Genomic DNA, 54,862 nt, shown 5'->3' on the forward strand with positions numbered 1-54,862 from the left:
GTTCGAACGCCACACCTCAGCCGGTGGTGGCAGCAGCGCTGACCGGACTGGCGGCCATGGCGGTCGGTGAAGGGGCGTCCGTGGCCACCGGCGGCGCGCGCTCGGACTGGGCCTCGCCGACGAACCTGGTGCGCGACCTCATTGCGCACCTCGCGTACGGCGGCGTCACCAGCTACGCGTTGCACCGCATGCTCGACCCGCACACGCCCGTCGTTTCGCGACTGCGAAGCCTGCGCGGCTGACGGAGCCAGCAAGGACTTGTGATTGTGTAGCAAGTCTTGACGCAGTACGTTGAGCCGGTGATGGCACCGGACCCACAACCGCTGCCGCGCCTCGACCGGTGGTTGCGGCGTCAGCGTCTGCGAGTCGACGGATTGACCCTTGTGGGCGCCGAACTGGTGGACCACCGGCTCGCGATCCGTCGTCGCGTCGACCGGGGCTCAGCGGTCGCCTTCCTGGGTGCCCTCACCTGCTTCGTCGTGTCCGTGCTCACCTTCCGCGCCGTCCCCGGTCGCCGACCGGACGCGAGTCTGTGGTGGCTGAGCGCCGCGCTGGTGATCCTCCCGTCCGCGATCTTCTTCCGGTCGATCGTCATCCGCCGATACGAACGGCAGCTGGCGGCGCGTTTGCCCTGGCGCGTCGCCGGAGACCGTGCGATCCCAGCATGGCGACGCATCGGACCCATCCGGCTGGGTATCGCCGTCGTGGTCGCAGGGCTCGCGGGGGTCACGCTGCTGGCGATCGCGCAATCGAGCGTGCCGGCCGCCTCCGTCGCGCTCTACGCGGTCCTGCTGTTGGTGCTGGCGGTGAATGCACTGTTGCTGACCCGATCGGAGTTGAGCCGCGCTGCGCTGGCCGTCGACGACATCTCGTTACGACTCGATGAGCGATGGCGTTCGCAGGCTGTCTACGGCGCCGTGTGCCCTCTGCTCGTGTTGTTCGGCTCCGTGCGCTTGTTCCTCCCGCTCGACCTGTCGACTCTGCGTCCGGACTGGCTGGCGCCGGTCCTGCTCTTCAGCGTCGTGCTGATCCCGCTCGTCAATGCGGCGGAACACGCGGCGCAGGCGGTCGACCGACGGCGAGTGGGTCGGCCGCCGCTCCAGTCGTGGCAAGGAAGCTGACAGTGATCGCCATCGACCACGACGGCGCGGTGCCGCCGTACGAGCAGCTGCGGGCACAGCTGGCCGACCAGATCAGGAGCGGCACCCTGCCGGTGGGCACGCGGCTACCGACGGTGCGGCAGCTGGCGAACGACCTCGGGTTGGCGGTGAACACCGTCGCGCGCGGCTACCGCGAGCTCGAGGCCGGCGGTCTGGTGCAGACGCGTGGCCGCGCCGGTACCTACGTCCACACGGCCGACGCGGCGAAGGCCCAGGCCGAGGCCGCCGCGCGGACCTACGCCAGGACGATCCGCAGCACCGGCATCAGCATCGACGACGCCGTCGAGCTGCTGCGCACCGTCGCCGCGTCACCGGGCACGTAACGCGTCGTCGGACGGCGACTGCTCCGCAGCACATTCGGCGGCGCGGGCGAGGAGCAGATCACGCTCGCGCTCGTTGGCCGTCAGCCCGGCGGCCCGCTCGAACTCCTCTCGCGCCTCGGCCGCCCGGCCGAGCTTGGCCAGCAGATCGCCGCGCACGCTGGGCAGCAAGTAGTAGCCGGCCAACCGGTCGTCGAGCTGGTCGACCAGTTCGAGGCCGGCCGCCGGGCCCTCGGCCATCGAGACGGCGACAGCGCGGTTCAGCTCGATGACCGGCGACGGCGTGACGTGGGCGAGCACGCCGTAGAGCTCGGCAATCCGCGCCCAGTCCGTCGCGTCCGCCGTCCTCGCCCGGGCGTGGACCGCGGCGATGGCGGCCTGCACGGCGTACGGCTCGGCCGCGCCGGCCAGCTCCTCGGCCCGCGCCAGGGCGGTCAGGCCGCGGTGGATGAGCAGCTGGTCCCAGCGGCCGCGGTCCTGCTCGAGCAGGGTCACGATGGCGCCGTCCGCCCCGGTGCGGGCTCCCAGCCGCGACGCCTGCAGCTCCATGAGCGCCAACAGACCGTGCACTTCGGACTCGTCCGGCACCAGCGCGACGAGGATCCGGCCCAGCCGCATCGCCTCGTCGCACAACGCGGGCCGCACGACATCCTCGCCGGCGGTTGCCGAGTACCCCTCGTTGAAGACGAGATAGACGACGGCCAACACGGACGCCAGCCGCGGCGCGATCTCGTCGGCTTCCGGTGACTCGAAGCCCACCCGCGCGTCGGCCAGCGTGCGCTTGGCCCGCACGATGCGCTGGGCCATCGTCGACGTGGGGACGAGGAACGCGCGCGCGATCTCGTCGGTGGTGAGACCGGCCAGCATCTTGAGCGTCAGCGCGGCCTGCGCCTCGGGCGTCAGCACCGGGTGGCAGGAGGTGAACATCAACCGCAGCACGTCGTCCTCCACCGGCTCGGGCAGCTCGAGCTCGTCCGCCTCGGGCAGCTCGCGGCCCAAGAGCTCGACCTTGCCGGCGAGCGCGACGTCGCGGCGGATCTCGTCGACCGCCCGGCGTTTCGCCACCGTCATCAACCAGGCGCCCGGACGCTCCGGGATGCCGGACGCCGGCCACTGCTCGAGCGCGGCCACCAGCGCGTCCTGGGCAAGATCCTCGGCGCGGCCGACGTCATGGACGAGCCGGGCCAGGCCGGCGATGAGGCGCGGTGCCTCGATCCGCCAGACCGCCTCGACGGCGCGGTGGGCAGCGGCGCTGGTCACCCGACGCAGGTAACCCCACGGCCACCCCTGCGCGCAACCGGTCAGCGGTGCTGTTCGGCGGCCTTCGCGTCGAGACGCGCGATCTGCTCCTGCTGGTCCGCAGTCAGCTCGTCGCCGAAGTCGGCCGCTTCGAAGAACGGCCGGATCTCGATCTCCGACTCCTCGCCCGGCATCGGCTCCGGGCACCGCTTGAACCACTCGATGGCCTCTTCCTTCGAGGCGACGTCGATGACCCAGTAGCCGGCCACAAGCTCCTTGGTCTCCGCGAACGGGCCGTCGATCACGACGCGCTTGTCGCCGGAGAACCGCACGCGCGCGCCGGCAGAGCTCGGCTTGAGGCCGTCCGCCGCGAGCAGGATGCCGGCATTCACCATCTCCTCGTTGAACGCCATCATCGCCGCGATGTCCTCGTGCTTCGGCACCGCGCCGGACTCGGAGGTCTCGGTCGCCTTCACCAACACCATGAACCGCATGTCATTCCCTCTGCTTCCGTGCGCGGGCCCCGCTCGCAGTGACCGGTCCGAACCCGCGCTCACCAGTGCGTCGAACGGCCGCACCCGCATTCGACACCGTCGCCGAAATACTTTCTGGTGTTGATCAGCGGGCTACGTCGCGGTGGTGCCGTAGGAGAACAGATCCTGCGATCCCGTCAGTGTCAGGACCCGCATGACCATCCGCGGGACGTCGACGAGGCGTACCGACCGCGCCTTGTTGCGCAGCGACAGCAGGAAGATCAGGCCGGTCGAGTCCATGAACGTGACGGCACCCATGTTGACCTGCACGTCGTCGTTCGGCCTCACCGGCTCGAGCATCGCGTCCGCGCGGTCGCGCATCATCATGTCGATGTCCCCACTCACGTCGTACGTGACGACAGCACCGTGCCGATGTGACTCGATCGCCCCGTCCGCCATGCGTACACCCTGACAGAATCGGCGTGTACGTCGTAAACCGGGTGGCCCCGCGGGCGGCACAAGCACTGGGTGGGCCCCGTCGGGCTCGAACCGACGACCCAAGGATTAAAAGTCCTTTGCTCTACCAACTGAGCTAGAGGCCCGTCACGGCGGCACGCGCCGCGACCTGGATGAGGCTACCGGCAGGCTGGCCGCCGGGCGCTGTAGCAAAGGCGCCGACAGATCGACACACGACGGAAACGATGGATCGTCAGGGTCGTGGACATGCCAAGTACAACCAGTTGCGTGCGGTCCACGCCGGCCCACGACCCGGGCGGACCGCCCCGTGTCGACAACCCCGAACTCGCCGAGCTGGCGCGCGTCCCGTGGACGCTGCGGGTCGGCGCCAAGCCGTTCCTCGTCCGGCCGGGCACCGTCCGCGACCTGTCGGCCGTGGCCCGGATGCATGCGGCGTGCTCACCGCGCTCGCTGCTCGACCGCTACCGCTGCGGCGGCCGACCGCCGGCTGTGGCCGCGCTGGAGAACAGCCTGCGCCAGCCTTTCAACTACGTCGTGGCGGCGCCGGACGGCGCCGTCGTCGCGCACGCCGTGCTGCGGCGCGACCCGCGGCACAACCACTTCTGCGCCGAGATCGGCCTGCTCGTCACCGACCGCTGGCAGCGGCTCGGCATCGGCACCGAGCTGACCACGCACCTGGCCGGAGTCGCGCACGTGACGGGGTTCCACGAACTGATCGGCTACCCGGCCACGGCGGTGCCCCGGGCGCAGCGGCTGATGATCGGCGTCGGCCGCACCCGGATGGTGCCGGACGGCGAGGCGCACCTGCACACGTACCTGTCCGAGTCGGCGACGCTCGGCCTCGGCTCGGTGCGCCAACGCCTCGCCGGTTGACCGGCGACATCTCCGTAACGGTTTGCACCCGGCACCGTCGCTAACTCGGCCCTCGGGCGCTCGTTAGCGACGGTTGCGGGTGCAATCCGGGGTCGGGGCGGCGGTGCGCCGGGTCAGACGGGGGCGACGGACGACCACGGGACGGTCAGCTCGCCGTAGCGCGCCCGGCTGACGTCGGCACGCCAGCCCTCCGCGACGAGCCCCTCGCACGCCGCGACCCACCGCTGCCGCGCGCCGAACACCGACACCGGCGCCGCGGTCGCCCAGGCGTCGTCCAGCGACTGCAGCAACGCGTGCACCGGCTGCCCGGGCACGTTGTGGTGGATCAGCGCCTTCGGCAACCGCGCCGCGAGGTCGCCCGGCCGGTCGAGCGACTCGACGCGGCAGGCCAGCGTCAGCGACACCGGTCCCGTGGCTTCGAGCAGCACCCACGCCGCCAGTCGGCCGATCTCGTCGCAGGTGCCCTCGACGATCGCGCCGCCGTCGGACAGTCCGCGCCGCAACGTCGCCCACGCCCGCGCCGCGTCCGCCGGTGCGTACTGACGCAGCACGTTGGCGGCCCGCACGATCACCGGCCGGTGCCCGCCCAGCTCGAAGCCACCCCGCTCGAACGTCAGCGCCGGCGGATCCGCGGCGGGCAGGGCAGCCGCCACGCGCGCCGGGTCGATCTCCAAACCGAGCACCCGCACGTCCGCGCGCACCGTCGCCAAGCGCGCCCGTAACTCGACTGCCGTCACCGGCCCGGCGCCGTACCCGAGATCCACCACGAGCGGATCGCCGGCCTGGCGCAGCTGCGGGCCGAGCCGGGCGACGATCCAATTGTCCATGCGCCGCAGCCGGTTGGGGTTCGTCGTGCCGCGCGTCGGCAGGCCGAGCGCCCGCGCACGCCCGGCGGCAAGCCTGGGAGGTCGCCCACCGGACACGCCGCCGAGTCTAGGAAGGCCGGTAACCTCGCGGGTCGTGCCCGCCACGATCGCCGACCTCACGACGCTGCGCCTCGGCGGCCCCGCGCGTCGCATCGTCACCGCGGACACCACCGACGCATTCGTCGACGCCGTTCGTGCTGCCGACACGGCCGGTGCGCCCGCGCTCGTCATCGGTGGTGGCAGCAACCTCGTCATGTCCGACGCGGGCTGGGACGGCACCGTCGTGCTCGCCCGCACGCAGGAGATCACGGTCGACGAGCGCGGCGACACGGTCCGCGTGCACGTCGACGCGGGCGTGCACTGGGACTCGCTCGTCGGGCGCAGCGTCGCCGAAGGGTGGTCCGGCCTCGCCGCGATGTCCGGCATCCCCGGCATGACCGGCGCGACGCCGATCCAGAACGTCGGCGCGTACGGCAGCGAGGTGTCCGACGTCGTCGCCGGCCTGCAGGTCTACGACCGCGAGACGGGCGCGGTGCAGGAGTGGGACCCGCAGCGCTGCGGTTTCGGTTTCCGCAGCAGCGCGTTCAAGTACAGCGACCGATTCGTCGTGCTGCGCGTCGACTTCGACCTCGCACGCAGCACCGACGCGCCCCCGGTGCGCTACCTCGAACTCGCGCGACGCCTCGGCGTCGAGCAGCACGACGTCGCACCGTCCAAGGACGTGCGCGACGTCGTCCTCGACCTGCGCCGGAGCAAGGGCATGGTGCTCGACGCCGCCGACCACGACACGTGGAGCGTCGGGTCGTTCTTCGTCAATCCCTTCGTGCCGCCCGAGCTGGTGCCGGCCGGCTGCCCCAACTGGCAGGTCGACCACCAGCTCAAGCTGTCCGCGGCGTGGCTGATCGAGAACGCCGGGTTCGGCAAGGGCTTCGGCGCGGACGTCGGCGCCGGACGTGTGACGGTGTCGACCAAGCACACGCTGGCGCTGACGAACCGGGGCGGGGGCACCACTGCGGAGCTGTTGGACCTGGCGCGCGTGATCCGCGACGGCGTCGAGGTCCGGTTCGGCATCCGGCTGCGCCCAGAGGCGCATCTGGTCGGCGTCGAGCTGTGACGTCCGCGGCGCCGACGCATCGGGTGGCCGACCCGGCGACGAGCGGCCTGCCCATCGGGGCCGGGTTGGTGCTGATGCTGGGCTCGATCCTGCCGTGGTTCCACGTGCTGGCCATCGGCGGCGACGGGGACATCTCGGGCCTGCAGACCGACGGTTCGACCACCATCGTGCTCGGCCTGCTGAGCGCGGTGCTGGGTGTGATCGTCAAAGTGGCGAAGGCACGTATCTGGGTGGTGATCGTCGGCACCGTCTCGAGCGTGCTGGCGCTCGCCATCGTGATCTCGAAGCTGGTGGATCTGTTCGGCCTCGAGGACGAGATCGATCTCGGTATCGAGTACGGGATCTGGGTGGCACTCGTGGCCGCTGCGCTGTGCGTCTTCGCGGCCGCGCGCTGCCTACGCCGGCTGGTGCCGGTGGACGAGGCGCACGACTGACAATCAGCGGTGCCGGTCGACCTTGTGCGGTGCTGCCTGAGCCAGCGGCTTCACGATCATCAGGTCGATGTCGACGTGCGCCGGCCGGGTGACCGCGAAGGCGATGCAGTCGGCGACGTCGTCGGCCGTCAGCGGGTGCTCGACGCCCTCGTAGACCTGGTCGGCCGCCTGCTGGTCACCGCGCAGCCGCACCAGGGAGAACTCCTCGGTGTGCACCATCCCCGGGGCGATCTCGGTCACCCGCACGGGTCGGCCGTTCAGTTCCAGGCGCAGCGTCTCGACGAGCGCGGCCGCGCCGTGCTTGGCCGCCGTGTACCCGCCGCCGCCCTCGTAGACGAGGTGCCCGGCGATCGAGCCGGTGACGACCACATGCCCGCCCGTGCCGCGTTCGAGCGCCGGCAGCAGCGCCTGCGTCACGCGCAGGACGCCGAGCACGTTGGTGTCGAACATGCGCTGCCAGTCGGCCGGGTCGGCGTCCTCGACGGTCTCGACGCCCAACGCACCGCCGGCGTTGTTGACCAGCACCGCGACGTCGTCGCCCACCTGCTCCGCCAGCTCGGCCACCGACTCGGCCGATGTGACGTCGAGCGGTACCGCCCGGATGTTCGGCTGCGCGGCGGCCAGCTCCTCGAGCCGGTCCGTGCGTCGCGCTGCGGCGACGACGTCGAATCCCTCTGCGGCGAGGTGACGGGCGGTGGCCGCGCCGATTCCGCTGCTGGCGCCGGTGACCACGGCGATCCCACGTGACATGCGACCATTCTCGACGCGCGCCGCGGTTCCGATATCGCGGGGCAGGGCATGTTTGCGAACGGGACGTTGTTGAACCCTACCGGACCCGCGAAAGGAGTGGATGTGCACTCGGTCAGGCGCGCCGTACGGCGCGTGGCGATGCTGAGCGTGCACACCTCTCCGCTCGACGCGCCGGGCGGCGGCGACGCGGGCGGCATGAACGTCTACATCGTCGAGACCGCCAAGCGGCTGGCCGACCGCGGCGTCGAGGTCGAGATCTTCACCCGCGCGACGTCGAGCGAGCAGCCGCCGGTCGTCACGCTGCATCCCGGTGTGCACGTGCGGCACGTCGTCGCCGGCCCGTACGAAGGGCTGGCGAAGGCCGAACTGCCGGCGCAGCTGTGTGCGTTCACCGCCGGCGTCATGCGTGCCGAGCTGGGCCACGAGCCGGGCTGGTACGACCTCGTGCACTCGCACTACTGGCTGTCCGGGCAGGTCGGCTGGCTCGCCCGCGAACGCTGGGGCGTGCCGCTCGTGCATTCCGCCCACACCCTCGCGAAGGTCAAGAATGCGCTGCTCGCCGACGGCGACGAGCCCGAGCCGCGCGCCCGGGTCATCGGCGAGGAGCAGGTCGTCGCCGAGGCGGACCGGCTGATCGCGTCGACCGCCGACGAGGCCGGGCAGCTGATCGATCTCTACGGCGCCGACCCGGCCCGGGTACGCACCATCGCGCCGGGCGTCGACCTCGACGTCTTCACCCCCGGATCGGCCGACGCCGCGCGCACCCGGCTCGGTCTGCGCCGCGACGCGCTGACCCTGCTGTTCGTCGGGCGGTTGCAGCCGCTCAAAGCGCCGGACGTCCTCGTCCGTGCCGCTGCGCTGCTGCAGCAGGACCCGGACCTCGCCGGGCGGTTGCAGGTCGTCGTCCTCGGCGCACCCAGCGGTACCGGCCTCGCGCACCCACAGCAGCTCGGCACGCTGCGCGACGAACTCGGCCTGCAGGACGTCGTCCGATTCCACCCGCCCGCCTCCCGCGGGACCGTGGCGGACTACTACCGCGCGGCCGACCTCACCGTCGTGCCGAGCTACAACGAGTCGTTCGGCCTCGTCGCGCTCGAGTCGCAGGCCTGCGGCACACCGGTCGCCGCCGCGGCGGTCGGCGGGCTGCCCACTGCCGTGCGGGCGGACGTCTCCGGCGTGCTCGTCGACGGTCACGAGCCGCAGTTGTGGGCTAAGGTGCTCGCCGATCTGCTGCGCACACCGTCGCAACTGCAGGCACTCGCCGACGGTGCGCGCCCGCACGCCGAGCAGTTCTCCTGGGACCGGACGGCCAGCGGGCTGCTCGCCGCATATCGGCAGGCCACCGTCGAGCGCCCGGGCACACCCGCGGTGCTCGCGGGCGACGCGTCGTGGGCGGGGCAGTCGTGAGCGGGGCCGTCCTGAGCGTCGCCGACACCGTCGCGGCCGCGCTCGGCGATCAGGACCTCGAGTGGCAGCGGCTGGACGACGCGACGTTCGCCGTCGCGGTGCCGGGCGAGCGCCGGCTGAAGACCGCGTGCCTGCTCACCGTCGGCGCGCACGCCCTCGAGATCGAAGCCTTCGTGTGCCGCGCGCCGGAGGAGAACTACGAGCAGGTCTACGGCTGGCTGCTGCAGCGCAACGCGCGCATGTACGGCGTCTCCTGGGCGATCGACAGCACGGGCGACATCTACCTGACCGGCCGCGTCTCGCTCGACGCCGTCACCGCCGACGAGATCGACCGGCTGCTCGGCTGCGTGCTCGAATACGCGGACGGCTCGTTCAACCTGCTGCTCGAGATGGGCTTCGCCTCGTCGATCCGCCGCGAATGGGCCTGGCGGGTCAAGAACGACGAACCGCTGGCCAACCTCGCCGCGTTCCGTCGCTTCGCCGAGAAGACCGATTCGGAATAACGCTACGCTTGCGTAGCGCAACGCGGAGTGCTTCAATGAATTAGCGATACGCACTTGTAGCGATATTGGTCGGAGACCCTGATGGACCAAGAGACAATCCAGAAGCGGCGGTGGGGCATCCTCGCGGTGCTCGTGCTCTGCCTGCTCGTCGTGATCATCGACAACACGATCCTGAACGTCGCGCTCAAGACGATCCAGAGCGACCTGAACGCGTCACAGAGCGACATGCAGTGGGCCGTGGACAGCTACGCGCTGGTGTTCGCCGGCCTGCTGATCACCTGGGGCGTGCTGGGCGACCGCGTCGGCCGCAAACGCATCCTGATGATCGGCTTGTTCCTGTTCGGCGCGATGTCGGCAGTGACCGCGTTCGCGCACTCCTCCACCGAGCTGATCGTCTTCCGGGCGCTCATGGGCATCGGCGCCGCGGCGGTGCAGCCGCAGACCCTGTCGATCATCCAGAACGTCTTCGAGCCGCGCGAACGGCCGAAGGCGATCGGTATCTGGGCCGGCGCGTCCGGGATGGCCATCGCGCTCGGGCCGATCACCGGCGGCATCCTGCTCAAGTACTTCTGGTGGGGCTCGGTCTTCCTGGTCAACGTGCCGATCGTCGTCGTCGCGCTCGTCGCCATCTACTTCCTCGTGCCGGAGTCGAAGAACCCGCAGCCGGGACGACTGGACCCGCTCGGCGTGCTGCTGTCGATCGTCGCGTTGGTCGTGCTCGTGTACGGCGTCATCGAGGGCGGCAACAGCGGCAAGTGGCTGAGGTGGGACACACTCGGCGCGGTGCTGCTGGGCGTCGTACTGCTCGCGCTGTTCATCTGGACGCAGCACCGCAGTACGCACCCGACGATCGATGTCGGGCTGTTCCGCAACCGGCACTTCTCCTCGGGCGCGGCGGCCATCGCGGCGGCGTTCTTCGCGCTGCAAGGGTCGACGTTCTACCTCGCGTACTACCTGCAGGCGGTGCGCAATTACTCGCCGCTGCTGGCCGGTGTTGCGCTGATCGGCGTCGCGGCGGCGGTGATGATCGCGGCGCCACTGTCGGCGCGCTTGTCCGGGCGGTTCGGGCCACGGGCGGTCGTCGGCTTCGGCATGACCCTCGTGGCGATCGGGCTCGCGTCGTATGCGCTGGCCACGCAGCACCAGTCCATTTGGCTGATCGAGGTCCGGCTCGTCGCGTTCGGCTTCGGCATGGGCCTGACGATGTCGCCCGCCACCAACGCGATCATGAGCGCCGTTCCGCGGGAGAAGGCCGGCGCCGGATCGGCCGTCAACAACACCGTGCGCCAGGTGGCCGGCGCGCTCGGCGTCGCCATCCTCGGTTCGGTGCTGGTGATCGTCTTCCGCAACGATCTCGGCACGCACGCGCCCCAGGCCGCGGCTACCAAGCTGGACCGCCCGGCGGCCGTCGTCTCGAAGCTGCCGTCGAGCCAGCGGGTGTCGGCGCAGGTCAGCTCGGACTCGGACCAGTCCATCCAGAACGCCCTGACGTTCGCCGGCAACGCTGCCGACGCGCTGCAGGCCCGCGGCAAGGCGCAGGGCGCGAACCTCTCGCCCGCGCAGCTACGCCAGGAGCAGGCGCAGGCGCGCACGGTGCTCACCGGTTTCGTCAGCTCCACCAAGAGCTCGTTCATGTCCGCCATGCAGATCACGTCGCTGTTCGGCGGCCTTGCCGCGCTGATCGGTGCGCTGGTGGCGCTGGTGTTCCTGCCGGGGCGGCGCGAGTACGAGCAGATGTCGGGCGGCCCGGCCACGGCTCCGTCCGGCGACGAGGCAGCGAAGGACCACGGCGTGGCGCCACACGACGCACAGCCGGACGGCGTGGGTGCGGGTCACCACCGAGACCCCGGTGAGCCGATCGCCGCGCACGCCGGGCACCAGGCCCAGCACGCCGGGCACGAGGGGCAGCACGAGCAGGTGCCGGCCGGCGGTCAGCAATGACCGCGGTGGGCACCGCGCGCCGCGGCCGCCCGCGGGACGAGACGATCGACGCGGCGATCCTGGACGCGACCGTGCAGGAGATGATCGAGGTCGGGTTCTTCGCGATCTCGATGGAGCGGGTTGCGGCTCGCGCCGGCGTCGCGAAGACGACGGTCTACCGCCGCTGGCCGGACGCGGTCGAACTGGGTGTCGAGGCGCTGCGTCGCCTCAAGGGCACGGTCGGTGACGTGCCGGAGACGGACGCGCGCGGACAGATCATCTGGCTCGCCGAACGGATGCGTCGGGTGTGGGGCAACCCGACCTTCGCGGCAGCCATGCGTCGGGTGATCGCCGAGGGAACGGCCCATCCGGCCCTGTTCCGCGACGCCCAGGACCGGCTCGTCGGGCCGCACCTGGTCAGCCTGAACGCGGCGATCGATCGCGCGAAGGACGACGGCCTGATCCGCACGGACGCCGACACGACCTGGGTGCGTCGCTTGATCGTCGGCCCGACGCTGTCCGCCGCCCTGACGCTGCGCAAGGTGCCGACCGCGGACGAATTGGTGCGCACCATCGACGTCGTGTTGCGCGGCCTCGCGCCCTGAGTCACCGGCGCGCGGCCACGCTGGCAGGATTGCCGCATGGCCAAGCTCGTCCTGCTCCGCCACGGCGAGAGCGAATGGAACCAGAAGAACCTGTTCACGGGTTGGGTCGATGTCGACCTGACCGCGGCCGGCGAGGCGGAGGGACGCCGCGGCGGCGAGCTGCTGGTCCAGCACGACCTGCGCCCGGACGTCGTGCACACCTCGTTGCTGCGCCGGGCGATCCGTACCGCGCAGATCGCACTGGACGCCGCCGATCGCCACTGGATCCCGGTGCGCAGGTCGTGGCGGCTCAACGAGCGGCACTACGGCGCGTTGCAGGGCAAGGACAAGGCGCAGGTGCGTGACGAGTTCGGCGAGGAGCAGTTCATGCTGTGGCGCCGTTCCTACGACACCCCGCCGCCGGAGCTGGCCGACGACGACCGCTACAGCCAGGCCGGCGACCCGCGCTACGCGGACCTGCTCGAGGCACTGCCGCGCAGCGAGTGCCTGGAAGATGTCGTGGGCCGCATGCTGCCCTACTGGTACGACGCGATCGTGCCCGATCTGCGTCGGGACGGGGTCGTGCTCGTGGCCGCGCACGGCAACTCGTTACGCGCGCTGATCAAGCATCTCGACGGGATGAGCGACGACGACGTCGTGTCCCTGAACGTGCCCACCGGCATCCCGCTGCACTACGAGTTGGACGACGTCACGCTCAGGCCCACCGGGCCGGGCACTTATCTGGATCCCGACGCCGCGCGCGACGCGATTGAGGCCGTAGCCAACCAGGGCAAGAAGTAGCGCGCGCCGCGTCCGCGCGGCGCCGGGCGGTGCCCCGAGTTGGCACCTGCCGCGCGCGGTGAGTTGATCTCCGCAGCCGCGCCGGGCAGGTGCCAACTGGGCTGCGCGGCGGGGCTGGGAACGAGACCGGGCCGACCGCCAGCGAAAAGCGCGCCGCCGCGCGATCGGTGCCGGCGCGTCAGCGCAGCGGCGGGATGCCGTTCGCGGTCGCGGGCTCCGGCCGCTCGCCGGTGACGATGAAGATCGTGCGGCGCGCGACGGCGACGGCGTGGTCGGCATAGCGCTCGTAGTAGCGGCCGAGCAGCGTCATGTCGATGGCGGCTTCGGTGCCGTGTGACCACCGTGGCGAGAGCACCAGGGTGAACAGCTTGCGGCGCAGCGCGTCCATCGAGTCGTCCTCGGCCTCGATCGCCTGCGCGAGCGAGAGGTCACGACCCTCGACGACGTCAGCCACCTTGTGCACCAGCGACTGTGCGACCTCACCCATCTGCGCGATGACGTCGCGTGCCTCCGCGGGCACCGCGGCCTCCGGGAAACGCAGCCGGGCGATCTTGGCGACATGCAGTGCGAGGTCGCCCATCCGCTCCAGGTCGGAGACCAGCGACAACGTGGTGACCAGCACCCGCAGATCGGTGGCGACCGGTTGCTGGCGGGCGATCATCTGGAACGTGCGGTCCTCGAGGTCCACGCGCAACGCATCGACCTTGAAGTCGGCGGCGATGGTTGCTTCCGCGCGGTTGAGGTCTGCATCGAGCAACGCGCCGGTGGCCTGTTCGACAGCCGCAGCGACGAGCCGGATCATCTCGGCGACACCGGCACCGATCTCGTCCAACTCGTCATGAAACACGTCACGCATGTTGACCACCTTCCGTTCGCCGAACAACAAGATCGTGCTCACGGCGTGAACGCTCGTCGGCCGCCAGGTGAACAGCCAATGTCCACAAGCCCCCCGACACCGCTCGTTCGTCGGCGCACAGGCCCGGCAAACGTACGATCAAGGGGTGCCGATCGTGGTGACAGTCTTGGTGCTCGTGGCGCTCGGCGTCGGTGCCGGGCTGGGCGCGCTGTTCACGTCCCGGCGCTATTCTATGCCGCCCGCCGCGGTTCAGCCGTCCGAACGGGCCGCTGAACCCGACGCCGGGACCGGCGAGTCGGCGCCTGCGCCGTCCCTGGCGTCGTCGATCGTCGAGGCGCTGCACGACGGCGTCATCGTCGTCGACCGTGACGAGCGGCCGATCCTGGTCAATCCCGCCGCGCGGGCGATGGGCGTGCTCGAGGCCGACACGCTGAGCTTCACCGGGTTGGTCGTGCTCGTCCGGCACGCGATCGAGACCGGCGAGTCCGCGGCGCAGACCCTCGACCTGCCCATCGGTCGCCTCGGCCGCGAGCCGATCGCGCTGCTGGTCACCGCGGTGCCACTGCCCGACCGCAACGACCGCGTCACCGCGGTGTGCCTGATGCTTTCCGATGTCAGCGAGCTACGGCGGCTCGAGGCGGTGCGCCGCGACTTCGTCGCCAATGTCTCGCACGAGCTCAAGACGCCGGTCGGCGCGCTGACCCTGCTGGCCGAGGCGATCCAGGACGCCGCCGACGAGCCGCACGCGGTCGACCGGTTCGCCAAGCGCATCCAGCACGAGGGCGCCCGGCTGGCGAAGCTCGTCGGCGAGCTGATGGAGCTCTCGCGCGTGCAGGGCGTCGACCCGATGCCCGGCGCGGAGGAGGTCGAGGTCGCCGACATCGCCGACGAGGCCATCGAGCGCAGCAGACTCGTCGCCGAGCAGGCGTCCATCGTCGTCACGGCGCGGTGCGACCCGGACCTGTGCGTGCGGGGTAACGCGGCGCAGCTCGGCACCGCCGTCACGAACCTCGTCGACAACGCGATCGCCTACAGCGGCAGCGGCACCCGGGTGGCGATCACCGCCCGCGCCGCCGAGGACGAGCAAGCGCGGCCGGTGGTGGACATCGCGGTCACCGACCAGGGCATCGGCATCGCCGACGTGGACCTGGACCGCATCTTCGAGCGCTTCTACCGGGTCGATCCCGCCCGGTCGCGCGCCACCGGCGGTACCGGGCTGGGGTTGGCGATCGTCAAGAACATCGTCACGAACCACCTCGGCACGGTGTCGGTGTGGAGCGAGAACAGGTCCGGATCGACGTTCACGATCCGGCTACCTCGCGTTCATTCCGATCGTCCATGGTCGGCCACATCCGGCGTGCTTGATCCCAGGGACGACGGCCAAGTCGCTGACGGTCGTGCGGAGACCCCGCACGCGACGGTGGAAGGATCACACCCGTGACGATCGCTGACGCGGTACGCGCATGACCACACAGGCGGTGTGCACATGACCCGTGTACTCGTCGTCGAGGACGAGGAGTCGTTCTCCGACGCGTTGTCGTTCATGCTGCGCCGCGAGGGGTACGAGGTCGAGGTTGCGAACAACGGCATCGAGGCGCTGCAGAGCTTCGACCGCAGCGGCGCCGACCTCGTGCTGCTCGATCTGATGCTCCCGGGCGTCTCGGGCACCGAGGTGTGCCGCGAGCTGCGCAACCGGTCGAACGTGCCGATCATCATGGTCACCGCGCGCGACACCGAGGTCGACAAGGTGGTCGGTCTGGAGCTCGGCGCCGACGACTACGTCACCAAGCCGTTCTCCTCACGCGAGCTCGTTGCGCGCATCAGGGCGGTGCTGCGCCGCGGCGCGGAGCCGGAAGAGCTGCTGCTCAACGTCGTCGAGGCCGGCCCGGTGCGCATGGACGTCGAGCGGCACGTCGTCACCGTCGACGGGCACCAGACGCAGCTGCCGCTCAAGGAGTTCGACCTGCTCGAGCTGCTGCTGCGCAACGCCGGCCGGGTGCTGACCCGCGGGCAGCTGATCGACCGCGTGTGGGGGGCCGACTACGTCGGTGACACCAAGACGCTGGACGTGCACGTCAAGCGGCTGCGCGCCAAGATCGAGCCCGACCCGGCGAACCCGAAGTACCTCGTCACCGTCCGGGGGCTCGGTTACAAGTACGAGAGCTGACATGCTCACCGCATGGCTGCACACGGCACGCACGACTTCGCCGAGGATCCGCGCAACGCCGAGATCCTGATCAACGTCAACGGCTCGCTGGTGCCGCGCGCGCAGGCGGTCGTCAGCGTCTTCGACGCGGGTTTCGTGCTCGGTGACGGCGTGTGGGAGGGGTTGCGCGTCGCCGACGGGCATCCCGCGTTCCTGGAGCAGCACCTGGACCGGCTCTGGGAGGGCGCGGCCGCGATCCTGCTCGACATCGGCCGGACCCGCGAGCAACTCACTGCGGAGATCTATCGCACGCTCGCCGCCAACCAGATGAGCGGCGACGGCGTGCACATCCGCCTGATGGTGACGCGCGGCCCGAAGACGACGCCGTACCAGGATCCGCGGATGACGGCCGGCCCCGCGACGCTGGTGATCATCGCCGAGCACAAGGATCCGCTGCCGGCCACCGTGGTGGACGGGCTCTCGCTGTTCACCGTGCACGTGCGCCGGTCGAACCCGGACATGCTCGACCCGAAGCTCAACGCGCACAGCAAGCTGACCGACATCACCGCCTGCATCCAGGCGTTCACCGCCGGCGCGGACGAGGCGTTGATGCTCGACCCGGACGGCTTCGTCGCGACCTGCAACTCCACGCACTTCTTCGTCGTGCGCGCCGGCGCGGTGTGGACGTCGAGCGGCAAGTACTGCCTGGGCGGCATCACCCGAGGCAACGTGCTGCGGGTATGCCGCGACAACGACATCCCGAGCGAGGAACGCACGTTCAGCCTCACGGAGGTTTACTCGGCGGACGAGGCGTTCGTGACCGGCACCTTCGCCGGGGTCGTGCCGGTGCACACGATCGACGGCCGGCGCATCGGCAGCGGCGCCCGCGGTCCGGTCGTGCAGCGGTTGCAACAGCTCTACGGCGAGTTCGTGCGGGCCGACGTCGCCGCCCGCGTCGCGCCGTGACCGGCGCGCCGTGACAGGCGTGCCGGGCGTGCGCCTCGCGATGTGGTCCGGGCCGCGCAACATCTCGACGGCCCTGATGCGCTCGTGGGAGAACCGGCCGGACACCCGCGTCGTCGACGAGCCGCTCTACGCGTACTACCTGGACCGCACCGGGCTGAACCACCCGGCGCGCGACGAGGTGATCGCGGCCGGCGAGCCGGACTGGACCCGGGTGGTCGCCGAGCTGACCGCCCCGGTGCACGGCGTCTACTACCAGAAGCACATGACGCACCACTTGATCGCGCAGTTGCCGCGCGACTGGATCGGCGGGCTCACCAACGTGCTGCTGATCCGCGACCCGGCCGAGGTCGTCGCCTCCTACGTGCGCTCCCGCTCCGACGTCGTTGCCGAGGACATCGGGTTGGTACAGCAGGCCGAGCTGTATGACCAGCTGCGCGCCGAGGTCGGCACCGCGCCGCCGGTGATCGACGCCGCGGACTTCCTGCGCGCGCCCGAGGCCTACCTGCGCTGGTTGTGCGACTTCGTCGACGTCGAGTTCACGCCGGCGATGTTGTCGTGGCCGGCCGGAACCCGCGACTCCGACGGTGTCTGGGCGCCGTACTGGTACTCAGCGGTGCTCGCCTCCACCGGCTTCGAGCCGTACCGCCCACGCACGGCTGAACTGCGCGGCGACGCGCGCGAGGCCGCCGAGCGCAGCCGCGCACACTACGAACGCCTGCACGCGGAGCGGGTGCGCCTCACTCAATGAGGTCTGGGCGTGGACCTGGCCGCCGCCTTCGTTGCGGGGTGGACGGCAACGAGCCCCAGCTTGAGGCGCTTGGCGCAGATCTTGGCGAGTTCGGCGTAGGCGCGCTCGCCGACCAGCGCGATCAACTCCGGACGGTAGGACACGTACATCGGCTCGCCACCGACATGCGCCTCCGGCGACGACGTGCAGTACCAATCCAGGTCGTGGCCGCCCTCGCCCCAGCCGCGACGGTCGAACTCGCCGAGCGTCGAACGCAGGATGCGGGTGCCGTCCGGGCGCTCGACCCATTCCTGCTCGCGGCGCACCGGCAGCTGCCAGCACACCTCCGGCTTCGTCTCGAGCGGCTCGAGTCCGACGCGCAGCGCGTAGGCGTGCAGCGCGCAGCCGATGCCGCCCGGATGGCCCTCGCGGTTGGCGAACACGCAGGCACCGTCGACGACGCGCGTCATCCGCCGCCCCTCGTCGTCGTCCTCCACCTCTTCGGCGACGTCGAGGCGCGCACCCTGCTTGCCGCCGCGGTGGCCGGCGTCGTAGAGCTGCCAGTCGTCGCGGGTCAGCTTGCGGGCGAACTTGGCCACCCGCCGCTCGTCGGCGGCCTCGGTGAAGTACGCGCCGTGATTGCAGCAGCCGGTGTCGGCCTGGCCCTGAACCGTGCCGTGGCAGCCACGACCGAAGATGCACGTCCACCGCGAACACAACCAGGTGAGATCGGCGCGGACGAGATGCTCGGCGTCGGCCGGGTCGAAGAACTCGATCCACTCGCGGGTGAAGTCGAGCGGTACCTCGTGATGGCGCACCGGGCGAGCGTACGTCGCGGTTAGGCTCGGGAGTCGTGAGACTCGGAGTGCTCGACGTCGGCTCGAACACGGTGCACCTGCTCGTCGTCGACGCGCACCGCGGTGCCGAGCCGACGCCCCAGCACAGCTCGAAGTCGCAGCTGCGGTTGGCCGAGAACCTCGACGCGCACGGCCACCTCAGCGACGCCGGCGCCGATGCGCTCGTCAAGGCCGCGGTGATCGCGCGTGACGAGGCGGACGAGCTCGGCTGCGGCGAGCTGCTCGGCTTCGCGACATCAGCCGTCCGTGATGCGCAGAACAGCAGCAAGGTGCTCAAGCGCGTGTGGAAGGAGGCGGGGGTCAGGCTCAGTGTGCTGTCCGGCGAGGACGAGGCGCGGCTGACGTTCCTCGCGGTACGCCGTTGGTTCGGCTGGAGCGCCGGCAACCTGATCAGCCTGGACATCGGCGGCGGCTCGCTCGAACTCGCCGCCGGGCAGGACGAGGACCCGCAGACCGCGGTGTCGGTCCCGCTCGGTGCCGGCCGGCTGACCCGCGAGTGGTTCGGCGACGACCCGCCCTCCAAGCCGGAGATCGCCAAGCTGCGCGACCACGTCGACGACGTGCTCGCCAGACCCGCTCGTCAGCTGCTGCGCGGCGGTCTGCCCGACCGCGTCGTCGCGACCAGCAAGACCTTCCGCACGCTCGCCCGGCTGGCCGGCGCCGCGCCGTCGTCGGAGGGGCCACGCGCGGTGCGCATGCTCACCCGGCAGGGCCTGACGCAGGTGCAGGCGTTCATCTCACGCATGGCGTCCCAGGACCTCGCCGAACTCGACGGCGTCAGTGTGGGCCGCGCGCACCAGGTCCTCGCCGGCTCGATCGTCGCAGCGGGCGCGATGGACGCACTTGACGTCGAACAACTCGAGCTGTGCCCGTGGGCTCTGCGTGAGGGTGTGATCCTTCGCCGTCTCGATCGGTTTGACAGCGACTAACCGCTAACGTGCCCGCATGCCGCCCGACGCCCGCGCACTGCAACCGAGCGGCGCCAAGGTCGGGCTGTCCACCGCCTCCGTATACCCGGAGAGCACTGCGGTCGCGTTCGAACTCGCTGCGTCGCTCGGGTACGACGGCGTCGAGGTCATGGTCTGGACCGACCCGGTCAGCCAAGACCCGTACGAGCTGCAACGGCTGAGCCAGCATCACCAGGTTCCGATCCTGGCGATTCACGCGCCGTGCCTGATCATCACGCAGCGGGTGTGGACGACCGACCCGTGGACGAAGCTGCAGCGCGCGCAGTTCGCCGCCGAGCTGCTCGGCGCGGACACCGTGGTGGTGCACCCGCCGTTCCGCTGGCAGCGCGACTACGCGCGGCACTTCCGCGCCGGCGTGCGCCGGCTTGCGCAGGAGACGGAGGTGCGGTTCGCCGTCGAGAACATGTTCCCGTTGCGGGTGCGCGGGCGCGAGGTGTCGGCGTACCAGCCGTCGTGGGACGTGGCGGCGGACGAGCCGTACCGCGACTACACGCTCGACCTCTCACACTCGGCGGTCTCGCACTCCGACACGCTCGGCATGCTCGACGCCATGGGCTCGCGGCTCGCGCACCTGCACATCGCGGACGGCACCGGGTTGCCGCGCGACGAGCACCTCGTGCCCGGCCGCGGTTCGCAACCGTGCGCGCAGGTGCTGGAACGGCTGGCGAGCACCCACTTCGCCGGCCACGTCATCGTCGAGATCAACACCCGCCGGGCGCTCGACCGCGAGGAGCGCCAAGCCGACCTCGCCGAGGCGCTCGCGTACTGCCGGCTGCACCTGATGGCGGCCCACGGCGGCGCAGCCGGGTGACGCCGGCCCACGGCGGTGGCGCGGCCGGGTGACGCCGGCGCGGTTTGTCCGCTGCTGTCCTACGCCGTAGGACAGCAGCGGACACACACCTATGTGCCCAGACCTGTATTACGTGCGTAATACAGGTCTGGGCAGCTGTGTCAGGTCCGCAACGGTCCGTCGCCGCCAGCAGGCGTGCAGCGCCTGACGCCGCGTCGCCGCCGGCCGGCGTGCGGCGCCTCACGCCGCGGCGCCTCGGCACGCTGATTAGCCTGGGCCCATGCTGCGCAGCACGATCATGGCCGCCTCCCGCAACGGCCGCATCGAGGGTCTCGTCACGCGCGCGCCCGTCTCGCGGTCGGTGGTCAAGCGCTTCGTCGGCGGCGCCGACACCGACGCCGCGGTCGACGTCACGCGCGAGCTCGTGGCCGACGGGCGCACCGTCACCCTCGACCATCTCGGCGAGGACACCACCGACCGCGCGCAGGCCGACGCCGCCACGACGGCCTACCTCGAACTGCTCGGCGCGCTGGAGAAGGAGCAGCTGACCGAGCGGCTGGGCCTGCTCACCGCGCGGGCCGAGGTCAGCGTCAAGCTCAGCGCCGTCGGCCAGTCGCTCGGTGCCGACGGCGAGCAGATCGCCTTCGAGAACGCCCGCACCATCTGCGCCGAAGCGCGGCGGGTCGGCGCGACGGTCACTCTGGACGCCGAGGACCACACCACCACCGACTCCACGCTGGACGTGCTGCGCCGGCTGCGGACGGAGTACCCGGAGACCGGAGCGGTGCTGCAGGCCTACCTGCGCCGGACCGAGAGCGACTGCCGCGAACTCGCGTACGCGGGCAGCCGGGTCCGGCTGTGCAAGGGGGCGTATGCCGAACCGGAGTCGGTGGCGTTCACCCGGCGTGCTGACATCGACATGTCCTACGTGCGCTGCGTCAACGTGTTGCTCGCCGGCGCCGGATACCCGATGTTCGCCACGCACGATCCGACGATCATCGACATCGTCGCCGCCCGGGCGAAGACGCACGACCGCGCGGCCGACCAGTTCGAGTACCAGATGCTCTACGGCATCCGCCCGGACGAGCAGCGCCGGTTGGCGCGCGAGGGGCAGATCGTGCGGGTGTACGTGCCGTACGGCGCGCAGTGGTACGGCTACCTGATGCGCCGGCTCGCCGAGCGCCCGGCCAACCTGGCATTCTTCGCTCGCGCGTTGGTCTCACGCGGCTGAAGCGTGCTGCGGTGACGGAGAGGTAGACGTGGGTAACGAGATCGCCATCCTGGGTGGCGGCAAGATCGGCGAGGCGCTGCTGTCCGGTCTGCTGCGCGGTGAGCACGCGGCCGACGACATCGTGATCACCGAGCGCTATGCCGAGCGCGCGACGTACCTGCGCGACACCTACGGCGTGCGGGTCGTGTCGGTCACCGAGGCACTGGAACACGCGTCGACCGTCATCGTCGCGGTCAAGCCGCAGGACATCGACGCGCTGCTCACCGAGGTTGCGACGACCGCGGGCCCGCAGCACCTCGTGGTGTCCGTCGCCGCAGGAGTGACGACGGCGCACCTCGAGCGCGCGCTGCCCGACGGCGTGCCCGTCGTGCGGTGCATGCCCAACACACCCGCGCTCGTCGACGAGGCCATGACGGCTGTCGCCGCCGGCGCGCACGCCACCGACGAGCAGCTTGCGACGGCCGCGGCGCTGCTCGCCTCCGTCGGCCGCGTCGTGCAGGTGCCGGAGTCGCAACTGGACGCCGTCACCGCGCTGTCCGGGTCGGGCCCGGCGTACTTCTTCTTCCTCGTCGAGGCGATGATCGACGCCGGCATCCTGCTCGGCCTGCCGCGGGCGCTGTCTGCGGAGCTCATCGTGCAGACGGCGGTCGGCGCCGCGACGATGCTGCGCGATTCCGGCGAGCATCCCGTGCAGCTGCGCGAGGCCGTCACCAGCCCCGGAGGAACGACGATCGCAGCGATCCGCGAGCTCGAGGCGCACGGTGTCCGGGCCGCGCTGCTGGCCGCGATCGAGGCCGCGGCCGTCCGGAGCAGGGAACTCGGGGCAACCAGCTGACGCAAAATCCGGGCATATGCGGCCGAAACCACGCCCGGCGGCAACATAGGTGGGGTCTAGCTATCGCACAGGCCCCACTGGTACCGCTAGTCTCAGGACAGCACGTGCGTGTCCCGTTCGTCGGTGGGGAAGCCGACGCACCGACACGTGCCGAAGGTGTCGGTGAATCATGCCCACTCGGGGTGAGAGCAACAAGCAGCCGCCCGCGGTTCGCGCGGTCGATCCTGCTCTGGCGGAGGTCAAGTTCCTGACCGTCGCCGAGGTGGCCACTGTCATGCGGGTGTCCAAGATGACGGTGTACCGGATGGTGCACGGTGGTGAGCTGCCCGCCGTGCGCGTCGGCCGCTCGTTCCGGGTGCCCGAGAAGGCCGTGCACGACTACCTGCGCGGCGCCTTCATCGAAGCCGGTTAGCGCCGGCGCGCTTCATCGCGCTGCGGGCCGGTAGGCTGGGATTTTCATCGATGACATTTGGCGAGGAAATCTCTTCATGGGTTCAGTGATCAAGAAGCGGCGCAAGCGGATGGCCAAGAAAAAGCATCGCAAGCTGCTGAAGAAGACGCGCGTGCAGCGTCGCAACAAGAAGTAGCCGACACCGCTACACGCGTGCCGTGTCCGAAGTCGTCCTGATCACCGGGGTCAGCCGGTTCCTCGGTGTCCGACTCGCCGCGCAGCTCGCCGCCGATCCGTCGATCGAGCGGATCATCGGCATCGACACCGTCGCGCCGGCCGCACAGGATCTGCTGCAGCTCGGACGAACCGAGTTCGTCCGGGCGGACACCCGCAACCCGCTGATCACCAACGTCTTCGCACAGGGCCGGGTGACCACGGTGGTGCACGCCGCATTGCTGTCGTCCCCGCTCGCCGGCGGTGGCCGGGTGGCGATGCAGGAGATGAACGTCATCGGCACGATGCAGCTGCTGGCGGCGTGCCAGAAGTCCGAGACGCTGCGCCGCGTGGTGTTGCGCTCGACGGCAGCCGTGTACGGCAGCGGGTCCGGCTACCCGGCGATCATGACCGAGGACGATCCGACCCGCGGCGGCGCCGGCCGCGGTTATCCGAAGGACGCGGCCGAGATCGAGTCCTACGTGCGCGGCTTCGCCCGCCGCCGCCCGGACGTCGAGATCAGCGTCCTGCGGCTGGCCAAGCTGATCGGCCCGACCATCGACAACCAGCTCGCGCGGTACCTGCGCAGCCCGGTCGTGACCACCATCGCGGGGTACGACCCGCGCGTTCAACTGCTGCACGAGTCCGACGCCGTCGAGGTGTTGCGTCTCGCCACCGTCGGCTCGCGGCCCGGCACCGTCAACGTGGCCGGTGACGGCGTGCTGACGCTGGACCAGGCGATCCGCCGCGCCGGCCGCACCCGGATCGCCGTGCCGGGGTCGGCGTTGTCGGCCGTCGGTCGGTTGCTCGGCAACAACGCGGCCGCCGAACTGCGAGCCGAGGACGCGAATTGGCTGCGATTCGGTCGGGCCGTCGACACCACCCGGCTGCACACGACGTTCGGGTACACGCCGCGGTACTCCACGGACGAGGCGCTCGATTCGTTCCTCGTCGGAATCCGGCATACGCCGCGTATCGCGCTGGGCACACTCGGCGTAGGGTCCGCACTTCTGCAGGCCCGACGCGAGCGGCGCGGTCCGCTCACCGGCGCCCACGAGGGGGTGTGACGTGGAGGACGCCGCACGCGACGGAGCGACGATCATCCCCCTGCACGGTGCGAATGACGGCCTGGCCGGTCGCGCTCGGCGATTGGCGCGCTCTGCCAGCAGGCCGCTGCCCGGCCCCGGGGCGGTCACCGCGTCGATCCATACGCTGGCCCGCACCCGTCGCGACGCAGGCGCAGACGTCGACGAACCGGGCGCCGAACTCGCGCCGAGCGGTGCAGCGCAGTTGCCGCAGCCCGACTGGGGCGTGCGCGTCGCAGACGCGCTGACCTTCCTGCGACGTCGGCTGTCCGGGGACTACGCCGTCGACGAGTACGGCTTCGACCCCGAGCTGACCGACTCCGCGATCCTGCCGCTGTTCCGCCCGCTGTACGACCGCTGGTTCCGGGTGGACGTCGAGGGCGTCGCGAACATCCCGGCGACGGGCGGCGCGCTGCTCGTGGCCAACCACGCGGGTGGTCTCTGGCCGCTCGACGCCGCGATGACCGCCGTGGCGGTGCGCACCGAGCATCCGGCCGGGCGGCATCTGCGCATGCTCGGCGCGCAGTTGATGTTCGACACGCCGGGGCTCGGCACCTTCGCCCGGCGCACCGGTTCGACGCTCGCCTGCACCGCCGACGCGGACCGGTTGCTGCGCGCCGGTGAGCTCGTCGGCGTGTGGCCGGAGGGATTCAACGGCATCGGCAAACGCTTCACCGAGCGGTACCGGCTGCAACGCTTCGGCCGCGGTGGCTTCGTGCAGTCGGCGTTGCGCGCCCGCGTGCCGATCGTCCCCGTATCGATCGTCGGGTCCGAAGAGATCCATCCCGTGCTCGGCAATGCGAAGACGCTCGCCCGCATGCTGGGCTTGCCGTACTTCCCGATCACGCCGACGTTCCCGCTGCTCGGTCCGCTCGGCCTGCTGCCCCTGCCGAGCAAGTGGTACATCGAGTTCGGCGCACCCATCCACACCGAGGAACTCGGCGCGGACGCGGCCGAGGACGCTGCGGCCGTCTTCGAGCTGACCGACCGGGTCCGCGAGACCATCCAGACCTCGCTGTACCGACTGCTCGTGCAGCGCCGCTCCGTCTGGCGCTGACCGCTACGCGGCACCCGTTGCCGCCGCGTCGTCCGGCGCCCCTGACCCGACGGTCAGGCGCGCACCAGCACACGTCGGGTCGCGCGCGTCGCGAACGTGAACGCACCGATGGCCGGCGCGAACCGGCCACCGCGGGCGGCGCGGTGCGTGGCAATGCCTGCAGCGACGCCGCCGGCCGCCGCGCCGAGGCCCAGCGCCGCCGGGATGCCGATGCGCGCGGCTTTGCGGCCGGTGCGGAAGTCGCGGATCTCCCAGCCGCGCCGGCGCGCCTCCGCCTGCAGCGCGGAGTCGGGATTGACCGCGACCGGCCGGCCGACCAGTGACAGCATCGGTAGGTCGTTGATCGAATCCGAATAGGCGGAGCAGCGGTCCAGGTCGAGATCGTCGCGGACGGCGAGCGCGCGCACTGCCGCGGCCTTGGCCTCGCCGTGCAACACGTCGCCGACCAGCCGGCCGGTGTAGACGCCGTCCACCGCCTCGGCGACCGTGCCCAGCGCGCCGGTCAGCCCGAGCCGCTGCGCGATGATGGTCGCGAGCTCGACGGGTGTCGCGGTCACCAGCCACACGCGCTGGCCGGCGTCGAGGTGCCGCCGGGCCAGCGCCTCGGTGCCCGACCAGATGCGGTCGGCCATCTCCTCGTCGTAGATCTCCTCGCCGAGGGCGACGATCTCCGCCATACGCTTGCCGGCGACGAAGGCCAGCGCCGACTCGCGGGTCGAGTGCATGTCCGTGGAGTTCTCGCCGGACACCCGCAACCGCGCCTGCCGCGCGGTGAACCGCAGGAGGTCGCGCCAGGAGAACAGGTCACGCGCGGCCATGCCCTTGGCGAAGTGGAAGATCGACGCGCCGATCATGACGGTGTTGTCGACGTCGAAGAACGCGGCGGCGCGCGGGTCGAACTTGTCGGCTGCCGGTTCTTGGCCGGCGGGCCCCGCGGCACGCCTGTCAGCACCGTGCGGGGTCACGGCGACCAGGGTATCGACGCGGCCGATGACCGGCGGTGGGTGCTACTTGTGCGAGCTGGGGCACGACCCCAGATTGGCGCTGACCGGGCCGACGGCCAGGGAAACGCCGCAACTACTGACCTTGACGGGCGGCGAAATTTTCGGCTTCGGCAGGTGCAGGGCGGGCGCGCTCGGCGTCGGCAGCGCCGGGACCGGGGCGCCACCATTCGTACCGGACCGGCTGCTGCCGGTGCCCGACCGACTGTGCGTGGCGGCACCGCTGTGCTTGCTCGTCGTACCCGCGCCGCCCGACTTGTGGGCCGGCCGGTGCGCCGTCGGCGCGACGTGCGGCGTAGCGGGCTTGGCCGGTGTCGAAGTCGCGCACGGTGCGGCCGGCACCGGGCCGAACCTGTCGTTGCGTGCGCCGCTGACGCCGCAACCGGCGACCGCGCGCAGGGTGGTGGACCGGGTCCAGGCGGACTTGACCAACCCCCACGACGTGATCGTGCGGGTACGCAGCGCGCCGGACGGCATCGCCGCCGCCAGGCTCTGCAGCCGGGTCAGTTGGGCCGGAGCCCAGTTCAGCAGGGTGGTGAGCGGTGCGGTGGAGTGCTGGAACACCGCTGCCTTGTTCAGGGCGCGGGACGCGGACAGCACGTCGCGGTCCGCCGCCGTCAGCGACTGCGAGATCAGCGCGGCGGCGGAGGCGTTCGGCGCGGCGTCCGCCTGCGGCTGCGCGCGGCCCAGCAGCCGACTCGCTTCCTCGACCCGGGTCGCGGCGAACTCCAGCCGGTCGTGCGCGGCGGACACCGAGTTCGACGCCAAGGACAGCCGCACGTTCTCGCTCGCCCGCTTGAGGCCGTACAACGTGTCGCCGGGCAGCGATTTCTGGCTCATCCAGGTGGCGCCCGCGAGCACCATCGCCAGCACCACGACGACCGACGCGGCGATGGCCAGCGGCCGACCGATAGAGCGCCGCGCGCGTGGCGCGGCGGCGACTGCACTGTGTCGGGCGCGGGCGGGCGCGGCTTCCGGTGCGGCGTCGGGGGACTCTTCGACGATCCCCGGCGCGACGGCGACGAGCTGGGCCCGCAGTTCGTTGCGGAAGGTCAGGTCCGGCGCCGGTGCGTACTCGAGTTCGGCGAGCGCGTCGAGCACCGCCCGCACGTTCGGGTCGGTCGAGCGCTGCGGGTCGGGGTGGCGACGCAGCGTGTCGAGCACGGGCGTGCGACGTCCGCTCATCGCGACCTCCTCCCGAAACGCTTACGGCCGGTTCTCGCAAGGCCCAACGACGCTACGCACGGGTAGTTACTGGCGCGCGTCGGGCATTCGCCGCCGTTGGCACGCATGAGCCGGTTCGACCGTCCGGGCAGGCCCGTCGTCGTCACAGCTCACCACGCACCAGATCGGCCAGCTTGCGCACGGCCCGGTGCTGCAGCGCCTTGACCGCACCGTCGTTCTTGCCCATGACCGACGCGGTCTCGCTGACCGACATGCCGTGGATGAAGCGCAGCATGACGCACTCGCGCTGCTCGTCGCCGAGCTCCTCGATCGCCGCGATGAGCGTGGCTGATTCGATGCCGGCGAGCACCGCGTTCTCCGTGCTCGGCGCGTGGTCGCGCTCCGGTGCCTCGGCCGTGGTGCTCTCGAGCCGGTTGCGGGCCGACTTCACGTGGTCGAGCACGATGTTGCGCGCGATCGTGACGAACCACGCGCCGATGTCGCGGCCCTGGTAGGTGAAGGTCTTGATGCGGCGCAGCGCACGCAGGAAGGTCTCGCTGGTGAAGTCCTCGGCGAGCGCGCGGTCGTTGACGCGGTAATAGATGAACCGGAACACCATGTCGACGTAGCGGTCGTACAGCTGCCCGAACGCGTCGCCGTCGCCGGCCTGCGCCTGCCGCACGAGCTGCCAGGCGGCGACGTGGTCGTCGTCGACGGCGTCGGTCGAATCCGCGTCGGGATCGCTCGGCGCGTTCGGCGCGCTGCGCACCGCGTGCGGGCCGCGCGCGGGTCGGCGGCGGCGCGCGGGCGCCGTGGTCTCCAGCGCCGACTGCGCCACGAGGTGGCCGCGGGCTGGCGTTCCGGCGACGGAAAGCGCGATCTGGGGCCCCTGCGTATCCAGCGCGGCAAGTGCGTCGTTGACCAGGACGGCGAGCGACTGCAGTGCTTGCGGCATGTGCGGAGCAGGTGCGCAGGGCGGCGGCCGGAGTTCGTTTTCGGCGCGCGCCAACACACGGCGTCGCGCCCGTGCGCCCAGCACTCCGACAAACCCCCAACTCGTGCGTTGGCTGGGGCGGTATGGTCCGGCCGCCCATCGGCGTAAAGCTCGCGCTAACTGTATCCGGATCGCGGGTGGATCGAACAGGCCGCGCAACCTTTTTGGCGGAGTTGATACTGCCCGGTAAGAATTCGCCTGGGAAGCCCATCCGGCCCGGTCTTTAGGGTTGGCGCGTGGCGGTGGCGAGCAGGTGCACGCGGAAGCGGGGGTTTCCCGGTGCCCGCGGCTGATCACCAGGTCACGCTGATCACCCGCGACGGGTGCCACCTGTGCGCGGTCGCGGCCGAGCAGCTGCACGGGCTGGCCGGCGAACTCGGCTTCGAGTATCGGGAGGTCGACGTGGACGCGGCCGCGGTGCTGCAGGACACCTACGGCGACCGCGTTCCGGTGATCCTCGTCGACGGCCGCGAGCACGGATATTGGCGGGTCGAACCCGCTCGATTGCGCCGCGCGCTGGCGCGTTGAAGCTTCTCTAGCACGTCATCGACGATTTGGGAAAACTTTCACGAGCGGCGTAGCGTTCGGCGTCGACAGTCTGCTTCTACCACACCGGTGCGATGCCGCTCGACGGCCCCCAAAACGGGGGCTTAGCGCGTGCGCCCGTGCCGTCCGAGGTGTTCTCGAGCAATGACCCGCACGCGTGATCCGCGCCGCAAGCCCGCCGGTGGCACGGTCGGCGCAGCCGGTACGCCGTCGGTCGACGCGCGGGTTCCGGACGCGACGGTCGCGCGACTGGCCACCTACCTGCGGGTGCTGGGGACATTCAGCGGCCGGACCACCGACACCGTGTCGTCGGAGGAACTCGCCGCTGCTGCGGGCGTGAACTCGGCCAAGCTGCGCAAGGACCTGTCCTATCTCGGCTCGTACGGCATCCGCGGCGTCGGGTACGACGTCGCCACGCTCACCGAGCAGATCGAGCGCACGCTCGGGTTGACCGTGCATCGCTCGGTCGCACTGATCGGCGTCGGAAACCTGGGTCAGGCGCTCGCCGGGTACGCCGGGTTCGCCTCCCGCGGATTCCGCGTGGCGGCGCTGATCGATGCCGCGCCCGGTCTCATCGGCGCGACGGTGCGCGGGCTGACCGTGCGCGACGTCGCCGAGCTGGAGACCGTCGTCGCCGAGCACTCGATCGACATCGCGGTGCTCGCGGTGCCGGCCGCGAACGCGCAGGAGATCTGCGACCGGATCGTCGCCTGCGGCATCACCAGCATCCTGAACTTCGCTCCTGTGACGCTGTCCGTGCCGGGGCACGTCGACGTCCGCAAGGTCGATCTCGCTGCCGAGCTGCAGATCCTGTCGTTCCACGAGACCCGCAAGGCGCTGGCCAAGGTGGCGGTCCGATGACCGTCCTCGTGGTCGGGCTCTCCCACCGCACGGCTCCGGTGTCCGTGCTCGAGCGCACCGCTGTGCCGCTCGACGACGTCCGCAAGACCATCGACGAGCTCGCTGACGCCGAGACCGTCAGCGAGGTGCTGCTGCTTTCGACGTGCAACCGCGTCGAGGTGTACGCCGACGTCGCGCGCTTCCACCGCGGGGTCGAGGAGATCACCAGCGTTCTGGCGCGGCACGCCGGCCTCGCCGTCACCGACAACCTGTACGTGCACTTCGCGGAGGCCGCAGCCGAGCACATGTTCAGCGTCGCCGCCGGCCTGGACTCCATGGTGGTGGGCGAATCGCAGATCCTCGGTCAGCTGCGCGCGGCCTACACGATGGGCAGCGAGCTCGGCTCCGTCGGCACGGTGCTGCACGACCTCACGCAGACGGCGCTGCGCGTCGGCAAGCGCGTGCACTCGGACACCGGCATCGACCGGGCCGGCGCGTCGATCGTCTCCGTGGCGCTCGACAAGGCCGAGACCGTCCTCGGTGGCCTGACCGGTCGCACCGCGGTGGTCATCGGCGCCGGGTCGATGGGCGCGCTGGCCGGTGCCACCATGCGTCGGCGGGGCATTACCGACATCGTCGTCGCCAACCGGTCGGCCGAGCGCGGCGCACGGCTCGCCGAGAGCCTCGGCGCCCGGGCCGTCTCGCTGGACGCCGTACGCACCGAGCTCGACACGGCCGACGTGCTCGTGTCCTCGACCGGCTCGACCGGGCTCGTGCTGGAGAGCGACGCCATCGGCCCGCGCGGCGGACGCCCGCTGATCGTGCTCGATCTCGCCCTGCCCCGCGATGTCGACCCCGCGGTCGGCACGCAGGCCGACGTCACCTACGTCGACCTCGAAGCACTGCGCGACAGCGGCGCGTCCGTGAGCGAGACCGAGGTCCGCGACGCCGCGGCGATCATCGCCGAGGAACTCGCCGACCACCTGGCCGCGCAGCAGCGGCTCGCGGTCGCGCCCACCGTCACCGCACTGCGCGCCCGCGCGAACCAGGTCATCGACGGCGAGCTGACCCGGCTGGACCACCGACTTCCCGACCTCGCTCCCGCGCAGCGGCGCGAGGTCGCGGACGCCGTGCGCCGCGCGGTCGAGAAGGTGCTGCACGCGCCGACGGTGCGGGTCAAGGAGCTGGCTTCGATGCCCGGCGGCGACCAGTACGCCGCCGCCCTGCGCGAACTGTTCGACCTCGACCCGGCCGCGGCCGAGGCCGTCGCCGCGGTAAAGGCGCCGACGAGCCCGGGGGGTGCGGCGTCATGACCGCCACCCGCACGCTGCGCATCGGCACCCGCGCCAGCCGGCTCGCCCGCACGCAGACCGACTCGGTCGCGAACGCGCTGCCGACGCCCGCCGAGATCGTGCACATCCAGACCGAGGGCGACCGCTCGGCGGCCGCGCTGACGCAGATCGGCGGCACCGGTGTGTTCGTCTCCGCGCTGCGCACCGCGCTGCTCGAGCGCCGCATCGACGTTGCCGTCCACTCCTACAAGGACCTGCCCACCGGCCCGCAGCCGGGCATCTCCATCGGTGCCGTGCCACAACGCGCCGACGCCCGCGACGCGCTGGTGGCGCGCGACGGCCTGACGCTCGGCGAGCTGCCGACGGGCGCGCGCGTCGGGACGGGCTCGCCGCGCCGCGCCGCGCAGCTGAACGCGCTCGGCCTCGGGCTGGACGTCGTCGCGGTGCGCGGCAACATCGACACCCGGATGGGTCGCGTCTTCGACGGCGAGCTCGACGCCGTGGTGCTCGCCTACGCCGGACTGCAGCGCATCGAGCGCACCGACGCCGTCACCGAGATCCTCGACCCGATCCAGGTGCTGCCGGCGGCCGCGCAGGGAGCGCTCGCCGTCGAGTGCCGCGCCGACGACGACGCAGCGCTGGAAGTCGTCGCCGCCCTGGATCACCCGGACTCGCGCACGGCCGTCGCCGCCGAACGCGCGCTGCTCGAGGCGCTCGAGGCAGGCTGCTCGGCGCCGGTCGGCGCCCTGGCCGAGATCGTCGACGGTGACTCCAGTGATTCCGACCCTCTGATCTTTCTCCGCGGATCGGTGACCGCGCTGGACGGCAGTGACGCCGTCCGACTCTCGGCCACCGGATCGACCACCGATGCCGCAGGCGTTGGCCGGCGGCTTGCCGCCGAGCTGCTCGCCGACGGCGCAGACAACATGATGGGAAGCACCACATGACCCGCGCGCGCAAGAGTCTCGGCCGCATCACCTTCGTGGGCTCCGGCCCGGGCGACCCCGGTCTGCTGACCACGTTGGGGTCGCAGGCGATAACCGGGGCGGCGATCGTCGTCGCGGACACCGCCGTGCCCGCAGCGATCACCGGCCTCGCCGTCGGTGCGGATGTGCGCGGCGTCGAGGCCACGCCGGCCGACACCGCCAAGGCGCTGCTCGCCGAGGCCCGTGCCGGCGCGGACGTCGTGCGCATCGTCGCCGGCGACCCGTTCGGTGACGACGACGCGGTGCGCGAGGTGCTGGCCGTGGCGAAGACCGTCGTGCCCTACGCCGTCGTGCCGGGTGTGGCGTCCGGCGTCGGCACCGCCGCGTACGCCGGCGTGCCGGTCGGCAATGTCCACACCGAGGCCGTGCTGCGCGATGCCAACAACACCGACTACGACGCGCTGGCGCACTACGCCGGCACGCTCGTCGTCGACGTCGACGCCGCGGACGTGCAGCTCGTCGGCGAGCAGCTCGTCGCGAACGGCTGCAAGCCGGACACGGCCGTGACGGTCAGCTGCAACGGCACGACCAGTGAGCAGCAGACGGTCGCAGGTTCGCTCGGCGAACTCGAGCTCGCGGCCGTCGGGATGACCGGCCGGCTCGTCGTCACCGTGGGCAAGGCTGCCGCGCAGCGCGACAAGCTGACCTGGTGGGAGTCGCGTCCGCTCTACGGTTGGCGGGTGCTCGTGCCGCGCACGAAGGAGCAGGCCGGCGCGATGAGCACCCGGTTGGCGGCGCACGGCGCGGTGCCGGTCGAGGTGCCGACGATCGCCGTCGAGCCGCCGCGCACGCCCACGCAGATGGAGCGCGCGATCAAGGGCCTGGTGACCGGCCGCTACGAGTGGATCGTGTTCACCTCCACGAACGCGGTGCGTGCCGTGCGCGAGAAGTTCGAGGAGTTCGGTCTGGACGCGCGCGCCTTCGCCGGCGTCAAGATCGGCTGCGTCGGCGCTGCCACGGCCGACGCCGTGCGAGCCTTCGGCATCAAGCCCGACCTCGTGCCCGCGGAGGAGAACTCGTCGTCCGAGGGTCTGCTCGCCGATTTCCCGCCGTTCGACGAGGTCCTCGACCCGATCGACCGGGTGCTGCTGCCGCGGGCCGACATCGCGACCGAGGCGCTCGCGGCCGGGCTGCGCGAGCTCGGCTGGGAGATTGACGACGTGACGGCCTACCGCACCGTGCGCGCCGCGCCGCCGGCCGCCGAGATCCGCGACGCGATCAAGTCGGGCGGCTTCCAGGCCGTGTGCTTCACCTCGTCGTCGACGGTGCGCAACCTCGTCGGGATCGCTGGCAAGCCGCACGCGCGCACGGTCGTCGCGTGCATCGGTCCGCAGACCGCTGCCACCGCCAAGGAGTTCGGCCTGCGCGTCGACGTGCAGCCGGAGAACGCCACGGTGCCGGCGCTGATCGACGCGCTCGCGGAGTTCGCGATCGCACGGGCGGTCGAGGAGAAGGAGAAGGTCGCCGCGGCGGCCGCGAAGAAGAACTCGCGCGCCACCTCGGCACGCACCCGCCGCGCCGCCCGCTGACCCCTCGGTTAGCTTCTTGCATGCCGGAATGACCACTTTTGCCGCCGAAAAGTGGTCATCTGGAGCCGGGTGCTGCGCGATGGGCAGGTGCCGCGGCGTTGACGTAACGCCCGGCCACTGATCGACTCGAAGCTGTGCAGCAGCGAACAACGGCCTGCGTAGCGGCAAGGGAGTACGGATGAGCCACAGCTGGGAACCGGGCGACGCGAGCGCTGCCGGCGCCGACGGTCCCGACGCGGACGACGCCGACCACAGAGGCGCCGCCGCTGCCGACGGTGCCGACGGTGCCGACGACGGGCAGTCGACGTCGGCCGGGCAGTACGGGCCGCCGCCCGGCCCGTACCAGCGGCCCGTCTTCGGGACGGCCGACCCCGGCCAGCAGTACCCGATCCCGCCGCAGTCGCGCGACGAGGATTCGCAGGGTGCGCCGGCCGAGTCGGCCCGCGGTGTGACCAGTGGGGCGCCGGTGCCGCCGGGGCCGTTCTTCGCGCCGTCGACCGGCCAACAGCAGCAGCCGACGCCCGCACAAGGCGACCAGGCGCCGGCGCCTGCCGCGAACTGGGAGCCGCCGCCCCGGGTCGACTGGCGACCGGAGCCGGCACCGTCGCGTGGTGGACGCCGCCGCCGACCGCGCGGCGAGGCGGCCCGTACGTATGACGCGCCGAGCCAGCACCCGTACGCCGGTCAGCCCGCGCAGGCACAGCCGCCCTATGCGCCGCCGCCGTATGCCCCGCAGCAGGATCACGGCCAGCAGCAGGACTACAGCCAGCAGCAGGACTACGGCCAGCAGCAGCCGGTCGAGCAGCAGCCGCCGCAGGGATGGGTGCCGAAATCGCAGCAAGCTGCGCCCGACGCGCAGCAGCAGCCGGCGCCCGCGCAGCAACAGCCGGCGCCCGCGCAGCAGCAGCCGACGCAGCAGTCAGCACCGGCGCCCACGCAGCAGCCGGGCCGCATGCCCAGGCCGGAGGACCTGCTCGCCCCGAACGTGCGTCCCACGGACGCGGAGCCCGCCAGCTGGGGCTGGCGCGGGCGCGTCAACCGCGGCAGCGGCGGGCTGATCAAGCCGAAGGCGAGCGACCAGGAGCTCGCCGTGCGCGGCGCGATCGAGCGCATCCAGTACGGCTTCGCCCGGCCGAAGACCGTCGTCGTCGTGCAGCCGAAGGGTGGCGCGGGCAAGACCCCGACGACGATCTGCCTCGCGTCCGCGTTCGGCGCCTACCGCGGCGGCTACGTCGTCGGCTGGGACGACAACGAGACCCGCGGCACGCTCGCGGTCCGCGTCGCCAACACCGGCCAGCAGACGTCCACCGTCTGGGACCTGCTCGGGGCGCTGGACGAGTTCGAGCGCTTCGACGCCCGCGTCGGCGACCTGGGTTACTACGTGCGCGCGCAGCCGGATGCGCACTTCGATGCGCTGGTCAGCGACGATCACCCCGGCAACATGTCGCAGATCGGTGAGGACGAGTTCCATCGGCTGCACACGGTGCTCGGCCGCTTCTACCGCATGATCGTCGTCGACACCGGCAACAACGTGCGCTCGCCGAACTGGCAGGCCGCGGTCAACGCCGCCGACCTCGTCGTGGTCGTGTCGTCCTACCAGCGCGACGTCGGCTACAGCGGGTCGTGGGTGCTCGACCACCTCGCGCAGACCGGTCGGGAAGAGCTGGCCCGCAACGCCGTCACGGTCCTGACGGCGGCTGACCCGACCCCGGACAAGCAGGTGCGCAACCAACTGCTCGAGCATTTCCGGTCGCGGACGCGAGCCGTGGCGGAGATCCCCTACGACTCCGCGATCGCACACGGCGGCCCGATCCGCTGGACCGAGCTCGCCGAGGCGACCCGCAACGCCTGGACGCTCGCGGCCGCGACGGTGGTCGACGCACTGGCCGAGCAGGACCGCGCGCAGCGGCCCTGATCCGACGTCGCGAGCTGGGGTCAGGGCGCGAAGGGCACGCCCGCGCGGCACAGCAGGTTGGCGAACACCGTGTCCTCGCCGGTGCGCACAGCGAACGTCGCGTGCGCGGCCGCGTCCTTGAACCGTTCGTGCTCGAGCTGCTCCGGGTCCAGCCCGGTCGAACGGAGGAAGTCCCAGACCGCCGGGTTCGCGTCCACGACGTCGCGCGAGACCCAACTGTGTTCGAGGACCACCTCGGCGAGCACGGTGCGCACCACATCGACGAACGGCGGTTGGCCGTACCGGTAGCCGAGGTCGACCACGGGCACGGTCGGCGGCAGCGGAAGTCCGGCGTCGGTGATGACGAACGACTGGGTGTGGCGCAACGCCGCGAGGCGCCCGGCGAGTTCGGCGTGCACGATCCCCGACGTCTTCACGACGCCAGCTCGTCGGTCACGAGCGCGCGCAGCTGCGCGAGGTCGGGATAGGCGTCGTGCGTGCCGGCGCTGCGCACCGCGAGCGAGCCGGCCGCGACGGCCCAGTGAACCGCCTCCGACAACGCCGCGCCTGCCGCGAGGCGGGCACACAGCACGCCGGTGAATGCATCGCCCGCGCCGGTCGTGTCGACTACACGTGCGGCAGGTGAGGGCACCTCGTACGTGTCACCGGCCGCGCTGACGACCGCTCCGTCCGCACCCAGCGTCGTCACCACCGCGCCGACGCCGCGCTGGCGCAGCCGCCCTTGCGCGACGGCGACGTCCACACCACGGTCGTCGTGTTCGCCGGCAACGACTGCGAGCTCGTGCTCGTTGACGACCAGCACGTCGCAGCCGGCCAGCAGCTCGTCGGGCAGCGGCGCGGCGGGTGCGGCGTTGAGCACGAACCGCCCGGTGGCGGCGGTGCGCGCGGCCTGCACGACGCGCACCGGGATCTCCAACTGACACAGCACGATGGACGCTGTATCGAGCGCGGCGCGAGCGGCGTCGTCGCGCGCCGGCCAGTCGTCCGGCCACTCGGCGTTGGCCGCCGGCACCACGATGATCGTGTTGTCGTCCTGCGCCACGGTGATCCAGGCGCTGCCCGTGTCGACCTCGGACAGCCGGCCGGTCAGGGCTGCGTCTACGCCGCGCTCGCGCAGGGCGGCCAACGCCCGGGTGCCCGCGGCGTCGTCGCCGACCCGGCCGGCGAACATCGTGCGGGCGCCGGCCAGCGCGGCCGCCACCGCCTGGTTGGCGCCCTTGCCGCCGACCGACGAACGCACCGCGTTGCCGAGCACAGTTTGGCCCGGGGACGGGAACGTGTCGGCCACGACGACGTGGTCGGTATTGATCGAACCGACGACGAGCACGTCCGGGCCCGCGGTGCTCGGGTCAGCCATCGGCGTCGCCGGCGACCGCGCCGGTGATGAGGCCGACCAGCTCGTCACCGGAGGTCTGCTTGACGTCGCGCTGCGCGACCGCCCGGCCGCGACGCAGCACCCAGGCGGTGTCCGCCACCCGCATCACCTGCGCCATGTCGTGGCTGATCAGCAGCACCGTCACGCCCGACTCGCGCAACCGACCGATCAGCTTCTCCACGGCTGCGGTCTCGCGGACGCCGAGCGCGGCGGTCGGCTCGTCCATGATCACGAGAGTCTTGCCCCAGTTCGCCGCCCGGGCGATCGCGACGCTCTGCCGCTGACCTCCCGACATGCGGCGCACGGTGGCCCGCACGTTCGGCACCGCGACGTCCAGGGTCTTGAGCACCTCCGCGCTCTGCCTGATCATGCGGCGCTTGTCGAGCACGCGGATCGGCGGCACGCCGCGCACGAGTTCGCGGTTGAGGAACAGGTTCTGCCAGACCTGCAGATCCTCGATCAGTCCCAGGTCCTGGTACACGGTCTCGATGCCGAGCTTGCGCGCGGCGTCCGGGGACGAGATGCGCACCGGACGGCCGCGGAAGCGGATGACCCCGCCGTCCGCGGACTGCACACCGGTCAGGCACCGGACCAGGGTCGACTTGCCCGCGCCGTTGTCACCGACGAGCGCGGTGACCTGCCCGGACCGGATGGTCATGTCGACGCCCTGCAGCGCGCGCACGGCGTCGAAGGACTTGGTGAGCCCCTCGATCTCCACGAGCGGGCTGTCGTCGGCGTCCTCGCGCGGTGCTGCGGCGGTCTTGTCGAAGGTCGTCATCGTCGGCTCCTACTTCTGGAATCTCGAGATGAACGCGGCGCCGAGCACGACCCCGCCGACCGCGATCGGCTGGTAGTTCTGCGAGATGCCGACCAGCGTGAATCCGTTGATCAGGCTTTCGAGCAGCACTGCGCCGACAGCCGAGCCGAGCACGGACGCGCGGCCGCCGAACAGGCTCGATCCGCCGAGCACTACCGCGGCGATGGAGCTGAGCAGCAGGTCGGTCTGCAGGCTGGGATCCGCACCACCGGTGCGCGCCACGAACAGCACACCGGCGACGCCGGTGACGAGGCCGGAGAACACGTACGCGAGCAGTCGCATCCGCGATACGTGCACGCCGGTGCCGCGGGCCGCCTCCAGGTTGCCGCCGGTGGCGAGCAGGTGCGTGCCCGTCCGCGTCCGGAACAGCAGGAACGCGGTCAGCAGCGCAACCACGAGCGCCACCAGCCAGAACCACTTCACCGGCCCGGCGCCGTTCAACGCCAGGTCCTGAAGGAAGTGTGAGTTGACCGGCACGGTGTTCCCGCTCGTCAGCAGCAGGGTGATGCCGCTGACGACGGATAACGAGCCGAGCGTGACGATGAAGTCCGTCATGTTCAGGTAGGCCACCAGCACGCCGTTGACGACGCCCACCACGCCTGCCGCGGCGATGGCGACGATGATCGCCAGCGCGAGCGGCCAGCCGTGCGTCGCGAGGTACCCGAGCACGGCAGCCGCCCAGGGCAGGTTCGACCCGATCGACAGGTCGATGCCCGCGACGCTCACCACGAGCTGCTGGCCCATCGCGAGCACGGCGAGGATCGACGCCGAGACCAGCAGGTCGCTGATGTTGCCGGTGGTCAGGAAGTCGGGCGTCGCGATGAAGAACGCGATGAACACGATGACCAGACCGATGACGGAGGCATAGCGCGCCGCCGAGGCAACCGAGAACCGACTGCCCCGGCCACGGCCGGCAGCCTCGCCGCCGGCCGCAGCCGTGTCCGGGTCGTCGGCTCGGTCGCGGGTGTCCGTCTCGGCCATCACTGCTGCGACTTACCGGTGATCGGGTTGTGGTAAGGGACGAACGGCTCCGGGAACGACTTGATCGACTGCGCCACGTTGGACTTGTCGATCAGTTTGATCGGCGCGACGACGCGGGCCGGGATCGACTTGCCCTGCGCCAGCTTGATGCACGCCTGCACGGCGAGCTGTCCCTCGGCGTACGGGTACTGCGTGATCGTGCCGCTCAGTGTTCCGGCCTGCACCGCTTTCAGCGCGTCCGTGATGCCGTCCACCGAGAGAATCTTGATCTTGCCGGCCTTGCCGGCGTTCTTGACCGCTTGCGCGGCGCCGAGGCCCATCGTGTCGTTCGCCGCGAAGATGCCGGTGATCGTCGGGTGCGCGCGCAGGATCGCGGACGTAACCGTCAGCGCGGTTGCCTGATCGTAGTTCGCCGGCTGCTTGGCGACGATCTGCAACTTGCCCTGGGTCGACTGGGTGAAACCGGTGAGCCGGTTGATGCCGTTCTGCTCGCCGGCGATGCCCTGCAGCACCGCCACCTGGCCCGTGCCGCCGAGCAGCTTGAGCATCGTCGCGCCGGCCAGCTTGCCGGCCTGCAGATTGTCCGAGCCGATGAACGACTTGTACGACACGCCCGCCGCCTTCGACGTCGACGGACTGATCTGCGTGTCGATGTTCAGGATCGGGATCTTCTTGCGGGCGACCGGCACCAGCGGCGTGATGACGTTGGTCGCGTTGACGGGGGTGACGCCGAAGCAGGTGTAATTCTGCGCGGCGAGCGCGGAGATCTTGGTGTTCTCGCCGGTCGAGTCGGTCTCACTGTCGCCCGCCTGCACGGTCACCTTGACGCCCTGCTTCTTGCCCTCGGCCTGGGCGCCGTCACGCAATGCGGCCCAGTACGGATTGGTGAAGTCGCGCGTCGCGATAGCGATGCGGACGTCCTTGGTGCTCTTGCCGCTCGAACTGCCGCCGCGGCCACAGGCGGCGACCCCCACGGCGAGTGACGCGGCCAGCGCGACGGTGGCGATGCGCTTGGTGCGCGTCGCACGGTTGTCGGTATTCATCACAGTTCCTTTCCGGGATCGGACGGACTCCTGCCGGGGGATCAGGAGTGCAGCAGTGAGGTGTAGAGATCGAAGAACTTGCGGTGGTCGATGTTCATGACGACGCGGAGCTGCCGACTGCCCGCGGGCCCGGCGACGGTGCCCTGCTTCCAGTTCGGCGGGTAGCCCACGGTGCGCCCGAAGTCGAGCCCGTACGTCGTGTCGACATCGACGAAGTCGTTCGTCGCGGAGGTCACCACGCTCGGGTCGAGGAACGCGGCCGTGGCGATCTCGTCGTAGACGAAGGACGTCATGCGCGGGGACTTCGCGAAGCCCGGACCCTGGAGCGCCTTGAACTCCTTCTTGATGAGAGTGGGCCGCCCGGCAACGATGCGGTCGTACTGCGCCTTGCCGTACAGCGTCGTGTTCGTGACGTCCAACGGGACCAATGTCTGCTTGCGCCACGGCGCGTTGAACACGATCTTCGCCGCCTGCGGGTCGAACCACACGTTGAACTCGGCGGCCGCACTGGTGTTGCCCGGCACGGTCACTGCGCCGCCCATGTAGATGATCTGCTTGACCAGCGGCACGATGGTCGGGTCCGTGCGGATCGCGAGCGCGACGTTGGTGAACGCGCCGCCGGCGATGATCGTCAGCTGGTGCGGGTACTTGTGCGCGGCCGCGACGATGAAGTCGGCGGCACTCTCGCGCTCCGGCGCCTGGGCCGCGTACCCGCCGTAGGGCGGTTCGGGCAGCTGCCGGTACGACGGCGGCTCGGGGACTGCCCACGCGCCGGTGTACTGCACCGGGCCGAAGAGTTTCTGCTCCGCGCCGAGCTGGTGCCGGCGGTCGCCGGAAAGCGGCGTGTTCGCGCCGGGATACACCGGCACGTGCCGACCGATCAGCGCCTCCTGGGAGAGTGTGTCCTCCTCGCCCTGCTCGACCCACGTGTTGCCGGCGACCTCGGTCATGCCGATCAGGTTGGCGTGGGCCTGAAGCAGCATGAACATCGACTGTGCGCCGTCGTCGAGCTCCGCGTTGTCCTCGTCGAGGATGACCGGACCGCGGGGCACGGCCGCAGTCCGCGCCCCGGCATGGCCGGCGCCGGTCGGGTGCGGCGCGGCGACGGCTGCTGCCGTCACGAGCGAGCCGGTGGCCACCGCGAGTGCGCCCAAGGTGGCCGCCACCATGTGTCGTCGTCGGGTCATTGCCTGCCTTCTTCCTGGTCCTCCCTCGTGGTCGATCCGGCTGTTCGGACCGGTCGGTCGGCCGGCGGTGGCTCCGGTTCGTCGTGGGACCGGTCGGGGCAGCCACAGGATCCGCGTCGGACGAGCGTGGTGTCGTAGCGCAGGCGCATCGGCGCGAGCCCGGGATCGGCGACCTTCTCGGCGATCCACCCGACGGCGCGGCGGCCGATCAACTCGAACGGCTGGCGCATCGTGGTCAGCGTCGGCATCGTGAACGCGCCCGCCTCGACGCCGTCGAAGCTGCAGATCGCGAGGTCGTCCGGCACCCGCACCCCGAGGTCGGCAGCCGCGCGCAGCACGCCGACGGCCTGCTCGTCGCTACCGACGAAAACCGCGTCCGGGCGGTCGTCCATGCTCAGCAGCCGATGGCCGGCGTGGTAGCCGTGCGCGCGTCCGAACGGCGCCTGCGCGACGAGTTCGGTGTCGGCGCGGTGACCGGCGTCGTGCAGGGCGCGGCGCCAGCCGGCGGCGCGCTCACGGGCCGACGACACGTGGGCCGGGCCGGCGACGCACGCGATGCGTCGAGCGCCGTGGCCGAGCAGGTGCGTGGTGGCCGCGTAGGCACCGCCGTCGTTGTCCACGAGCACGTGCGCGGCGTCCGGCACGTCGAGGTCGCGGTCGAGCATCACGCGCGCGATCGACGTGCCGGCCAACTCCGCGATCCACCGCGCGGAGTCGGTCGCCGGCGCCACGATCAGGCCGTCCACTTGCCGGTCGATCATCGAGCGCACGTACGCGGCTTCACGCTCGGGGTCGTCCATCGCGTTGCCGAGCAGCAACGTGTAGCCGGCGTCGAAGGCGACGTCCTCGAGCGCGCGGCCGAGCTCGGCGAAGAACGGGTTGGAGTTGTCCGGGACGACGAGCCCGATGGTCATCGTGCGCGACATGCGCAGCGAGCGGGCGACGGCGTTGGGCCGGTAGCCGAGCTCGTCGATGGCACGCAGGATGCGTTCGCGCGTGCCGTCCGCCACGCCGCGGGGGCCGCCGTTCAGCACGTAGCTGATCAGTGCGTCGGACGTGCCGGCGCGCTGGGCGACTTCGCGGCGGGTGACCATGCGGCCCTCTATCAACTCGAAGTGTCAACGCGTGTTGATCGGTGGATTGCACCAGTTTGGCACCATGTGTCCCGCGTCACAACCCCCGACCGGTTTGCACCCGCAACCGTCGCTATCTGCGGGCTCAAGACCGCCGTTAGCGACGTCTGCGAGTGCAGACGCACGTAATCTCGAGGGCGTGAGTTCGCCGGACCTGCCGCAGCTGCCTCCGTTCCCGACGTGGCGCCCCCGCCGGCTGCGGCGCACCCCCGCGCTGCGCCGGATGGTCAGTGAGGTCACGGTGCGCCCGAGCGACCTCGTCCTGCCGATGTTCGTGCGCGAGGGCGCCGGCGAGGCCGTCCCGATCACGTCGATGCCCGGCGTGCTGCAGCACACGCAGGAGTCGCTGCGCAAGGCCGCAGTGGCCGCCGTCGAGGCGGGCGTCGGCGGACTGATGATCTACGGCGTGCCGACCGACGAGCATAAGGATGCAATCGGCAGCGGCGCCGACGACCCGGCCGGGGTGCTGAACGTCGCGCTGCGCAACCTGCGTGCCGAGCTCGGGGACGCGACCGTGCTGATGTCCGACCTGTGCCTCGACGAGTTCACCGACCACGGCCACTGCGGCGTTCTCGACGAGCAGGGCGCAGTGGACAACGACGCCACGCTGTTCCGCTACAGCGCGATGGCGCTCGCGCAGGCTGAAGCGGGCGCGCACCTGCTCGGCACCAGCGGCATGATGGACGGCCAGGTGGGCGCCGCCCGGCAGGCGCTCGACACCGCCGGTTACCCGGACACCGGCATTCTTGCGTACGCGCCGAAGTACGCCTCGGGCTTCTACGGACCCTTCCGCGAGGCCGTCAACTCCTCGCTGCAGGGTGACCGCGCCAGTTACCAGCAGGACGCGACCCGCTCGGTCGACGAGGCCCTGGCCGAGGTCGCCGCGGACATCGCCGAGGGCGCGGACATCGTGATGGTCAAGCCCGCCCTGCCCTACCTCGACGTGTTGTCCGCCGTCGCGCAGGCCAGCCCGCTGCCGGTCGCCGCGTACCAGATCAGCGGTGAATACGCGATGGTCGAGGCCGCTGCGGCCAACGGCTGGCTCGAGCGCGACCGCGTGATCGACGAGACGCTCACCTCGATCAAGCGCGCCGGCGCGTCCATCGTGTTGACCTATTGGGCCGCGGAAGTCGCCGCACGTCTCGGGTGAGCGAGACCAAGGCCGTGACGCCGGAGTACGTCGAACCGGCGCGCGGCTACCGCAGCCTCTGGTTGTTCGCGCTGCTGCTCGCCGTCGGGTTCGGCATCGACCTCGGCATCGACGTCCACGGCGCCGTCGCGCACCTGCCCGGCTGGATCGGTGCGGCCGTGCTGCTGCTGGGCATCGACCTGCTCGTGATCCACGCAGCGCGCGCAACCAAGTCCGTGCAGCTCGACGCCACTCGGCTGTGGGTCGGGGACGACACCGTCGACCGCTCGTTGATCGAGTCGTCCGCCGCGGCGGTGGACGACGAGTTGCCGGTGCTCGGTTGGCGCACCGGGATGCCCCGCGGGCTGAACGGCGTCACCCTGCAGCTGACCGACGGGCGGGCGATCGTGGTTCCGACGCGGCACCCACAACGATTGCGTACGGCGTTGGGCCACGACACGTCCGTCGTCACCGACGAGCCGATCGACCTCGACGTGCGCGCGGCCACGCCTGCCGACCTCGAGCGCGTGCCGGACATCGACGCGCGCGCCGAGGCCGTCTTCCGGATCACCGGGTACGAGCTGCCGCCGCTCGACTTCGACGTCGACGCCCTCGGGGCGGCGGCTGCCGTGCTCGTCGTCGGCGCACCGGCGATCGGCTACGTGCAGATCGACGAGGTAGACGGCGCGGCGCACGTGGCGCAGCTCGCGGTGATCCCGCGGCAGATGCGTCGCGGTCACGGCACCCGGCTGCTCGACGCCGCCTGCCGCTGGGCAGGTGAGCACGGCCACCGGTCGGTCACGCTGATCACCTACGCCGACGTGCCGTGGAACGCGCCGTGGTACGCGCGGCACGGCTTCACCGAGGTGCCCGCCACGTCGGCGGCGCTGCAGGAGTTGCGGCGCGCGGAGCAGGAGCGGGGCCTCGACGACGTCGGTCGTCGCGTGGTCATGCGCAAGCGCCTGACCTGACCCGTCCGGCCGGCTCCCGGCCGGCCGGCTCAGCTCGTCAAGGCGGGCACGTGACCGCCGCGAGGGTGCCGTCAGCGGCGCAGCACGCGGTCGTCCGCCGCCTGCCCGGCGCGCAGCGCTGCCAGGGTAAGCACGCCCGCGGCGACGATGCCGACGAGGTTGATGCCCAGCTGCGCCAGGGACAACCAGGTCTCACGCCACTGGCCGAGCACGCCGGCCACGGCTGCGTTGCCGGCGGCGGGAACGGTCGTCACCGAGATGAAGACCCCGACCAGCGCCGCCGACTTGCTCGACGTCAGCGACAACATGCCCGCGGTACCGGCGACCAGCGCGGTGATCAGCGAGAACCACCCCGGGTGGTAGATGAACTCGGTCTGGCGGCCGCTGCCGGTGATGTCGCCGGCGTGGATGAGCCCGACGGCGCGCGCGAGCAGTGCCAGCAGGCTGCACACGACGAGCGCGACCGGGAAGCCGACCAGCAGCGCGAGCAGCGCGCGCCGGACGGCATCGGCCCGGCGGCGCAGGATGCCCACCGCCAGCCCGGCGAGCGGACCGAATTCCGGCCCGACGACCATCGCCCCGACGATGGTGATGGGGGAGTCGGTGACGACGCCGATCGACGCGAGCAGGGTGGCCAGCACGAGGAAGGCGAGGAATGTCCAGGTGAGGGTCGAATCCTCACCGGTCCGCGCGGCCAGCTCGTCCCAGATGACGGCATCGGCACCTTCGCCCGGCGCCTCGCGCTCGGCGCGGTCGGCCAGCATGCCGAGCGCGGTGTCGAGCGGCTCGATGGTGATCAGCCCGTCGGTGCCGACGTCCAGGTGATGCAGTGTGGCCAGCACCGAGCCGGCACTCTCGCGAGCGAGATCGGCAGTGATCTCCTGCCCGTCCGAGGTGTCGACGCCGGCGCGCACCGCGACGACCCCGGTCGCTGCGGACAACGCGTCCTGCACGGCCCGGGCCTTGTGCTGCGGGCACACGACCCGCAGGTGGATCATCGCCATGGCAGCGGCCTCAGCGCGGCGCCATCCGGATCGCGCCGTCCAGGCGGATGACCTCGCCGTTGAGCATCGGGTTCGCGACGATGTGCTCGACCAGCGCGGCGTACTCGTCGGGGTCGCCGAGCCGCGAGGGGTGCGGCACCTGCGCGCCGAGCGATTCCTGCGCCTCCGGCGGCAGCCCGGCGAGCATCGGCGTGTGGAACAGCCCGGGCGCGATCGTCATGACCCGGATGAGTTTGTCGGCGAGGTCGCGGGCGATCGGCAGCGTCATGCCGACCACGCCGCCCTTCGACGCCGAGTAGGCGGCCTGGCCGATCTGGCCGTCGAACGCGGCGGCCGAAGCGGTGTTGACGATGACGCCGCGTTCGCCGTCGACCGGCTCCGCGGCGGCGATGCGTTCGGCGCCGAGCCGGATGACGTTGAAGGTGCCGATCAGGTTCACGGTGATCACCTGCGCGAACTGCTCGAGCGGCAGCACGCCCTTCTTGCCGATCACCCTGCCCGGCGTGCCGATGCCCGCGCAGTTGACGACCACGCGGATGGCGCCCAGCCCGGCCGCGGTGTCCAGTGCTGCCGCGATATCGGCCTCGCTCGTCACGTCGGCCGGCGCGAACGTCGCGCCCAGCTCGTGCGCCCGTGCCGCACCGTCCGTGGCCGGCAGGTCGATCAGCACAGCCGTCGCGCCCGCGGCGCTCAGCCGCTTCGCCGTCGCCAGGCCGAGGCCGGACGCGCCACCGGTGACAACCGCAACACTGTTCGTGATGTCCATGCCGCCATCCTGCCGTGCGAAGCCCGGCAGGCAGACTGGGGGCGTGTCCGACGCCCCCCGCTCCGCCGAGCTGTTCGACCGTGCCCGCGCCGTGATCCCCGGCGGGGTCAACTCGCCGGTCCGAGCCTTCCGCGCGGTCGGCGGCACCCCACGGTTCATGGTCAACGGCCAGGGGCCGTATCTGACCGACGCCGACGGCCGCGAGTACGTCGACCTCGTCTCGTCGTGGGGGCCGATGATCCACGGCCATGCCCACCCCGAGGTGGTTGCAGCGGTGCAGGCCGCCGCCGCGGACGGATTGTCGTTCGGCACGCCGACGCGCGGCGAGACCACGCTCGCCGAACAGATCGTCGAGCGCGTCGCTCCGGTCGAGCAGGTGCGCCTCGTCAACTCCGGCACCGAAGCCACCATGTCGGCCATTCGGCTCGCCCGCGGCGTCACACAGCGGCACCGCATCGTCAAGTTCGCCGGCTGCTACCACGGCCACGTCGACGCATTGCTCGCCGCGGCCGGTTCCGGCGTCGTCACTTTCGGACTGCCCGACACCCCGGGCGTGACCGGCGCACAGACGGCCGAGACGATCGTCGTGCCGTACAACGACCTCGCCGCCGTCGAGGCCTGCTTCACCGAGTTCGGCGACGACATCGCCTGCGTCATCACCGAGGCGGCCGCCGGCAACATGGGTGCGATCGCGCCGGACGAGGGCTTCAACGCCGGCCTGCGCGAGATCACCTACCGGCACGGCGCGCTGCTCGTCATGGACGAGGTGATGACCGGTTTCCGCGTCTCGGCCGCGGGCTGGTACGGGCTGGACCCCGTCGACGCCGACCTGTTCACGTTCGGCAAGGTGATGAGTGGCGGCCTGCCGGCCGCGGCCTTCGGCGGCCGCGCGGAGACGATGTCGCTGCTCGCGCCGGAGGGGCCGGTCTATCAGGCGGGCACGTTGTCCGGGAACCCGGTGGCGGTCGCCGCCGGCTCGACGTCACTTCGCCTGGCCGATGCGGCCACCTACGCGACGCTCGACGCCAACGCGCGCACGATCGGCGCGATGGTCACCGCCGCGCTGACCAACGCCGGCGTCACGCACCAGCTGCAGTACGCAGGCAACATGTTCTCGGTCTTCTTCGCCGCGGACCCGGTGCGGGACTTCGCCGGTGCGCAGGCCGCCGAGACCTTCCGCTACAAGCCGTTCTTCCACGCCATGCTCGACGCCGGGGTGTACCTGCCGCCGTCGGCGTTCGAGTCGTGGTTCGTCAACACGGCGATGACCGACGAGACGATGGGCCGCATCGAGCAGGCACTGCCCGCGGCCGCCCAGGCCGCGGCCTCGGCGACGGCATGAGCGCCGTCGTCACCGTCCATCTACTGCGGCACGGCGAGGTGCACAACCCGGACCGCGTGCTGTACGGCCGGCTGCCCGGGTACCGGCTGAGCGCACTCGGTGAGCGGCAGGCGGCGCACGCCGCGACGTGGCTCGCCGCGCGGGGCGACATCGGCTACCTCGTCGCGTCGCCCCTCGAGCGTGCCCAGCAGACCGCTGCGCCGCTCGCGGCGGCGACCGGACTCGAGATCGCCACCGACGACCGCCTGATCGAGGCGGGCAACGAGCTGGAGGGGCGGCAGGTGGCCGGTGGCAAAGGCTTGCTGAGCGACCCAAGCAACTGGAAGTACTTCCGCAACCCGCTGCGCCCTTCGTGGGGTGAGCCGTACGAGCAGATCGCCGAACGGGTGCTCGCCGCCGCGCACGCGGCCCGGGACCGCGCCGCGAAGGCCGGTGGCGCGGCGGTGTGCGTCAGCCACCAGCTGCCCATCGTCACCGCCCGGCGCCGGGTGGAGGGCCAGCACCTGTTCCACGACCCGCGCAAGCGACAGTGCGCGCTCGCCTCGGTGACCTCGCTGACCTTCGACGGCGACACCGTCGTGCGCGTCGACTACGCGGAGCCCGCCGCCGACCTGCCCGCCGGCGAGGGGTTGGGTGCGTAACACCGGCTGAGTCCGGTGGCGCGGACGCCGGCGGCGTGTCGCACACTGGGAGACGATGAAACGCCGCCTCGCTGCCGCTGCAGTCTGGGCCGCCACACTCGTGGCGGTACCGGTGCTCGCGGCGTGCACCGGGAGCAACGCGGTCGACCAGAATCCGAAGCAGGACGGCGACTTCTCCTTCGGCACCGGCACGCCGCTCGGCCAGCTGTATCCCGTTGCCGAGCGCAAGAAGGCCGGCGCCTTCGACGGGTCGCTGCTCGACGGGGGGACGTTCCGCTCCACCACGACCGAGGGCAAGGTCGCCGTCATCAACTTCTGGGCCACCTGGTGCGGTCCGTGCAAGACGGAGACGCCGCAGTTCGATTCCGTCTACCGCCAGGTCAGGTCGCGCGGCGTCGACTTCGTCGGCATCGACACGAAGGACGTCAAGGACAGCGCGCAGGCGTTCGTCAAGAACAACAAGATCACCTATCCGATCGTCTCCGACGAGGAAGGCGAGACCGCGGTCGAGTTGGGCAAGATCCCGCAGCTCGGGCTGCCGTTCACCGTGCTGCTCGACAAGCAGGGTCGCGTGGCCGCGGTGTACGTCGTGCGCCTGTCGCCGGTGGATCTCACCCACTCGATCGACAAGCTCCTCGCGGAGAAGTGAGGTGATCGTCGGCGCCGGCGGTTTCGCGCACACCGTCACAGACGGGCCGCTGCTGGCTGCCGCCGGGGTGGCACTGCTCGTCGGGCTGATCGGCTTCCTCTCGCCCTGCGTGCTGCCGCTCGTGCCCGGCTACCTGTCCTACGTCGCCGGGCTGTCCGGTGCGGACGACGGCCCGGACGCGCAGCGCCGGCCGCGGCGGATGGTCGCGGGTGCTGCGCTGTTCGTGCTCGGCTTCACGACGATCTTCGTCGCCCAGGGCGTGCTGTTCGGCGCGCTCGGGGCCACCATCCGCGACCACACGCTGGGCATCGAGCGGGTGCTCGGCGTGGTCACGATCGTGCTGGGCGTCGTCTTCCTCGGCGGCATCGGCGTCCTGCAGCGCGAGTGGCGGGTGCACCGACTGCCGCGCGCGGGTCTCGTCGGCGCGCCGCTGCTGGGCGTCGCGTTCGGGCTGGCGTGGGCGCCGTGCCTGACGCCGACCTTCGGCGCCGTCTACTCGATGGCGTTCACCGAGGGCACGGCGGGACGCGGTGCGTTCCTGACCGTCTGCTACTGCGTCGGCCTGGGCGTGCCGTTCGTCCTCGTCGCGCTCGGCTTCGGCTGGGTGGCGAGCGCGCTCGGCTTCGTGCGCCGGCACATGCGGGTGGTCAGCGCGATCGGCGGCGGCCTGCTCATCGTCATCGGCGTGCTGTTGGTCAGCGGCGAGTGGAACCACCTGATGGACGTGCTGCGCGCGAACGTCGGGCAGAACTCCGGGTTCGACGTATGAGCGAATCGTTGACGGCGGCCCTGGCGCGGCCGGTGCGCACGGTGTGGCGGCGGCTGACCAGCATGCGCACCGCGCTGATCCTGCTGTTCCTGCTGGCCGTCGCCGCAGTGCCCGGCTCGCTGCTGCCGCAGCGCCCGCTGAACCCGGACAAGACCAACTCCTACATCGCCGCGCACGGCTCGTGGGGTCGCTTCCTCGACGCCGTCGGGCTGTTCGACGTGTTCGGCTCGGTGTGGTTCGCCGCGATCTACCTGCTGCTGTTCATCTCGCTGATCGGCTGCCTCGTGCCGCGCATCCGGGTGCACGCGCGGGCCGTCGCGCGCAAGCCGCTGCCCGCGCCACGCAACCTCGACCGGCTGCCGGAGTCGGCGCGTTTCGAGGTTGCCGACGAGCCGGTCGACTACGCCGGCGCTGCGCGTGCGGTGCTCGGCCGGCGGTGGCGCGTGGAGCGGCGCGACGAGCCGTCCGGCGCCGTCACGCTGTCGGCGGAGAAGGGCTACAGCCGCGAGACCGGCAACCTGATCTTCCACGTGGCGTTGCTCGTCGCGCTCGTGCTGATCGCGGTCGGCCGGCTCTACACGTACCAGGGGTCGGTGATCGTCAAGCAGGGCAGCGGCTTCTGCAACGTCGCGTCGCAGTTCGACTCGTGGAACCCCGGCCGGTTCGCCGCCGAGGGCAAGGTGTCGCCGGCGCCGTTCTGCATCGACAAGCTGACGAAGTTCACCGCGACGTACACCAAGAGCGGTGAACCCAGCGAGTTCCGCGCCGACGTCGTCTACCGCCCCGACGTGCGCGCGAAGGACCGCCGGACGAGCATCACCGTCAACCACCCGCTGCGCCTCGAAGGTGACCGCGTCTACCTCATCAACCACGGTTTCGCGCCGAGCATCACGGTGCGGATGCCCGACGGATCGGTGCGGCACGACACGCAGACGTTCATCCCGTCCAACCCGTCCACCTTCTTCTCCGAGGGCGCGTACAAGGAGCAGGGCCCGGCCACCGGCACCCCGCAGGACATCGGGATCAGCGCGTTCTTCGCGCCCTCGCCGGCATTCGACGCCAGCGGCCGCATCGTCTCCGCCTCGCCGCGCGTCGACAAGCCGTTGCTCGGCGTGACCGTCTACGAGGGTGACCTCACCGGCAACGGTGAGCAGCAGTCGGTGTATTCGCTGGACACCTCGAAGATGAAGCAGCTGGGCAGCGCCAAGCTGGGAATCGGCGACACGAAGACCTTGCCCAACGGCGTACGGGTCACCTTCGACGGCTGGCGGCCGACCGCGACCCTGCAGGTCTCGCACGACCCCGCGCAGGCATACCTGCTGATCGCCGCGCTGGCCATGGTGTTGGGTCTCATCGGCTCGCTCGGCGTGCGCCGGCGCCGGCTGTGGCTGCGCATCAGGCCGGCTGCGGTGACGGACCCGACAGACGCGGACGAGGGCGAGTCGCTTACCGTGGTAAGCGTCGGCGGCCTCGCACGCAGCGACTCCGGGAACTTCACCACCGAGTTCGCGAACCTGGTCGAACGACTCGGCAATGCAGGCACCTCGGTGCGCAACACCGACCGGACGTCGCGGCAGCTGGCGCTCGAGCCGGCCGGCGGAAAGGACTGACATGGCAGGCATCAGCGGTCCCATGGCGCACCTGTCCGACGGCCTGTTCACCACGGCGATCGCCGTGTACGCGCTCGCGATGGTCGGTTACACCGCCGAGTACGCGTTTAGCCGCGTCGGGCGCAAGCTCGCTGCGACGAGCCGCACCCCCGAGCGCACACTCGTCGGGGCCGGCGGGCCACCGGTCGTCGAGACGGTCGACACCGGCGCATCAGCCCCGCCGCGCCGGCGTTTGTCCGCGGACCGGATCGGCCGCTGGTCGGTCGCGATCACCGTGCTCGGCGCGCTGGTCCACACCGCGTCCATCGCTGTGCGCGCCATCGCCGTCGACGCCGTGCCGTGGTCGAACATGTACGAGTTCGCGTCGGTGGCCGGCCTCATCGGCATCGTCGCGTTCCTCGCGGTGCTCTGGAAGCTGCCGACCCTGCGCTTCCTGGGCGCGTTCGTGCTGCTGCCGGTCATCCTGATGATGTTCCTGGCCGGGACGGTGCTGTACTCGCGGGCCCAACCGCTGGTTCCTGCGCTGCAGTCGTACTGGCTGGCTATCCACGTCACGCTGGTGTCCTTCGCCGAGGGCGCGTTGATGACCAGCGCGGTGCTCACCGGCCTGTACCTGGTCAAGCAGCGGCACGACAAGTTGAGCACCCGCGAGGGGTACACGCCCGGCTCGATCGGCACGCTGGCTGCCAAGCTGCCCGCGGCGGCGACGCTCGACAAGGCCGCCTACCGCATCGTCGCCTTCGCGTTCCCGCTCTACACCGTCGCGATCATCTGCGGCGCGATCTGGGCCGAGGCGGCGTGGGGTCGCTACTGGGGCTGGGATCCCAAGGAGACGTGGGCGTTCATCGTCTGGGTGGTCTACGCCTGCTACCTGCACGCGCGGGCGACGGCCGGCATGAAGGGCCGCATCGCCGCGTGGGTGAACCTCGCCGGCTTCGGCGCGATCGTCGTCAACTTCCTGGTGATCAACATCGTGGTGTCCGGCCTGCATTCCTACGCCGGCCTGAGCTAGCCGCCGGGCGGACGACCGCACAGGGCTGCGCGCGTCGGACGAAGTCACTCAGCTGTCCGGAGGTGTATTACGTGCGTAATACACCTGCGGGACGGGTTACAGGGCGCGCACGACCACGCGGACAGCGAGCATCGGTCAGTCACAAAGCGGACCGTGCGACCACAACTGGTCGGCGGTCCCGTCCGCCAGGGCCTGCGCGTACAAGGTGACCTTCTGGTCGATCACGTCCGAGGCGTCCTGTAGTTCGCGGATCCGCGCGCGGACGTCCTCGCGGTGTCGCTCCAGCAGCCGCATGCGGTCCTCGACGGTGTCCGGGCCGGACCGGAACAGCTCCACGTAGCGGTGGATCAGCTCGAGCGGCATGTCCGATGCCCGCAACCGCGAACAGACCTGGACCCACTCGACGTCCACCTCGCGGAACCGGCGGCGGCCCGCGGCGTCGCGACGGATGGGCGCGGCGAACAGGCCTTCGTCCTCGTAGAAGCGCAGCGTCGTCGCCGAGACGCCGGTGCGTTCAGTCACCTCGCCGATGCTGAAGGTGACTTCATCGACGTCGCCGGGTGGTGCGGCCACATGCCCAGCCTAGACGGCTTGACCTCGAGTCCGCTCGAAGTCTTAGCGTCGACGACTCGGACCGACGTGACGACGGTTGGGAGCACGGCTGTGAGCAGCGGATTCACCCGGGAGGAACTGGTTGCGCGGATGACTCGTGCAGGCGAGCTAGAGGTGTCCGGCGATGCACCGGAGGAGCTGAAACGCTATTTCGCGCCGGGCTACCGGTTCAGGGGCCCGGGTGGTGTCGAGCTCGACCTCGACGGCCTGCTCGGGTATTTCGCGTCAGTGCGTGACGCGTTCGACGACCGTTCCATTCGACGAGGGATCGTCATCGTGGAGGCCAACGACATGGCCTGCCAGACGTGGATCGAAGGCACCTTCGTCCGTGAGTTCACGCAGTCACCGGTCGGGCCGCTGCCGCCGAACAATCGACGCGTGACGTTCGACCTGTTCAACATCTTCCACTTCGACGACGAGGGGCGCTTCACCGACGACGCCATTCGCGTGGACAACTACGACGTGCTCACGCAGCTCGGCTGGGCGCCGTGACGCGAATCAGGCCGGGGCGGCGCCGAGCTCGCCGTCCGACGCCGCTGCGCCGAGCTCCTCGGCCGGTGCGGCGGGCAGGGCACGGTGCTCGGCGAGTACTTCGCTGGTCTTGTTGTGCAGTGTCGTGAAGTAGTAGATGCCGCCGATCACCACGATGCCGCCGACGAACACGAACGCGCCGTACTGGAAGTACCAGTGGTCCGAGCCGTAGACGTCCGGCCGGGGCCACGCGAGGTTGATGACGACCGCCGTTTGGTAAAGCACCGCGACGACGTTGACGAACGTGCCGAACGGCCCCATGGAGAAATACGGACCGTGGTTCTTGCGCGGCCACTCGCCCTTGAATCGGCGCAACAGCAGCGGGCCGGTGACGCACATGTACGCGATGTAGAACAAGATGATCGCGACCGACGTCAGGACGTAGAACACCCGCTGGTTGCCGATGTTGACCAGCAGCAGCACGACGGTCAGCACGCCGATGACGATCGCCGGCACGATCGGCGTGCGGGACTTGCCCGACACCCGCGCCACCCTCGAACCGAACGGCAGCCGGCCGTCGCGGGCCATGGTGAACATGATGCGGATACCGGCCGTGTGCACGGCCAACGCACACACCGTGATGGCGATCGCCGAGCACACCAGGAAGATGTCGCCGACGCCGTTGCCGAGCACGGCCTTGACGACGTAGGGCAGGCCCAGCGTGCCGATCGCCTTGATGACGTTCGCCCGCTCGATGTTCGGCATCGACATGAAGGCGAACAGGATGAGCAGCGCGCCGAGCACAGCGGCGGCGCCGAGCGCGCGCAGGATGGCCGACGGGGCGTGCTTACGCGGATTGTTCGTCTCCTCGGCGAGCGAACCCGCGGTGTCGAACCCGTAGAAGATGTAGCAACTGGCCAGGCCGGCGATCAGGAACGCGCCGAAGTACCCCCATGTCCGGCCGTCGCCGGTGCCGTTGGTGTGCATGATGATGGCCGGGCTGCGGGTGATGTGGAACGCGAGCAGGATCACCAACACGGTCGCGCCGACGAGCTCGATGGCGACGCCGACGTTGTTGATGATCGCCATCACCTTGACGCCGATCATGTTGATCACCGTTGTGAACACCACGAGCAGCAACGCGAGCACGACCGCGTTCTTCGCACCGTCCGGGGTCAGGTAGCTGCCGACGTCGGCGGAGCCACCGACGAACTCGAAGGTGTCCGAGATCTGCGGCAGGATCACCTGGTACGCGACAGCAACGGCGGCGACAGTGACGATCGCGCCGATCAGGATGATCCAGCCCGCCATCCACGACGTCAGCGGCCGCGCGACCTGCTTCGACCATTGGTAGACGCTGCCGGCCAACGGGAACTGGCCGGCCATCTCGGCGAAGCACATCCCGACGAGGAACTGGCCGAGGAACACGATCGGCCACGTCCACCAGTAGGCCGGGCCGCCGAAGGCGAAGCCGAAGCCGAACAGCTGAAAGACGCCGGTGAGGATCGAGATGTAGCTGAATCCTGCTGCGAATGACGAGAACTTGCCCAGCGATCTGTCGAGCTCCTGCTTGTAACCGAAGCTCGCGAGTTCGTCGTGGTCGGCGTTGCTCGCGGGTCGTGTTGCCGTCATGGCGTCCTCCGGTTCGGGAACCAGTACTGCGGTCGGGGATCGATCGTCTGCCAGATGTGCTTGGTCTCGCGGTATTCATCCAGCCCGGACGGGCCGAGCTCGCGGCCGATGCCGGACTGCCCGTAGCCGCCCCACTCGGCCTGCGGGAGGTACGGGTGGAAGTCGTTGATCCAGATCGTGCCGTGCCGCAGCCGGCCGGCGATCCGTTGGGCTTTGCCGGCGTCCTGCGTGAAGACGCCGCCGGCGAGCCCGTAATGGGTGTCGTTGGCGATGCGCACCGCCTCGTCCTCGTCGTCGAACGTCTCGACGGTCAGCACCGGGCCGAACGACTCGTCGTGCACGCACGCCATGCCGCCGTGACACCCGTCAAGGATGGTCGGCCGGTAGTAGAAACCGTCGGCCAGTTCC

60 protein-coding genes and 1 tRNA gene (1 of these 61 cut by a window edge) are annotated in these 54,862 nt (G+C 71.0%); 38 read left to right on the forward strand and 23 right to left on the reverse strand.

What is annotated here, in order from left to right; genetic code table 11:
* The 3 genes from ACFFCN_RS03070 to ACFFCN_RS03080 form a co-directional block, all read left to right on the forward strand.
* On the forward strand, nt 1-242 hold a 242-nt coding region (locus ACFFCN_RS03070), incomplete at its 5' end, for a hypothetical protein (RefSeq protein WP_375489613.1).
* 57 nt (nt 243-299) lie between these two features.
* On the forward strand, nt 300-1,121 hold the full coding sequence (locus tag ACFFCN_RS03075; RefSeq protein WP_375489615.1) for a hypothetical protein: 822 nt from the start codon (nt 300-302) through the stop codon (nt 1,119-1,121).
* A 2-nt stretch (nt 1,122-1,123) separates the two neighbouring features.
* Nucleotides 1,124-1,483: a GntR family transcriptional regulator gene (locus ACFFCN_RS03080; protein ID WP_375489617.1), complete on the forward strand. Its 360-nt coding sequence runs from the start codon at nt 1,124-1,126 to the stop codon at nt 1,481-1,483.
* Here ACFFCN_RS03080 and ACFFCN_RS03085 read toward each other — a convergent pair.
* The 4 genes from ACFFCN_RS03085 to ACFFCN_RS03100 all read right to left on the reverse strand — a co-directional run bounded on the left by ACFFCN_RS03085 (nt 1,469) and on the right by ACFFCN_RS03100 (nt 3,794).
* On the reverse strand, nt 1,469-2,740 hold the full coding sequence (locus tag ACFFCN_RS03085; RefSeq protein ID WP_375489619.1) for an RNA polymerase sigma factor: 1,272 nt from the start codon (nt 2,738-2,740) through the stop codon (nt 1,469-1,471). The two genes, ACFFCN_RS03080 and ACFFCN_RS03085, sit on opposite strands and share 15 nt — an antisense overlap.
* A gap of 41 nt (nt 2,741-2,781) precedes the next feature.
* Complete coding sequence (locus ACFFCN_RS03090; protein WP_375489621.1) at nt 2,782-3,213, reverse strand: YciI family protein; 432 nt, start codon at nt 3,211-3,213, stop codon at nt 2,782-2,784.
* Nucleotides 3,214-3,345: 132 nt separating this feature from the next.
* Nucleotides 3,346-3,651 carry an STAS domain-containing protein gene (locus tag ACFFCN_RS03095; protein ID WP_375489623.1) on the reverse strand — a complete coding sequence of 102 codons (306 nt, stop codon included), beginning with the start codon at nt 3,649-3,651 and terminating at the stop codon, nt 3,346-3,348.
* A gap of 70 nt (nt 3,652-3,721) precedes the next feature.
* Nucleotides 3,722-3,794, reverse strand: a tRNA-Lys gene (locus ACFFCN_RS03100).
* 142 nt (nt 3,795-3,936) lie between these two features.
* Between ACFFCN_RS03100 and ACFFCN_RS03105 the strand changes: the two genes are divergently transcribed.
* A complete protein-coding gene (locus tag ACFFCN_RS03105; protein ID WP_375489625.1) occupies nt 3,937-4,542 on the forward strand; it encodes a GNAT family N-acetyltransferase in 606 nt (201 codons plus the stop codon).
* A gap of 113 nt (nt 4,543-4,655) precedes the next feature.
* Here ACFFCN_RS03105 and ACFFCN_RS03110 read toward each other — a convergent pair whose 3' ends face one another.
* On the reverse strand, nt 4,656-5,465 hold the full coding sequence (locus ACFFCN_RS03110) for a class I SAM-dependent methyltransferase (RefSeq protein ID WP_375489627.1): 810 nt from the start codon (nt 5,463-5,465) through the stop codon (nt 4,656-4,658).
* A gap of 37 nt (nt 5,466-5,502) precedes the next feature.
* Between ACFFCN_RS03110 and ACFFCN_RS03115 the strand changes: the two genes are divergently transcribed.
* Both ACFFCN_RS03115 and ACFFCN_RS03120 read left to right on the forward strand, forming a co-directional pair.
* Nucleotides 5,503-6,522 carry a UDP-N-acetylmuramate dehydrogenase gene (locus ACFFCN_RS03115; protein WP_375489629.1) on the forward strand — a complete coding sequence of 340 codons (1,020 nt, stop codon included), beginning with the start codon at nt 5,503-5,505 and terminating at the stop codon, nt 6,520-6,522.
* Nucleotides 6,519-6,956: a hypothetical protein gene (locus ACFFCN_RS03120; RefSeq protein ID WP_375489631.1), complete on the forward strand. Its 438-nt coding sequence runs from the start codon at nt 6,519-6,521 to the stop codon at nt 6,954-6,956. The genes ACFFCN_RS03115 and ACFFCN_RS03120 overlap by 4 nt, the downstream gene beginning before the upstream one ends.
* Nucleotides 6,957-6,959: 3 nt before the next feature.
* On the opposite strand, the gene ACFFCN_RS03125 is transcribed toward ACFFCN_RS03120, so the two are convergent.
* A complete protein-coding gene (locus tag ACFFCN_RS03125) occupies nt 6,960-7,706 on the reverse strand; it encodes an SDR family NAD(P)-dependent oxidoreductase (RefSeq protein WP_375489632.1) in 747 nt (248 codons plus the stop codon).
* Between the two features lie 138 nt (nt 7,707-7,844).
* Between ACFFCN_RS03125 and mshA the strand changes: the two genes are divergently transcribed.
* The 5 genes from mshA to ACFFCN_RS03150 all read left to right on the forward strand — a co-directional run bounded on the left by mshA (nt 7,845) and on the right by ACFFCN_RS03150 (nt 12,921).
* Nucleotides 7,845-9,113, forward strand: coding sequence for a D-inositol-3-phosphate glycosyltransferase (gene mshA, locus ACFFCN_RS03130; protein ID WP_375489741.1), 1,269 nt, complete (start codon nt 7,845-7,847; stop codon nt 9,111-9,113).
* Entirely contained in the window at nt 9,110-9,616 is a 507-nt protein-coding gene (locus tag ACFFCN_RS03135; RefSeq protein ID WP_375489634.1) for a YbjN domain-containing protein, read from the forward strand. Before mshA ends, ACFFCN_RS03135 begins: the two co-directional genes overlap by 4 nt.
* A gap of 81 nt (nt 9,617-9,697) precedes the next feature.
* Nucleotides 9,698-11,557, forward strand: coding sequence for an MFS transporter (locus ACFFCN_RS03140; protein ID WP_375489636.1), 1,860 nt, complete (start codon nt 9,698-9,700; stop codon nt 11,555-11,557).
* On the forward strand, nt 11,554-12,141 hold the full coding sequence (locus tag ACFFCN_RS03145; protein WP_375489638.1) for a TetR/AcrR family transcriptional regulator: 588 nt from the start codon (nt 11,554-11,556) through the stop codon (nt 12,139-12,141). The genes ACFFCN_RS03140 and ACFFCN_RS03145 overlap by 4 nt, the downstream gene beginning before the upstream one ends.
* Before the next feature lie 36 nt (nt 12,142-12,177).
* Nucleotides 12,178-12,921, forward strand: coding sequence for a phosphoglyceromutase (locus tag ACFFCN_RS03150; RefSeq protein WP_375489640.1), 744 nt, complete (start codon nt 12,178-12,180; stop codon nt 12,919-12,921).
* Nucleotides 12,922-13,099: 178 nt separating this feature from the next.
* On the opposite strand, the gene phoU is transcribed toward ACFFCN_RS03150, so the two are convergent.
* The gene (gene phoU / locus ACFFCN_RS03155; RefSeq protein ID WP_375489742.1) at nt 13,100-13,777 is read right to left on the reverse strand and encodes a phosphate signaling complex protein PhoU; all 678 of its coding nucleotides are present in this window, start codon (nt 13,775-13,777) and stop codon (nt 13,100-13,102) included.
* 154 nt (nt 13,778-13,931) lie between these two features.
* On the opposite strand from phoU, the gene ACFFCN_RS03160 reads away from it, so the two are divergent.
* Genes ACFFCN_RS03160 through ACFFCN_RS03175 form a run of 4 tightly spaced genes read left to right on the forward strand, consistent with a single transcriptional unit; the run spans nt 13,932 to nt 17,637 of the window.
* Nucleotides 13,932-15,218, forward strand: coding sequence for a sensor histidine kinase (locus ACFFCN_RS03160; protein ID WP_375489642.1), 1,287 nt, complete (start codon nt 13,932-13,934; stop codon nt 15,216-15,218).
* A 45-nt stretch (nt 15,219-15,263) separates the two neighbouring features.
* Nucleotides 15,264-15,944, forward strand: a complete 681-nt coding sequence (locus ACFFCN_RS03165; protein ID WP_375489644.1) for a response regulator — start codon at nt 15,264-15,266, stop codon at nt 15,942-15,944.
* A 12-nt stretch (nt 15,945-15,956) separates the two neighbouring features.
* The gene (locus ACFFCN_RS03170; protein ID WP_375489646.1) at nt 15,957-16,889 is read left to right on the forward strand and encodes an aminotransferase class IV; all 933 of its coding nucleotides are present in this window, start codon (nt 15,957-15,959) and stop codon (nt 16,887-16,889) included.
* Between the two features lie 10 nt (nt 16,890-16,899).
* A complete protein-coding gene (locus tag ACFFCN_RS03175) occupies nt 16,900-17,637 on the forward strand; it encodes an HAD family hydrolase (protein WP_375489647.1) in 738 nt (245 codons plus the stop codon).
* On the opposite strand, the gene ACFFCN_RS03180 is transcribed toward ACFFCN_RS03175, so the two are convergent.
* Entirely contained in the window at nt 17,631-18,434 is an 804-nt protein-coding gene (locus ACFFCN_RS03180) for a hypothetical protein (RefSeq protein ID WP_375489649.1), read from the reverse strand. The two genes, ACFFCN_RS03175 and ACFFCN_RS03180, sit on opposite strands and share 7 nt — an antisense overlap.
* A 35-nt stretch (nt 18,435-18,469) precedes the next feature.
* Here ACFFCN_RS03180 and ACFFCN_RS03185 point away from each other — a divergent pair, with 35 nt between their 5' ends.
* The 8 genes from ACFFCN_RS03185 to ACFFCN_RS03220 all read left to right on the forward strand — a co-directional run bounded on the left by ACFFCN_RS03185 (nt 18,470) and on the right by ACFFCN_RS03220 (nt 25,043).
* Nucleotides 18,470-19,402 carry a hypothetical protein gene (locus tag ACFFCN_RS03185; protein WP_375489651.1) on the forward strand — a complete coding sequence of 311 codons (933 nt, stop codon included), beginning with the start codon at nt 18,470-18,472 and terminating at the stop codon, nt 19,400-19,402.
* 16 nt (nt 19,403-19,418) lie between these two features.
* Complete coding sequence (locus ACFFCN_RS03190; protein ID WP_375489653.1) at nt 19,419-20,252, forward strand: sugar phosphate isomerase/epimerase family protein; 834 nt, start codon at nt 19,419-19,421, stop codon at nt 20,250-20,252.
* 259 nt (nt 20,253-20,511) lie between these two features.
* Nucleotides 20,512-21,462, forward strand: coding sequence for a proline dehydrogenase family protein (locus ACFFCN_RS03195; protein WP_375489655.1), 951 nt, complete (start codon nt 20,512-20,514; stop codon nt 21,460-21,462).
* Between the two features lie 28 nt (nt 21,463-21,490).
* Nucleotides 21,491-22,297, forward strand: a complete 807-nt coding sequence (gene proC, locus ACFFCN_RS03200; protein WP_375489657.1) for a pyrroline-5-carboxylate reductase — start codon at nt 21,491-21,493, stop codon at nt 22,295-22,297.
* 169 nt (nt 22,298-22,466) lie between these two features.
* The gene (locus tag ACFFCN_RS03205) at nt 22,467-22,709 is read left to right on the forward strand and encodes a helix-turn-helix domain-containing protein (protein ID WP_375489659.1); all 243 of its coding nucleotides are present in this window, start codon (nt 22,467-22,469) and stop codon (nt 22,707-22,709) included.
* Between the two features lie 76 nt (nt 22,710-22,785).
* Complete coding sequence (locus ACFFCN_RS03210) at nt 22,786-22,884, forward strand: 30S ribosomal protein bS22 (protein ID WP_012854759.1); 99 nt, start codon at nt 22,786-22,788, stop codon at nt 22,882-22,884.
* A gap of 22 nt (nt 22,885-22,906) precedes the next feature.
* A complete protein-coding gene (locus ACFFCN_RS03215) occupies nt 22,907-23,968 on the forward strand; it encodes an NAD-dependent epimerase/dehydratase family protein (RefSeq protein WP_375489661.1) in 1,062 nt (353 codons plus the stop codon).
* Between the two features lies 1 nt (nt 23,969).
* Nucleotides 23,970-25,043, forward strand: a complete 1,074-nt coding sequence (locus ACFFCN_RS03220) for a lysophospholipid acyltransferase family protein (protein ID WP_375489663.1) — start codon at nt 23,970-23,972, stop codon at nt 25,041-25,043.
* A 53-nt stretch (nt 25,044-25,096) separates the two neighbouring features.
* Here the strand turns inward: ACFFCN_RS03220 and ACFFCN_RS03225 are convergent, their stop codons facing one another.
* From ACFFCN_RS03225 to ACFFCN_RS03235, 3 genes are all read right to left on the reverse strand, one after another.
* A complete protein-coding gene (locus ACFFCN_RS03225) occupies nt 25,097-26,008 on the reverse strand; it encodes an HAD family hydrolase (RefSeq protein ID WP_375489665.1) in 912 nt (303 codons plus the stop codon).
* A 42-nt stretch (nt 26,009-26,050) separates the two neighbouring features.
* Nucleotides 26,051-27,229 carry a DUF5667 domain-containing protein gene (locus ACFFCN_RS03230; protein ID WP_375489667.1) on the reverse strand — a complete coding sequence of 393 codons (1,179 nt, stop codon included), beginning with the start codon at nt 27,227-27,229 and terminating at the stop codon, nt 26,051-26,053.
* 142 nt (nt 27,230-27,371) lie between these two features.
* Nucleotides 27,372-28,163, reverse strand: a complete 792-nt coding sequence (locus tag ACFFCN_RS03235) for a sigma-70 family RNA polymerase sigma factor (RefSeq protein WP_375489669.1) — start codon at nt 28,161-28,163, stop codon at nt 27,372-27,374.
* Nucleotides 28,164-28,481: 318 nt separating this feature from the next.
* Here ACFFCN_RS03235 and ACFFCN_RS03240 point away from each other — a divergent pair, with 318 nt between their 5' ends.
* From ACFFCN_RS03240 to ACFFCN_RS03265, 6 genes are all read left to right on the forward strand, one after another.
* The gene (locus ACFFCN_RS03240; RefSeq protein ID WP_375489671.1) at nt 28,482-28,730 is read left to right on the forward strand and encodes a glutaredoxin family protein; all 249 of its coding nucleotides are present in this window, start codon (nt 28,482-28,484) and stop codon (nt 28,728-28,730) included.
* 162 nt (nt 28,731-28,892) lie between these two features.
* Nucleotides 28,893-29,609: a redox-sensing transcriptional repressor Rex gene (locus ACFFCN_RS03245; RefSeq protein ID WP_375489673.1), complete on the forward strand. Its 717-nt coding sequence runs from the start codon at nt 28,893-28,895 to the stop codon at nt 29,607-29,609.
* Nucleotides 29,606-30,901: a glutamyl-tRNA reductase gene (locus tag ACFFCN_RS03250; RefSeq protein ID WP_375489675.1), complete on the forward strand. Its 1,296-nt coding sequence runs from the start codon at nt 29,606-29,608 to the stop codon at nt 30,899-30,901. Before ACFFCN_RS03245 ends, ACFFCN_RS03250 begins: the two co-directional genes overlap by 4 nt.
* A complete protein-coding gene (hemC, locus tag ACFFCN_RS03255) occupies nt 30,898-31,827 on the forward strand; it encodes a hydroxymethylbilane synthase (protein WP_375489677.1) in 930 nt (309 codons plus the stop codon). Before ACFFCN_RS03250 ends, hemC begins: the two co-directional genes overlap by 4 nt.
* Nucleotides 31,824-33,395, forward strand: a complete 1,572-nt coding sequence (locus tag ACFFCN_RS03260; RefSeq protein ID WP_375489679.1) for a uroporphyrinogen-III synthase — start codon at nt 31,824-31,826, stop codon at nt 33,393-33,395. Before hemC ends, ACFFCN_RS03260 begins: the two co-directional genes overlap by 4 nt.
* Nucleotides 33,396-33,573: 178 nt before the next feature.
* The gene (locus tag ACFFCN_RS03265; protein ID WP_375489681.1) at nt 33,574-35,310 is read left to right on the forward strand and encodes a hypothetical protein; all 1,737 of its coding nucleotides are present in this window, start codon (nt 33,574-33,576) and stop codon (nt 35,308-35,310) included.
* A 20-nt stretch (nt 35,311-35,330) separates the two neighbouring features.
* On the opposite strand, the gene rbsD is transcribed toward ACFFCN_RS03265, so the two are convergent.
* Genes rbsD through ACFFCN_RS03300 form a run of 7 tightly spaced genes read right to left on the reverse strand, consistent with a single transcriptional unit; the run spans nt 35,331 to nt 41,807 of the window.
* Nucleotides 35,331-35,726 carry a D-ribose pyranase gene (gene rbsD, locus ACFFCN_RS03270; RefSeq protein ID WP_375489683.1) on the reverse strand — a complete coding sequence of 132 codons (396 nt, stop codon included), beginning with the start codon at nt 35,724-35,726 and terminating at the stop codon, nt 35,331-35,333.
* Nucleotides 35,723-36,667: a ribokinase gene (locus tag ACFFCN_RS03275; protein WP_375489685.1), complete on the reverse strand. Its 945-nt coding sequence runs from the start codon at nt 36,665-36,667 to the stop codon at nt 35,723-35,725. Before ACFFCN_RS03275 ends, rbsD begins: the two co-directional genes overlap by 4 nt.
* Nucleotides 36,660-37,463 carry an ATP-binding cassette domain-containing protein gene (locus ACFFCN_RS03280; protein WP_375489687.1) on the reverse strand — a complete coding sequence of 268 codons (804 nt, stop codon included), beginning with the start codon at nt 37,461-37,463 and terminating at the stop codon, nt 36,660-36,662. Before ACFFCN_RS03280 ends, ACFFCN_RS03275 begins: the two co-directional genes overlap by 8 nt.
* Nucleotides 37,464-37,472: 9 nt before the next feature.
* Nucleotides 37,473-38,483, reverse strand: a complete 1,011-nt coding sequence (locus tag ACFFCN_RS03285; protein ID WP_375489689.1) for an ABC transporter permease — start codon at nt 38,481-38,483, stop codon at nt 37,473-37,475.
* Nucleotides 38,483-39,526, reverse strand: a complete 1,044-nt coding sequence (locus ACFFCN_RS03290; protein WP_375489691.1) for a substrate-binding domain-containing protein — start codon at nt 39,524-39,526, stop codon at nt 38,483-38,485. Before ACFFCN_RS03290 ends, ACFFCN_RS03285 begins: the two co-directional genes overlap by 1 nt.
* Before the next feature lie 41 nt (nt 39,527-39,567).
* The gene (locus tag ACFFCN_RS03295) at nt 39,568-40,713 is read right to left on the reverse strand and encodes a nucleoside hydrolase (RefSeq protein WP_375489693.1); all 1,146 of its coding nucleotides are present in this window, start codon (nt 40,711-40,713) and stop codon (nt 39,568-39,570) included.
* Nucleotides 40,710-41,807: a LacI family DNA-binding transcriptional regulator gene (locus ACFFCN_RS03300; protein ID WP_375489695.1), complete on the reverse strand. Its 1,098-nt coding sequence runs from the start codon at nt 41,805-41,807 to the stop codon at nt 40,710-40,712. The genes ACFFCN_RS03295 and ACFFCN_RS03300 overlap by 4 nt, the downstream gene beginning before the upstream one ends.
* Nucleotides 41,808-41,985: 178 nt before the next feature.
* Between ACFFCN_RS03300 and hemB the strand changes: the two genes are divergently transcribed.
* Both hemB and ACFFCN_RS03310 read left to right on the forward strand, forming a co-directional pair.
* A complete protein-coding gene (gene hemB, locus ACFFCN_RS03305; RefSeq protein ID WP_375489697.1) occupies nt 41,986-42,996 on the forward strand; it encodes a porphobilinogen synthase in 1,011 nt (336 codons plus the stop codon).
* Complete coding sequence (locus ACFFCN_RS03310; protein ID WP_375489699.1) at nt 42,993-43,946, forward strand: GNAT family N-acetyltransferase; 954 nt, start codon at nt 42,993-42,995, stop codon at nt 43,944-43,946. Before hemB ends, ACFFCN_RS03310 begins: the two co-directional genes overlap by 4 nt.
* 71 nt (nt 43,947-44,017) lie before the next feature.
* Here ACFFCN_RS03310 and ACFFCN_RS03315 read toward each other — a convergent pair whose 3' ends face one another.
* Nucleotides 44,018-44,944, reverse strand: coding sequence for a DUF389 domain-containing protein (locus ACFFCN_RS03315; RefSeq protein WP_375489743.1), 927 nt, complete (start codon nt 44,942-44,944; stop codon nt 44,018-44,020).
* Between the two features lie 16 nt (nt 44,945-44,960).
* Complete coding sequence (locus ACFFCN_RS03320) at nt 44,961-45,716, reverse strand: 3-hydroxyacyl-CoA dehydrogenase (protein WP_375489700.1); 756 nt, start codon at nt 45,714-45,716, stop codon at nt 44,961-44,963.
* Between ACFFCN_RS03320 and hemL the strand changes: the two genes are divergently transcribed.
* Genes hemL through ccsB form a run of 6 tightly spaced genes read left to right on the forward strand, consistent with a single transcriptional unit; the run spans nt 45,715 to nt 51,739 of the window.
* Nucleotides 45,715-47,058, forward strand: a complete 1,344-nt coding sequence (gene hemL, locus ACFFCN_RS03325) for a glutamate-1-semialdehyde 2,1-aminomutase (RefSeq protein ID WP_375489744.1) — start codon at nt 45,715-45,717, stop codon at nt 47,056-47,058. The genes ACFFCN_RS03320 and hemL overlap by 2 nt on opposite strands.
* A complete protein-coding gene (locus ACFFCN_RS03330; protein WP_375489702.1) occupies nt 47,055-47,699 on the forward strand; it encodes a histidine phosphatase family protein in 645 nt (214 codons plus the stop codon). The genes hemL and ACFFCN_RS03330 overlap by 4 nt, the downstream gene beginning before the upstream one ends.
* Nucleotides 47,700-47,754: 55 nt before the next feature.
* Nucleotides 47,755-48,348, forward strand: a complete 594-nt coding sequence (locus ACFFCN_RS03335; RefSeq protein ID WP_375489704.1) for a TlpA family protein disulfide reductase — start codon at nt 47,755-47,757, stop codon at nt 48,346-48,348.
* Nucleotide 48,349: 1 nt separating this feature from the next.
* The gene (locus tag ACFFCN_RS03340; RefSeq protein ID WP_375489705.1) at nt 48,350-49,117 is read left to right on the forward strand and encodes a cytochrome c biogenesis CcdA family protein; all 768 of its coding nucleotides are present in this window, start codon (nt 48,350-48,352) and stop codon (nt 49,115-49,117) included.
* The gene (locus ACFFCN_RS03345) at nt 49,114-50,727 is read left to right on the forward strand and encodes a cytochrome c biogenesis protein ResB (RefSeq protein ID WP_375489706.1); all 1,614 of its coding nucleotides are present in this window, start codon (nt 49,114-49,116) and stop codon (nt 50,725-50,727) included. Before ACFFCN_RS03340 ends, ACFFCN_RS03345 begins: the two co-directional genes overlap by 4 nt.
* 1 nt (nt 50,728) lies before the next feature.
* Nucleotides 50,729-51,739: a c-type cytochrome biogenesis protein CcsB gene (gene ccsB, locus ACFFCN_RS03350; RefSeq protein ID WP_375489707.1), complete on the forward strand. Its 1,011-nt coding sequence runs from the start codon at nt 50,729-50,731 to the stop codon at nt 51,737-51,739.
* A gap of 135 nt (nt 51,740-51,874) precedes the next feature.
* Here ccsB and ACFFCN_RS03355 read toward each other — a convergent pair whose 3' ends face one another.
* The gene (locus tag ACFFCN_RS03355; protein ID WP_375489708.1) at nt 51,875-52,312 is read right to left on the reverse strand and encodes a MerR family transcriptional regulator; all 438 of its coding nucleotides are present in this window, start codon (nt 52,310-52,312) and stop codon (nt 51,875-51,877) included.
* Between the two features lie 90 nt (nt 52,313-52,402).
* Here ACFFCN_RS03355 and ACFFCN_RS03360 point away from each other — a divergent pair, with 90 nt between their 5' ends.
* A complete protein-coding gene (locus ACFFCN_RS03360; protein ID WP_375489709.1) occupies nt 52,403-52,843 on the forward strand; it encodes an ester cyclase in 441 nt (146 codons plus the stop codon).
* Nucleotides 52,844-52,849: 6 nt separating this feature from the next.
* On the opposite strand, the gene ACFFCN_RS03365 is transcribed toward ACFFCN_RS03360, so the two are convergent.
* Nucleotides 52,850-54,454 (reverse strand): amino acid permease, encoded by a 1,605-nt coding sequence (locus ACFFCN_RS03365; RefSeq protein WP_375489710.1) that lies wholly within the window; start codon nt 54,452-54,454, stop codon nt 52,850-52,852.
* On the reverse strand, nt 54,451-54,862 hold the final stretch of the coding sequence (locus ACFFCN_RS03370; protein ID WP_375489711.1) for an aldehyde dehydrogenase family protein. It continues 1,070 nt past the right edge of the window; the window shows 412 of its 1,482 coding nt (coding positions 1,071-1,482); its start codon lies beyond the right edge, outside the window; the stop codon is at nt 54,451-54,453. The genes ACFFCN_RS03365 and ACFFCN_RS03370 overlap by 4 nt, the downstream gene beginning before the upstream one ends.

Origin of the sequence: uncultured Jatrophihabitans sp., assembly GCF_964246335.1 — a bacterium.
GTDB lineage: Bacteria > Actinomycetota > Actinomycetes > Mycobacteriales > Jatrophihabitantaceae > Jatrophihabitans.

What these genes read in the sequence shown, in the direction of transcription:
- ACFFCN_RS03090 (WP_375489621.1), bottom strand. Translation starts at nt 3,213, where the DNA reads ATGCGGTTCATGGTGTTGGTGAAGGCGACCGAGACCTCCGAGTCCGGC.
- ACFFCN_RS03095 (WP_375489623.1), bottom strand. Translation starts at nt 3,651, where the DNA reads ATGGCGGACGGGGCGATCGAGTCACATCGGCACGGTGCTGTCGTCACG.
- ACFFCN_RS03125 (WP_375489632.1), bottom strand. Translation starts at nt 7,706, where the DNA reads ATGTCACGTGGGATCGCCGTGGTCACCGGCGCCAGCAGCGGAATCGGC.
- mshA (WP_375489741.1), top strand. Translation starts at nt 7,845, where the DNA reads ATGCTGAGCGTGCACACCTCTCCGCTCGACGCGCCGGGCGGCGGCGAC.
- ACFFCN_RS03140 (WP_375489636.1), top strand. Translation starts at nt 9,698, where the DNA reads ATGGACCAAGAGACAATCCAGAAGCGGCGGTGGGGCATCCTCGCGGTG.
- ACFFCN_RS03145 (WP_375489638.1), top strand. Translation starts at nt 11,554, where the DNA reads ATGACCGCGGTGGGCACCGCGCGCCGCGGCCGCCCGCGGGACGAGACG.
- ACFFCN_RS03150 (WP_375489640.1), top strand. Translation starts at nt 12,178, where the DNA reads ATGGCCAAGCTCGTCCTGCTCCGCCACGGCGAGAGCGAATGGAACCAG.
- phoU (WP_375489742.1), bottom strand. Translation starts at nt 13,777, where the DNA reads ATGCGTGACGTGTTTCATGACGAGTTGGACGAGATCGGTGCCGGTGTC.
- ACFFCN_RS03165 (WP_375489644.1), top strand. Translation starts at nt 15,264, where the DNA reads ATGACCCGTGTACTCGTCGTCGAGGACGAGGAGTCGTTCTCCGACGCG.
- ACFFCN_RS03170 (WP_375489646.1), top strand. Translation starts at nt 15,957, where the DNA reads ATGGCTGCACACGGCACGCACGACTTCGCCGAGGATCCGCGCAACGCC.
- ACFFCN_RS03190 (WP_375489653.1), top strand. Translation starts at nt 19,419, where the DNA reads ATGCCGCCCGACGCCCGCGCACTGCAACCGAGCGGCGCCAAGGTCGGG.
- ACFFCN_RS03195 (WP_375489655.1), top strand. Translation starts at nt 20,512, where the DNA reads ATGCTGCGCAGCACGATCATGGCCGCCTCCCGCAACGGCCGCATCGAG.
- ACFFCN_RS03205 (WP_375489659.1), top strand. Translation starts at nt 22,467, where the DNA reads ATGCCCACTCGGGGTGAGAGCAACAAGCAGCCGCCCGCGGTTCGCGCG.
- ACFFCN_RS03210 (WP_012854759.1), top strand. Translation starts at nt 22,786, where the DNA reads ATGGGTTCAGTGATCAAGAAGCGGCGCAAGCGGATGGCCAAGAAAAAG.
- ACFFCN_RS03230 (WP_375489667.1), bottom strand. Translation starts at nt 27,229, where the DNA reads ATGAGCGGACGTCGCACGCCCGTGCTCGACACGCTGCGTCGCCACCCC.
- ACFFCN_RS03235 (WP_375489669.1), bottom strand. Translation starts at nt 28,163, where the DNA reads ATGCCGCAAGCACTGCAGTCGCTCGCCGTCCTGGTCAACGACGCACTT.
- ACFFCN_RS03245 (WP_375489673.1), top strand. Translation starts at nt 28,893, where the DNA reads ATGACCCGCACGCGTGATCCGCGCCGCAAGCCCGCCGGTGGCACGGTC.
- ACFFCN_RS03250 (WP_375489675.1), top strand. Translation starts at nt 29,606, where the DNA reads ATGACCGTCCTCGTGGTCGGGCTCTCCCACCGCACGGCTCCGGTGTCC.
- hemC (WP_375489677.1), top strand. Translation starts at nt 30,898, where the DNA reads ATGACCGCCACCCGCACGCTGCGCATCGGCACCCGCGCCAGCCGGCTC.
- ACFFCN_RS03260 (WP_375489679.1), top strand. Translation starts at nt 31,824, where the DNA reads ATGACCCGCGCGCGCAAGAGTCTCGGCCGCATCACCTTCGTGGGCTCC.
- ACFFCN_RS03265 (WP_375489681.1), top strand. Translation starts at nt 33,574, where the DNA reads ATGAGCCACAGCTGGGAACCGGGCGACGCGAGCGCTGCCGGCGCCGAC.
- ACFFCN_RS03275 (WP_375489685.1), bottom strand. Translation starts at nt 36,667, where the DNA reads ATGGCTGACCCGAGCACCGCGGGCCCGGACGTGCTCGTCGTCGGTTCG.
- ACFFCN_RS03280 (WP_375489687.1), bottom strand. Translation starts at nt 37,463, where the DNA reads ATGACGACCTTCGACAAGACCGCCGCAGCACCGCGCGAGGACGCCGAC.
- ACFFCN_RS03285 (WP_375489689.1), bottom strand. Translation starts at nt 38,483, where the DNA reads ATGGCCGAGACGGACACCCGCGACCGAGCCGACGACCCGGACACGGCT.
- ACFFCN_RS03290 (WP_375489691.1), bottom strand. Translation starts at nt 39,526, where the DNA reads ATGAATACCGACAACCGTGCGACGCGCACCAAGCGCATCGCCACCGTC.
- ACFFCN_RS03295 (WP_375489693.1), bottom strand. Translation starts at nt 40,713, where the DNA reads ATGACCCGACGACGACACATGGTGGCGGCCACCTTGGGCGCACTCGCG.
- ACFFCN_RS03300 (WP_375489695.1), bottom strand. Translation starts at nt 41,807, where the DNA reads ATGGTCACCCGCCGCGAAGTCGCCCAGCGCGCCGGCACGTCCGACGCA.
- ACFFCN_RS03315 (WP_375489743.1), bottom strand. Translation starts at nt 44,944, where the DNA reads ATGATCCACCTGCGGGTCGTGTGCCCGCAGCACAAGGCCCGGGCCGTG.
- hemL (WP_375489744.1), top strand. Translation starts at nt 45,715, where the DNA reads ATGCCGCCATCCTGCCGTGCGAAGCCCGGCAGGCAGACTGGGGGCGTG.
- ACFFCN_RS03320 (WP_375489700.1), bottom strand. Translation starts at nt 45,716, where the DNA reads ATGGACATCACGAACAGTGTTGCGGTTGTCACCGGTGGCGCGTCCGGC.
- ACFFCN_RS03330 (WP_375489702.1), top strand. Translation starts at nt 47,055, where the DNA reads ATGAGCGCCGTCGTCACCGTCCATCTACTGCGGCACGGCGAGGTGCAC.
- ACFFCN_RS03335 (WP_375489704.1), top strand. Translation starts at nt 47,755, where the DNA reads ATGAAACGCCGCCTCGCTGCCGCTGCAGTCTGGGCCGCCACACTCGTG.
- ACFFCN_RS03345 (WP_375489706.1), top strand. Translation starts at nt 49,114, where the DNA reads ATGAGCGAATCGTTGACGGCGGCCCTGGCGCGGCCGGTGCGCACGGTG.
- ccsB (WP_375489707.1), top strand. Translation starts at nt 50,729, where the DNA reads ATGGCAGGCATCAGCGGTCCCATGGCGCACCTGTCCGACGGCCTGTTC.
- ACFFCN_RS03365 (WP_375489710.1), bottom strand. Translation starts at nt 54,454, where the DNA reads ATGACGGCAACACGACCCGCGAGCAACGCCGACCACGACGAACTCGCG.